We start from the raw sequence: 57,671 nt of genomic DNA on the forward strand, positions 1-57,671 counted from the left end.
GAGTCAGCTCAAACAGCTTGAAAGATACTCGCTTAATCAGAGGAACAACTTTGTTGCACTTGACTTGACAATTGGGGTAATAAATCATTTAAAAAAAGTTCTAAAAAACTTTACAAAATAGTGAAAACATGATATAGTAATGAAGCTTAGAAAATGAGAAGATGTTTTCTAGTAAATATAAACCCGAGTAAAAAACGCCTACGGACAGGCAGGGTTGAATGCCGAAGCGTGGTTGAGAAGCCACATTATTGATAGGGTTAAAAGCCTACTTTTATAAGTTGATGTTAGAATATTGGTTCTAATTCGTATACATTTGTTAGTGTGGTGAAAGCACACGTCATCTTGTGAAACGATCAATAAAGTACGTAATATTTGCTACTAGAGAGTTAGGAAACATCAGGAACAGACATACTCAAAAGAAACAAACATAAACACGTCAGTAGATTGTAGAGCAGGTGCCAACCTGCTCTTTTTTCATAAGTATCCTTTAGAGCCTTACACAAGGTGAAAAAAACTATGATAAAGGAGTATGTCTCTATAATGTTAAATCAAAACCAAGCTCCAATTTATGAGGGACTGGTCAAGTTACGAAAAAAAAGAATTGTACCTTTCGATGTACCAGGTCACAAACGTGGACGTGGGAACCCAGAGTTAGTCGAACTCTTAGGGGAAAAATGTGTTGGTATTGATGTCAATTCTATGAAGCCCTTGGACAATCTAGGACATCCTATTTCGATTATCAGAGAAGCGGAAGAGCTAGCAGCAGAAGCTTTTGGTGCTGCTCATGCCTTTTTGATGATTGGTGGGACAACTTCATCCGTGCAAACCATGATTCTTTCCACCTGTAAAGCAGGTGATAAAATCATCCTTCCTCGGAATGTCCATAAATCAGCCATTAATGCTCTCGTTTTATGTGGAGCTATCCCCATCTATATCGAGATGAGTGTGGATCCAAAGATCGGTATCGCTCTGGGGCTTGAGAATGACCGTGTTGCCCAAGCAATCAAGGACCATCCGGATGCCAAGGCTATCCTAATCAATAATCCAACCTACTATGGGATTTGTTCAGACCTTAAGGGATTAACAGAGATGGCTCACGCCGCAGGAATGAAGGTCTTAGTAGACGAGGCCCACGGTGCTCATCTGCATTTTACAGATAAACTACCTCTATCTGCTATGGATGCAGGAGCAGATATGTCAGCTGTATCCATGCATAAGTCTGGTGGTAGCTTGACACAAAGTTCACTTCTTTTAGTTGGGGATCAGATGAATCCTGAGTACGTGCGTCAAATCATTAACCTGACCCAATCAACATCAGCATCTTACTTACTAATGTCTAGTTTGGATATTTCACGCCGCAATCTGGCCCTTCGTGGTAAAGAATCCTTTGAGAAAGTCATTGAGCTATCCGAGTACGCTCGTCGTGAAATCAATGCTATCGGTGGCTACTATGCCTACTCAAAAGAGCTAGTAGACGGTGTGTCCGTTTGTGATTTTGACGTGACTAAGTTGTCAGTCTACACTCAGGGAATCGGTCTAACAGGTATTGAAGTTTATGATCTCTTACGGGATGAATATGACATTCAGATTGAGTTTGGCGATATTGGGAATATCTTGGCCTACATTTCGATTGGTGACCGTATTCAAGACATTGAGCGCTTGGTCGGTGCGCTAGCTGATATAAAGAGACTTTACTCGAGAGATGGGAAAGACTTGATTGCTGGAGAATATATCCAACCTGAGTTAGTGCTTTCTCCTCAGGAAGCCTTCTACTCAGAGAGAAGAAGTTTAACCCTGGACGAGTCTGTTGGGCAAGTCTGCGGGGAATTCGTCATGTGCTACCCTCCAGGAATTCCAATCCTAGCGCCAGGTGAAAGGATTACACGAGAAATTGTGGATTATATAAAATTCGCCAAAGAACGTGGTTGTTCCCTCCAAGGAACGGAAGATCCAGAGGTCAATCACATCAATGTCATTGAGAGAAAGGAGAACTAAATGGATTTATGGTTTTCTGAAGTTCATACTCCAGATGTGAAATTAACGATGAGAACAGCAAAGCAACTGTATTCTGGTCAAAGTGAATGGCAGGATATTGAAGTATTAGATACGCCAGCTTTTGGTAAGATTTTGATTTTAAACGGGCATGTCTTGTTCTCGGATGCAGATGATTTTGTATACAACGAAATGACCGTCCACGTTCCCATGGCTGTCCATCCCAATCCTAAGAAAGTATTGGTTATAGGGGGTGGTGACGGTGGTGTTGCCCAGGTATTAACTCTCTATCCAGAATTGGAACAAATCGATATCGTGGAACCGGATGAGATGTTGGTAGAGGTCTGTCGTGAGTATTTCCCAGACTTTGCAGCAGGTCTTGATGATCCTCGTGTTACCATTTACTACCAAAATGGGCTTCGCTTTTTACGAAACTGTGAAGATGACTACGACATTATCATCAATGATGCGACTGATCCATTTGGACATACAGAAGGTCTCTTTACCAAGGAATTTTACGGCAATAGTTATCGAGCTCTCAAAGAAGACGGGATCATGATTTACCAGCATGGTAGTCCTTTCTTTGACGAAGATGAGTCAGCTTGCCGAAGCATGCACCGCAAGGTCAATCAAGCCTTTCCAATCAGCCGTGTTTATCAGGCACATATCCCTACCAGTCCTGCTGGCTATTGGTTATTTGGATTTGCATCGAAAAAATATCACCCTGTCAAAGATTTTGACAAGGAAGGCTGGAAAAAACGCCAGCTTTTCACAGAATACTACACTGCAAACTTACATGTGGGTGCCTTTATGTTGCCTAAGTATGTAGAAGACATTTTAGAAGAAGAGGAAGGAAAAAAATGAGTCGTTTATTAGTTATTGGATGTGGGGGCGTTGCCCAAGTTGCTATTTCAAAGATTTGCCAAGATAGCGAAACCTTTACAGAGATTATGATTGCTAGCCGTACCAAGTCAAAATGTGATGACTTAAAGGCTAAATTAGAGGGCAAAACAAGTACTAAAATTGAAACAGCTGCTCTTGACGCTGATAAGGTTGAAGAAGTAATTGCCTTAATTGAAAGCTACAAGCCAGAAGCTGTTTTGAACGTAGCTCTACCATACCAAGATTTGACCATTATGGACGCTTGCTTAGCAACGGGAGTTCACTATATCGACACAGCCAACTATGAGGCTGAAGACACAGAAGACTCAGAATGGCGTGCCATCTATGAGAAACGTTGTAAGGAACTTGGTTTTACAGCTTACTTTGACTACTCATGGCAGTGGGCTTACCAAGAAAAATTTAAGGAAGCAGGCTTGACAGCTCTTCTTGGTTCTGGTTTTGACCCAGGGGTAACCAGCGTCTTTTCAGCTTATGCTTTGAAACACTACTTTGATGAAATCCACTATATCGACATTTTAGACTGTAATGGTGGGGACCACGGTTATCCATTTGCAACAAACTTTAACCCAGAAATCAATCTCCGAGAGGTTTCTGCACCAGGTTCTTACTGGGAAGATGGAAAATGGGTAGAAGTCGAAGCCATGTCTATCAAACGTGAGTATGATTTCCCTCAAGTTGGTCAAAAAGACATGTATCTTCTTCACCATGAAGAAATTGAATCGCTTGCTAAAAACATCCCAGGAGTTAAACGTATTCGTTTCTTTATGACTTTTGGCCAATCTTATCTAACTCACATGAAATGCTTGGAAAACGTTGGGCTCCTTCGTACAGATACTATTAACTTTAACGGTCAAGAAATTGTGCCAATCCAATTCTTGAAAGCCTTGCTTCCAGATCCTGCAAGCCTCGGCCCACGTACAGTTGGAAAAACCAATATTGGTTGTATCTTTACAGGTGTCAAAGATGGTGTTGAAAAGACTATCTACATCTACAATGTTTGTGACCATCAGGAGTGCTACGCAGAAGTTGGTTCACAGGCAATTTCTTACACAACAGGTGTTCCTGCCATGATTGGAACAAAACTAGTGATGGATGGTACTTGGAAACAACCAGGAGTGTATAATCTTGAGGAGTTGGATCCAGATCCATTCATGGAAGCTTTGAACAAATACGGTTTGCCATGGGTCGTGGTTGAAAATCCACAAATGGTGGACTAATGAAGTTAGAACAAGTACCAACACCTTCTTATATCATTGACTTAGGAAAATTAGAAGAGAATTGTCGCATTCTACAAGAGATTCAAGAAAAAGCAGGTTGTAAGGTTTTACTGGCTCAAAAAGCCTATTCCCTCTATAAAACCTATCCTTTGATTAGCCAGTATCTGTCAGGTACGACAGCTAGTGGACTCTATGAAGCAAAGCTAGCTAGAGAAGAGTTTCCGGGGGAAGTCCATGTATTTGCGCCTGCTTTCAAGGAAGCTGACATGGAAGAGTTACTTCAAATATCTGATCACATTGTTTTTAACTCAGAAAGACAATTACGAAAATATGGTCAACCTTGTCGTGAAGCTGGTATCAGTGTCGGTCTACGCCTCAATCCTCAATGTTCAACTCAAGGAGATCACGCGCTCTATGATCCTTGTGCTCCTGGATCCCGTTTTGGAGTGACTTCAGATAAGATACCAAGTGATTTACTGGACTTGGTGGACGGACTTCATTTTCATACTCTTTGTGAGCAAGGGGCAGATGATTTAGCGACAACTTTAAAAGCAGTAGAAGAGCAGTTTGGGCCTTATTTGCATGAGGTAAAATGGCTTAATATGGGTGGTGGACATCACATTACAAGAGATGACTATGATGTGGATTTACTGATTTCTGAGATTAAACGAATTCAAGAAACCTATAACCTTGACGTTTATATCGAACCAGGAGAAGCCATTGCACTCAATGCTGGTTATTTAGCTACTGAAGTCTTAGACATCGTTGAAAATGGGATTGAGACCTTGGTGCTAGACGCCTCGGCAAGCTGCCATATGCCAGATGTCCTTGAAATGCCTTATCGTCCCCCATTGAGAGACGGTTTTGAAGCGCAAGAAAAAAAATATACTTATAGACTATCTTCTAATACCTGCCTAACAGGTGATATCATTGGTGACTATAGCTTTGAAAATCCGGTTGAGATAGGAGATAGACTGTATTTCGAGGACATGGCAATCTATTCCTTTGTCAAAAATAATACCTTTAACGGGATTGGACTTCCAAGTTTGTATGTGATTGATAAAGAGGGTGAGTGCAGTCTAGTCAAAGCCTTTGGCTATCAAGACTTTAAGGAGAGATTATCATGATGGACAGTCCCAAAAAATTAGGCTATCGTATGCCAGCAGAGTATGAACCCCACCATGGGACTCTCATGATATGGCCTACTCGACCAGGGTCTTGGCCATTTCAAGGTAAGGCTGCAAAAACAGCTTTTAGCCAGATTATCAAAACCATTGCCCAAGGGGAAACAGTCTACCTTTTAGTAGACCAGAATTATTTGTCTGAAGCCCAATCCTTTCTTGGAGACCAGGTCGTTTATCTAGATATCCCAACCAATGATGCCTGGGCTCGTGATACTGGTCCGACCATTCTCCTTAGTGATAAAAGGGAAAAGTTAGCGGTAGACTGGTCTTTCAATGCCTGGGGTGGTGCTGTGGATGGTCTCTACCAAGACTATGAAGCAGATGACCAAGTCGCTAGTCGCTTTGCAGAAGTTTTAGAGATACCTGTTTACGATGCCAAACCTTTTGTACTGGAAGGCGGAGCTATTCATAGTGACGGTCAAGGAACCATTCTTGTGACTGAAAGTTGTTTGCTCAGTCCGGGTCGTAATCCTCACCTGACTAAGGAGGAGATTGAAAAGACCTTATTAGAGAGCCTCGGTGCCGAAAAAGTCATTTGGTTGCCTTACGGTATTTACCAAGATGAGACAAATGAACACGTCGATAATGTTGCAGCCTTTGTTGGTCCTGCTGAGGTTGTTTTAGCTTGGACAGACGACCAAGACGATCCTCAATATGCCATGTCTGCAGCAGATCTAGCTCTCTTAGAGAAGGAAACCGATGCAAAAGGCCGGAGTTTCACTATTCATAAACTTCCAATCCCAGCTATTCATCAAGTAGTTTCAGAGGAGGATTTGCCGGGCTATGCTTATGAAGAAGGCGAAGAGGAGCGTTATGCAGGTGAAAGACTAGCAGCTTCCTATGTAAATTTTTACATTGCTAATAAGTCTGTATTAGTGCCGCAATTTCAGGATGTAAACGACCAAGTAGCCTTGAATATTCTGAGCCAGTGTTTCCCAGACCGTGAAGTTGTCGGAATTCCTGCAAGAGATATTCTTTTAGGTGGTGGAAATATCCACTGTATTACCCAACAAATTCCAGAATAGGAGAAAAAGATGAGAAATGTAACGGTTGCAGCCATTCAGATGCAATGCGCTAAGGATGTGGAAACCAATATCCAAACAGCTGAACGTTTAGTCCGTCAAGCTACTGAGCAAGGAGCTCAGATTATTCTTTTACCTGAATTATTTGAACGTCCCTATTTCTGTCAGGAGCGCCAATATGACTACTACCAGTATGCCCAGTCGGTATCAGAAAATACTGCTATTCAGCATTTTAAAGTGATTGCCAAGGAACTAAAGGTCGTTTTACCAATCAGTTTCTATGAAAAAGATGGTAATGTTTTGTATAACTCTATCGCTGTCATTGATGCAGATGGAGAAGTAATAGGAGTTTATCGTAAAACTCATATACCAGATGACCATTATTATCAGGAGAAATTCTTCTTTACTCCTGGAAACACAGGCTTCAAGGTCTGGGATACTCGCTATGCCAAGATTGGTATTGGCATCTGTTGGGACCAATGGTTTCCTGAGACAGCCCGTTGCCTTGCTTTAAATGGTGCAGAATTGCTCTTTTATCCAACAGCTATTGGTTCAGAGCCTATTTTGGATACAGATAGTTGTGGTCATTGGCAACGTACTATGCAAGGACATGCAGCAGCAAATATTGTACCGGTCATCGCAGCCAATCGTTATGGTTTGGAAGAAGTCACTCCTTGTGAAGAAAATGGGGGGCAAAGTTCTAGCCTTAATTTCTACGGTTCATCCTTTATGACCGATGAAACAGGAGCTATCTTGACTCAAGCAGATAGACAAGGCGAAGCAATTTTGTTGACTACCTATGACCTCGACAAAGGAGCAAATGAGCGCCTAAACTGGGGCTTGTTTAGAGATAGAAGACCAGACATGTATAAAGATATTGTGAGATGATCGTTTGTATTTTTCGTTTAGATAATTATCGTTCTAGAATAGATAGGAGTTTTTTTAATGAATCAAGCTTGGGAATTATTATTTGAGGGAAAAATTAATGAAGCTAAGCAATTAGTTCAAGCAGAGTTTTGCCTAGCAACTTGTAAAGATTACAGTCTTTTAAACTTGATGGGCTATATCTATTTGTACGAAAAAAAGTATGAACACTGTTTAGAGGTTTACCAACGTTATCTCCACTTGGCTATTACAGAAAAGGATCGTGAAAATGAACACATCGCGTATCATCAATTGGCCATGGTCTATCGTGAAATGAATGATTTTCAGACAGCTCTTAGCTATATCGAAAAAGAGCGAGAAGTTATTGAACAAGATTTTTCAGGGGATTCTCTCAAAAATTCTATTAATGACTATGAGCAAGGTTATTTACGATTAAAGTTAGATCAACTTGTTGAAGCGGAGTTTTATATGCAGCAGTCGCTAGACTCAGCCTTAAAGACAGATGATCTTATCGCTCAGGCCTGCGCTTATAGAGGATTGGGAGAGATTTATCGAAAACTTGATTCGAGTAAATCCTATGATTATTTTAGTCACGCTATTAATCTCTTCGACAAGGCAGGAGATGAGATTGGAGCGGAAGAAGTCAGAGCTTTAAAAGATAATAAAAAGTCTGAGACAAAATAGTTCTCAGATACAAAAAAGCTAGAGGTTCCCAATTGTTGAACCTCTAGCTTTTTTCTGTAGATACTATAGTAATTTTTGATAAAGTAAATGATAAAATGGACTTTGTGTTAGCAAGGATAAAAAAGACTGGGAAGCTCTTAATCAATTTTTCCTTCAATAATTAAGTCGTGGCTGAGGTTAGATATGGGAAAATGGACATGTAGATGTGGTCAAGCAATGAACGACCACCAAGTGCCTGATCCAAATGCTTATTCGGTTTATTCGGATGAGTTCTTAGCAGAAATTTCTCAAGCTGAATTATTTTAACTGATATTCTGTCAATGTAATTACGGTAATTATTTGTTATAATACTTCAAAGGAGGAAATCAGATGGTAGTAAAAACAAGAAAACAAGGAAATTCAATCACCATCACCATTCCAAGCGAATTCAATATTCCAAGTGGTGTAAAATACGAAGCGAAATTGTTACCAAGTGGTGAAATTATCTTTACTCCTGAAGAGTCTGGACATCAGATTTCTTATGTAACTGATGATGCCTTTGACTTAAATTTGGACAAAATTTTTGACGAATACGATGATGTTTTCAAAGCTTTGGTGGAAAAATGACAGTCTATCTGACAGAAAAGCAAATTGAAAAATCAATGCTTTAGCAATTCAACGGTATTCACCTAATGAAAAAATTCAGACAGTTAGTCCTTCTGCCTTAAATATGATTGTCAATTTACCAGAGCAATTTGTCTTCGGTAAACCTCTTTATCCAACAATTTTTGATAAGGCAATGATACTATTTGTCCAATTGATCAAAAAGCATGTTTTTGCCAATGCTAATAAACGAACTGCTTTCTTTGTTTTGGTGAAATTTTTACAGTTGAATGGATATCGTTTTTCTGTAACAGTTGAAGAAGCGGTCGCTATGTGCGTGACTATCGCAGTAGAAGCCTTGACAGATGAAAAGTTAGCTTCCTACACCAAATGGATCTCTGAAAATTCATTTAGAGTTAATGGCAAGAATTAAGTTTGGATGTTTAAATCCTATAAGTAAAAAATAGACAAACAGATAGTAGTATTCTGTAATGCAGAAAACTAATCTTTTGAATACGTCAAACATTCAATCTTACTAAACAAAAAAAGTAGCCCCTTCAGGCTACTTTTTAAAATTCTTTGTAAACATAAGTATTTTCGGGTTTGTCTACTTTGATGAAGGACTGGACTTCAAGGGTTGGGAGGACTTGGTTGAGTTCCTTGTGATAGCGATTGCTAATCTTACCTTTGACTCTAACCCAGGTGTTATTTTCGTACCGATTAGTGTTTCCAGTGGTCAAAAGGCCAAAAACTCCTGAATCAGCAATACAGTGCATAATACCAAAGCGAAAAACAAATTGACTATTGGTATGATTTGGATCGTTGTAGACAAAGCCAATAAACACGATTTCCTTGCCTTCAAATTCATTTGGATAATCATAGATAGCTTCCATGACCTCCAGGTAATTTTCATCATTGATAACTATACTAGATTGAGCTAAGTATTTATCAGCACTCTTCCGAATAATATTTTCATGAGCTGTTTGTGAATAAAATCTACTGGTATCCGGCTTCAGATACTGACTGCTCGTTCCTTCACTTGCTTGGATTGCTTTGTCAGTTCCTTCCGACAAAGGGAAATAATATCCTTTTGCCGATACTGTTTGTGAATCCAGACTGACAGTTGGAAATGTAAATCCAACTAACAAAGGCAAACTTAAGAGGGCAAAACTAGCAATCTTGGCTGAAATACTATGTAAGTGACTATGTTCTTTCAATCTTTTGAAGCAAATGTAGGCTTGAACAATGGCTAGGAACAAAGATAAAACCATGGTGATATAAGCCAGATAAGAGTAGTGAAGATTTAGATACTGATTGAGCTTACCTGATAGATGTAAATAAAGGGTTAAGAAAAAATAACTCATCAAAATAAGAAATCGTATCATAGCATCACTCCGACTATATAAGAATAGACAAGAACAACAAGAGTTACAATTGTCATGAACTGCCAAATAAAGCGAGTTTTTAGATAATTCTTCATCATGAGTAGATTTTTGACATCAAGCATAGGGCCTATAACCAGAAAGGCGAGAACTGGAGCAAAACCAAAACTGGATAGAAGCGAAGAGCCAATAAAGGCATCTGCCTCACTACAAAGCGAAAGTAAGAAAGATAAGATCATTAAAAGAACAATAGCCAGCAGTGGTGATGCACTAATAGATGTCAGAATCCGAGTTGGGACATAGACTTGGACAATGCTTGCAAAAAGACAGCCAAAGACTAAGTAACGCCCCATATCGAAGAACTCATCAATAGCTTGGATAAAAACTTGAAGAAGTTTCTGACCTTTCGTTAAATGAGAAAAATCATGTTCATGACAAGCTAGTCTATTTTCTTTTTGAATCGATTCCTCCCAGAAAAAGCCAAGAAAGATACCCAATATCGTAGCAACGAGTATCGAACCTAAAGCGCGGAGTAAGACCATTTTGAATGAATTGCCAAAGGCTGAATAGGTAGCAAAAAGCACGATAGGATTGATGATAGGAGCCGTTACTAGAAAGGGAACAGCTGTATAGCTTGGAACCTTCTTCTCCAAGAAACGATTAATGATAGGAACGATTCCACATTCACAAGAAGGGAAGAGAAAACCTATGAAGGTACCAAAAAAGATTCTCCCCAAACGATTTTTAGGGAGAAATCTATAAACCTTCTCAGGAGTGACGTAGACTTCAATAGCACCAGAGATAATGCTACCAATTAAGACAAAGGGTAAAGCTTCAATGATAATTGATAGAAAAATGGCACCAGCTTGTAAAACACTTGAAGGCAGGTTTTGAAAGAGATCCATCTATTTTTTCTTTTCTGCTTTTTCTTTCTTTTCTTTGTCATCAGGAAATGTTACTTGTTTCAAATCAGGAAGTTTAGCAAACTCTTCGAACATTTTATCTAAGTCATCAGTTTTTGTAAATTTAACAGCCATAAGGCATACCTCGATTCTTATTGTTTCCTCTATTATACTATTATTTCAGCCAAAAGGTTTAATTTTAAATTGTTAAGACCAATGAATTTTTATCTTCAACAAATACCAAGCTAACTGTGACATTAATGAAAACAAGCTTTCTTCCTTATGGTATAATAGTCTCATGGATAAAAAATATGAAAAAATTTCCCAAGATTTGGGTGTAAGCTTAAAGCAAATTGATACGGTCTTGTCTTTGACAGCAGAAGGAGCAACCATTCCCTTTATCGCTCGTTATCGTAAGGACATGACTGGTAGTTTGGATGAGGTGGCTATTAAAGCTATTATCGACCTTGATAAAAGTCTTACCAACCTCAATGACCGTAAGGAAGCTGTTTTGGCAAAAATCAAAGAGCAAGGTAAGTTGACCAAAGAGTTAGAAGAAGCCATCTTAGCTGCTGAAAAACTAGCGGATGTTGAAGAACTCTATCTTCCTTATAAAGAAAAACGCCGCACCAAGGCGACAATTGCGCGTGAAGCTGGACTCTTTCCACTTGCTCGCCTAATCCTGCAAAATGTTTCTGACCTAGAAAAAGAAGCAGAAGCATTTGTCTGCGAAGGTTTCGAGACTCCACAAGATGCTTTAGCAGGTGCAGTTGATATTTTGGTTGAAGCTCTCTCTGAGGATGTCAACTTACGTTCAATGACTTATCAAGAGGTCCTTAGACATTCTAAGATTACATCTCAACTTAAAGACGAAACTCTAGATGAAAAGCAAGTCTTTCAGATTTATTACGATTTCTCAGAGACGGTTGCTAACATGCAGGGATATCGTACTCTTGCCCTTAATCGTGGTGAGAAGTTAGGCATCTTGAAGATTGGTTTTGAGCATGCGGTCGAACGTATACAGGCTTTCTTTGCTGCTCGTTTTAAGGTTAAGAATGCTTATATTGACGAAGTTGTTCAGCAGTCTGTTAAGAAAAAAGTCTTACCAGCTATCGAGCGTCGTATCCGTACAGAGTTAACAGAGAAGGCAGAAGAAGGAGCTATTCAACTATTTTCTGACAATCTGCGTAATCTCCTCTTGGTAGCACCGCTAAAAGGGCGCGTGGTTCTAGGTTTTGACCCAGCCTTTCGTACAGGGGCTAAGCTTGCGGTCGTTGACGCGACTGGGAAAATGTTGACGACACAAGTCATTTATCCAGTCAAACCAGCTTCAGCTCGTCAGATTGAAGAAGCTAAACGTGATTTAGCAGATTTAATTGGCCAATACGGTGTTGAAATTATTGCTATCGGAAATGGAACTGCTAGTCGTGAGAGCGAAGCCTTCGTTGCTGAAGTACTTAAAGATTTTCCTGAGGTCAGCTATGTTATTGTCAATGAGAGCGGGGCATCTGTCTACTCAGCTAGTGAACTTGCTCGTCAAGAGTTTCCTGAGTTAACTGTTGAGAAACGCTCTGCTATTTCTATTGCTCGTCGCTTGCAAGACCCACTTGCTGAATTGGTTAAAATTGATCCCAAATCCATCGGTGTCGGTCAATATCAGCACGATGTTAGTCAGAAAAAACTGTCTGAAAGTCTGGACTTTGTTGTTGATACAGTAGTGAACCAAGTCGGTGTCAATGTCAATACAGCTAGTCCAGCTCTTCTTTCGCACGTAGCTGGTCTTAACAAAACCATCTCTGAAAATATCGTTAAGTATCGTGAGGAAGAAGGTAAAATCACTTCACGCGCCCAAATCAAGAAAGTTCCTCGCCTAGGTGCTAAGGCCTTTGAGCAGGCTGCTGGTTTCCTCCGTATCCCTGAAAGCAGCAACATCCTTGACAATACTGGTGTTCACCCTGAAAACTATACTGCGGTCAAGGAACTCTTCAAACGCTTGGATATTAAAGACCTAACTGAAGAAGCGCAAGCAAAACTCAAATCTGTTTCTATCAAAGAAATGGCTCAAGAGCTAGAACTCGGTCAAGAAACTCTTAAAGATATTATCGCAGACCTTCTCAAACCAGGTCGTGATTTCCGTGATTCTTTTGACGCTCCAGTTCTTCGCCAGGATGTTTTGGACATCAAAGACTTACAAGTTGGGCAAAAGCTTGAAGGAGTTGTGCGCAACGTCGTTGACTTCGGTGCCTTTGTTGATATCGGTATCCATGAGGACGGTCTCATTCACATCTCTCACATGAGTAAGAAATTTATCAAACATCCAAGTCAAGTAGTATCGGTCGGCGATTTGGTAACCGTTTGGGTTAAAAAAATCGATGCTGACCGCGAAAAAGTGAATCTGTCGCTTCTTGCACCTAATGAATCTAACTGATTACGTTAAACAGGTTTCTATAGAAGATTTTGGAAAACCTTTCAAACACCAAGCTCAATGGAATACTCGTCTACGGTCGACAGGTGGGCGATTTTTCCCTAAGGATGGTCATTTGGATTTCAATCCCAAAGTATATCAAGAACTTGGTTTAGAGGTTTTTCGTAAAATTGTTCGGCATGAGCTCTGTCATTACCATCTTTACTTTGAAGGCAAGGGCTATCAGCATAAGGATTTAGCCTTTAAGCAACTTCTAAAAGAGGTCGACGGTCTCCGCTTTGTTCCTCCCTTATCAAGTGCCAGTCAAAAGCCAAGCTTAGTCTATACTTGTCAGTCTTGTCAGCAAATCTATCAAAGAAAGCGAAAAATTGATACCAAGCGTTATCGTTGTGGTCTCTGTCGTGGAAAGCTCCTCTTGTTAAATCGGCCTAAGGACTGATGTAGCAAATCTAGCTTAGTGCTATACTAAGATTAAGAAATCCGAAAGAGGAATAAATCATGAATACAAAATTTTATAAAATGAGAAGAAATCGCATGATATCAGGTGTTCTTGCAGGCCTATCTGATAAGTGGAATCTTGATGTAACCTTAGTTCGTTTCCTTTTTGCAATTTTTACAATCGCAAATTTTGGACTCGGGATTATTATCTACATTATCCTGGCTTCGATCCTACCAACAAAAGAAGATATTGAAGCTGAAATGTATGGAACAGGCCCACGCAAGATTAAAGAAGTCCAACCTATCAATGATGACGAAGGTTGGTTTTGGTAATTTAAATTAACTGTCTATATTTTGATAGCAAAAAAAGATACCGTTCGGTATCTTTTTTAAATACTAAACAACTGTCCGAATAGATAGGTAACTCCCATAGTCAACAAACCGATACAAAGGTTACGGATCATGGCTGTTTTTGTTGGGGCTTTCCCGAGTTTGGCACTAGTGTAGCCGGTAACTAATAGAGAAATGGCTACGATAACAACAGTAGCAGGAATTCGATAGTCACTTGGAAAGATGGTAATGGAAAGCATTGGTGGTAAACTACCAAGAACAAAAGCGATGAAGCTAGAAATAGCAGCATGCCAAGGGTTAGTAAATTCTTCGTACTCGATTCCATATTTTTCTTCAACTAAGGCTTTAAGTGGATTTTTAAGAAAAGCTTTATTGACTAAAAGTTGAGCTGAAGTTTCACACTCACCATTTTGAAGATAAGCGGCATAGAGGGATTTTTTAGCAGCATCCAAATCCTTATCTAAAAGAAGTTGTTCGCGGGCTACAGCGGCTTCTTCAGTGTCTTTTTGAGTGGATACAGATACATACTCGCCACCAGCCATAGAAAAGGCACCAGCAAGAATTGCGGCTAATCCTGAGAGGAAAATAATCCAGATATTACTGGTTGCACTGGCAACCCCGATAACAACTCCAGCGATGGAAATGATCCCGTCATTGGCTCCAAGCACACCAGCACGCAAGATATTTAAACGCCCTGCAAAGTTTGAATCAATTTCATGAGTAATTTCTGTCATAGTCTTCTCCTTCATATTCATTATAAAGTATGGGAGAAGTGAAAACAAACATTTTAAACTATCTGAAAAAAGTTCTACAATTCTAATAAAAGATTGCTATTTTTATCTATCAGCCATAGCTATTGCTTATGCAAAGATATAACAAAGTTGTATTTGTAACCTAGTGAAATAGGTGATACAATGAACTTAATGAAATCTTTGGAGGTCTTAATATGACTCGTGAATTTAAATTTGAAACTCTGCAATTGCATGCAGGACAAGTGGTAGATGCTACTACCAAGTCTCGTGCTGTACCAATTTACCAAACAACATCTTTTGTATTTGAAGATACACAAGAAGGTGCAGAACTCTTTGCACTTCAGAAGGCTGGTAATATCTATACTCGTATCACTAACCCAACAACTTCAGCCTTTGAAGAACGTATTGCTGCTCTTGAAGGTGGTGCAGGAGCCCTTGCCACAGCTTCTGGAATGGCAGCTCTTACTTATACTATCCTTGGACTTGCTCATGCAGGTGATCATGTTGTTGCAGCTTCAACTATCTACGGTGGTACTTTTAACCTATTGAAAGAAACCCTTCCTCGCTATGGAATCACCACAACTTTTGTTGATATCGATAATCTAGAAGAGGTAGAAGCAGCGATTAAAGACAATACCAAACTTGTCTTGATTGAAACCTTGGGAAATCCAGTCATCAACATTCCTGATATTGAAAAAATAGCTGAAATTGCTCATAAACACCAGATTCCTTTGGTCGCTGACAATACTTTTGCAACACCTTATCTTATCAATGTCTTTTCTCATGGTGTAGACATTGCAGTTCACTCGGCTACTAAGTTTATCGGAGGACATGGAACAACTATCGGTGGTGTTATCGTTGATAGTGGTAAGTTTGACTGGGCTGCTTCAGGGAAATTCCCTCAATTTGTCAATGAAGATCCAAGCTACCATAATTTAAGCTACACTAGAGATGTAGGTGCAGCAGCCTTCATCGTTGCCCTTCGTGTTCAATTGCTACGTGACACTGGTGCAGCTCTGTCACCATTTAACTCATTCTTACTCTTACAAGGTCTTGAAACACTTTCTCTCCGTGTTGAACGCCATGTTCAAAATGCTGAAAAAATCGTTGATTTCCTTGTTAACCATCCAAAGGTTGAAAAGGTTAACTATCCAAAACTTCCAGATAGTCCATATCATGCTTTGGCTGAAAAATACCTACCAAAAGGGGTCGGATCAATCTTTACCTTCCATGTTAAAGGTGGAGAAGCAGAAGCACGTAAGGTTATTGACAACTTAGAAATCTTTTCGAACCTTGCTAACGTAGCAGATGCAAAATCATTGGTCGTTCATCCAGCAACTACAACTCATGCCCAGTTGTCTGACTCTGATCTAGAAGCAGCAGGAGTAACTAAAAATCAAATCCGACTTTCAATTGGTCTTGAAAATGTTGATGATTTGATTGAAGATTTGCGACTAGCTCTTGAAAAAATCTAAAAATAACTAGTTTTTATCGAATTATAAATCCTTCTCACGAATAATAAAGTGAGGAGGATTTTTATGTATAGTATTTCATTTCAAGAAGATTCGCTCTTGCCAAGAGAACGCCTGGTGACAGAAGGAGTAGAAAGTCTGAGTAATCAGGAATTACTAGCCATTTTATTACGAACAGGAACTCGTCAATCTACCGTTTTTGAAATTGCACAGAAAGTATTGTCTCAATTGAACAGTTTAACTGATTTAAAAAAAATGACTCTGCAAGAACTACAGAGTTTATCGGGAATCGGGAGAGTAAAAGCTATTGAGTTGCAAGCAATGATTGAGCTTGGAAGTCGTATTCACAAACATGAAACTATTGAGGCAGAGAGCATTCTTAGTAGTCAAAGACTGGCTAAAAAGATGCAACAAGAATTGGGAGATAAAAATCAAGAGCACCTAGTGGCGCTCTATCTTAATACACAAAATCAAATTATTCATCAGCAAACCATTTTTATCGGCTCAGCTACTAGAAGTATTGCTGAACCACGGGAAATTCTCCACTATGCTTTGAAGCATATGGCAACATCTGTGATTCTGGTTCATAATCATCCATCTGGTGCTGTCATGCCGAGTAGAAATGATGATCATGTTACGAAACTTGTTAAAGAAGCCTGCGAATTAATGGGGTTGGTCTTATTGGATCATCTTATCGTCTCACATTCCGATTATTTTAGTTACCGTGAGAAGACGGATCTGGTATAAAAAACCTGTATAAGATACAGGTTTTACAATTCATTGACGACATAGTCGAAAAGTTTTTTATCTTTGGGGCGATTTTCAAAGAGAAATTCTGGATGCCATTGAACACCGAGGAAAGGGAAACCATCCGTTGTTGTAACAGCCTCGATAATTCCATCTTTAGGATCATGAGCTACAACCTTTAGATTTGGAGCTAGGTCCTTAATACTCTGATGGTGGAAAGAGTTGATATGGGAGATTTCTCCATAGATATCTCGAAGGATAGTATTAGGCTCGGTGACTAAACGTTGAGTTGTATACTCGGCTGAAGTATCCTGCCAATGGTCTTCAATATCTTGATAAAGAGTTCCTCCCATAGCCACATTAACGAGCTGGGTGCCTCGACAAACAGAAAAAATGGGTTTCTTCTGTTTAATGGCTTCTTTTATAAGAGCTAGCTCAAAAATATCTCTCTGAAGGTGGTAGTCATCGCTATCGATCGTTTTAGGTTCACCATAGAACTTTGGATCGACATTTTGTCCACCTGTTAAAATGAGTTTATCAATCAAGCCAATGTAGTAACTAGCCATTTCTTGATCACCAATTGGTAGGATAATGGGAATTCCCCCAGCTTCCTTGACTCCTTCAACAAAGCCTTTCGCAGCATAGCTCATCATAAGCTCATCATCAGGATGAGCTTTTTCGTTTCCTGTAATCCCAATAACTGGTTTTTTCATAAATGCTTTCGCTTTCTAATCCTCTTTTCTCATGAAATAGAGGAGAGTTTGCAATTCACTAGTTAAATCTACATACTGAGCTACCACATCTTTTGGTAGTTGGAGATGAACGGGTGAAAAGCTTAAAATTCCTTTAATACCTGCTTCGACAAGGAGATTAGCCACTTCTTGTGATTTGACACTCGGAACTGTTAAGATTGCAGTTTTAACATCTGCATTTTTTATTTTATCGTTGATTTGGGAAATTCCGTAAATCGGGATTCCATCAGGAGTTTTCGTACCAACTTCTGGATGATCGTCCAAATCAAAAGCCATAATGATTTTCATTTTGTTTCGTTCATGGAAACGGTAGTGGAGGAGAGCGTGCCCCATATTACCAATACCCACCAACATAACATTTGTAATAGAATTATCATTTAGAAGATCAGCAAAAAATGTCATTAGTTTTTTGACATCGTAGCCAAATCCACGGCGACCAAGTTCACCAAAGTAGGAAAAATCTCGTCTAACGGTAGCAGAATCAATACCAATGGCCTCAGCAATTTGTTTTGAGTTGGCTCTTTCAATTTTTTCTGCATGAAATCTTTTAAAGATACGATAATAAAGAGAAAGTCTCTTTGCTGTTGCTTTTGGAATAGCAGACTGTTTTTCTTTCACAAAATCACAACCTTTCTAAATACTATTTTATAGGAAGGTTGTGAAAAAATCAACAAAAACAAGAAAAAACTAAGAAAATCTTAGTTTATCTTTGTAAAATCATAGTGAGATAGAAAACGATAGAGATCCCCCAGAAGACCTTGATAGATTTCCTTTCCCATATAGGTAAGAGAAGTAATGACAGTAGTATCTGGAAGAGTCACACAGCCTGAAAGTGACAGCATGAGTGCTTCGTAATCTTCGTATTCTAAAACTCGATTGACTTGATAGGCATCTTTGTAAGTTAATCTAAACATAAGGGCCTTCTATCTTTCGCTTTTTGTAAATACGCCACGCTCAACAAGGCTATCCATTAAGAAGTAGAATTTCTCTTGGTAGATATGAGTTTCCTCTGATTTGAAGATATCGACCAAACGTAGGCCAAATTTATCTGTGATATTGATTTTTGCACCTGTTAATTCTTTGTTGATGATAATCTTAAGTTGAAAACCTTCTCCACTGTTTGGAACTTTTTCAAGAAGACGTGTTAATTCATAGTTACCAACTTTAGTTTCAAAAAAAGTATTATCTTTAAGAGTAAATTTCTTAACAGTTGGACTTAGTGTATAATCGTAACGACAATTTTTAAGTTTAATCGTTTGTTCGAATGCCATTGAGTTTATCCTCCAATGATTTCTTTAAGAGTTTTGGCGAGAGTGATCATTTCTTGTTCGGTGTTCTGAGGTGAAATGCTGACGCGAACAGATTCGTGTAAGCGAGGGGATTCTTCACCGTAGAAAGCCTGAAGAACATGACTAACCTGAACGACACCTGCAGTACAAGCAGAGCCAGTTGAAATAGAAATACCTTCAAGATCTAGACGAAGGAGTAGTAGATCATTACGTTGACCTGGGAATCCAATATTAAGGACATAAGGTAGCTGGTCTTTCCCTTGATTGAGATAATAGTCTGTGTCAGCCATTTCCTTTAAGAATGTTTCTTTTAGTTTTTGAACTTTTTTAAAGTTTTGTTCTTTGTTTTCAAGATCATCCTTTAGTGCTGCAACCATACCTATAATTGCAGGAAGATTTTCTGTACCTGCTCTTTTTTTCTGCTCTTGATCACCACCATGAAGGTAGGAATCAAAATCTGTAGAAGCAGCATAGAGAAAACCAACTCCCTTTGGACCATAAAATTTGTGTGCAGAAGCACTGAGAAAATCAATTCCCAATTTTTCGGGAAGTATCTCTAATTTACCGACTGCCTGAACTGCATCGACATGATAGACGGCTGGATGATTTTTTAGAACCTCACCAATTTCAGCAATAGGTAATAGTGTACCGGTTTCATTGTTGGCAAACATAGTAGAAACAAGAATGGTATCTTCACGCAGTGCATTTTTGACTTGGTCTGCAGTGATTTCTTGATTTTCAGGCTGTAAAATAGTCACTTCAAAACCAAAATTTTCAACCAAGTATTTGATGGGTTCTAGAACAGCATGGTGCTCAATCGCAGTAGTGATAATGTGCTTTCCACGATTTTGATGGCGAAGGCAGTAGCCGATGATAGCAGTATTATTGCTTTCAGTACCACCAGTGGTAAAGAATATATGTTGTGGCTTTGTTCCTAGTAAACTTGCTAGTTCTTGACGAGCTTCTCGTAATAGTTTACCTGCTTGGCGCCCATGTCCATGAATACTAGAAGGGTTGCCATAAGTTTCTTGCATGACTTGAGTCATTGCTGAGATAGCTACTGAAGACATCGGAGTCGTTGCAGCATTATCCAAATAAATCAAAAACTCACCTAATTTCTATTTAAATAGTGGACTAACTGGTTTTCTTTCATGAATTCGAACCATAGCATCACCAATCAATTCGCTAGCAGTGATATATTGTACGTTTTTAGGTTTTCTACTTTCTGTCAATACAGAATCTGTAACCAGGATTTCCTTGATATTAGTTGCATCTAACAACTCAGCAGCACCGTTAACGAACAGTCCATGACTTGAAACCGCATAGATTTCAGTTGCACCGTCACGTTCTAAGATTTTAGCAGCTTCAGAGAAGGTGCGGCCAGTGTTCAGAATGTCATCGATCAAGATTGCCTTTTTACCTTCGACATCTCCGATGATGTAACCTTGACTGCGTTCAGAATCATCTTGTGCATAATCAATGATGGCAATTGGAGCATCAAGGTATTCAGCAAGACTACGAGCACGTTTTACACCAGAGTTTTTAGGACTAACAACAACCACATCGGAGCCAGTCAAACCTTTATCGCAGTAATGTTTTGCAAAAAGTGGAATTGTATAGAGGTTATCTACAGGAATGTCAAAGAATCCTTGAACCTGAACGGCATGGAGGTCAAGAGTCAATACACGACTAACTCCAGCTTTCACCAACATATTTGCAACCAGTTTTGCAGTAAGTGGTTCGCGTGAAGAAGCGATACGATCTTGGCGAGCGTAGCCGAAGTATGGAAGTACAACGTTAATGGTATTAGCACTAGCGCGAACACAAGCATCAACCATAATCAAGAGTTCCATCAAGTGGTTATTTACTGGATAACTAGTTGATTGGATGATATAAACATCATATCCACGAACACTTTCTTCGATGTTAACTTGGATTTCACCATCTGAAAATTGGCGTGAAGATACTTTTCCAAGTGGAACACCTGCAGCATCTGCGATTCTTTGAGCAACTTCCTGGTTGGAAGATAGTGCGAAAAGTTTCATGTTTTTTGTATCTGACATCGATAAACCGTCCTCTTTAAACTAAGTGAATCGCTGTAGTGAAACACTTTTAGTGATAAATACTCTCTACAACAGATTCTATTATTTTTCATCCCTTTTATTTTATCAAAAAAAGAAGATTATTTCAGTATTTTTTCATATTTTCTATAAAACGAACCAATTTTGAAGGAGCTTTTTTGTAATGGATTTCATTGTCTTGTAAAAATTCTTGGAAATCAAGACTTCCTTGGTTGCCATCTTCCACTTCTAATTCAAGCTCATAGTCAACAATATCAAAGTATTGGCTCTGATCAAGTGCCATGAGTCCGATAGGAGTTTGCTTTTCGTAGCGAACAGTAGTTAGGCAACCTAAAACTACCCAGCCACTGGTTGAAAGTCCACGGCTAGTCAATTCGTCAAGAATCATTCCTTGTGGAAGTTTACATTCTTTAAGACAATGGTTTGCTTCCTCAAGACTGAGATCTTGATTGTACTCCATATTTCCAACTTTTTGTGGGATTTTTATGGTCAATTCAGCGCTATTTTCAAAAGTACGAATGCGCATAGCGATTTTATGTTGGCGAAGGTGAAAATCAGGCGTGTCTAGGTAGTAATTTTTTTGTGTAATAGGTGTGACTCCTGAAAAGTGCTCCTGCAATCTTTGATATTCATCCTTGTTTAGAAGTGTTTTCATTTCAATTTCTAAATGTTTCATTTTTTTTACTTTTTCCTTATCTTTGAAAGCGATTGTATGGTATAATAAGCATTGTATTTATTGTATAAGATTTTTCATAGAAAATCAAAAACTAGATAAATCGAAGTGTATAGAGAATTGGATGAAAAAGATATATGATTACAGAATGGGAAGAATTTTTAGATCCTTACATTCAGGCTGTCGGAGAGCTGAAGATAAAACTCCGAGGTATTCGAAAACAATACCGCAAACAAAATAAACATTCTCCAATTGAGTTTGTAACTGGTAGAGTCAAACCGATCGAAAGTATAAAAGAAAAAATGGCTCGTCGAGGGATTGGATACGATACGTTGGAACAGGACTTGCAAGATATTGCAGGTTTACGCGTCATGGTTCAATTTGTAGATGACGTGAGCGAGGTTGTTGCCCTCCTTCGTAAGAGGCAAGACATGAGAGTTGTCCAAGAACGTGACTACATTACTCATCGAAAGGCTTCAGGCTATCGTTCTTACCATTTGATTATTGAGTATACAGTTGATACGATCAAGGGGGCAAGAACGATTCTGGTGGAGATTCAGATTCGTACCTTGGCTATGAATTTCTGGGCTACCATCGAGCATTCTCTAAATTATAAATATCAAGGGGATTTTCCAGAAGAAATTAAGAAACGTCTGGAAATCACAGCAAGGATATCTCACCAATTGGATGAAGAAATGAGTAAAATTCGTGATGATATCCAGGAAGCACAGGCACTCTTTGATCCATTGCATAGAAAGTTAAATGACGGGGTAGGTAATAGTGACGATACCGATGAAGAATACAGGTAAACGAATTGATCTAATCGCTAATCGCAAACCTCAAAGTCAACGAGTCTTATATGAATTAAGAGATCGATTAAAAAAGAATAACTTTATATTAAATGATAAACATCCCGATATCGTGATTTCCATAGGTGGGGATGGGATGCTTTTGTCTGCTTTTCACAAGTATGAAGACCAGCTGGATAAGGTTCGCTTCGTTGGTGTTCACACGGGTCATTTGGGCTTCTATACGGACTACCGTGATTTTGAACTAGATCAATTGCTTACTAATTTACAGTTGGATACTGGGGCTCGTGTGTCTTACCCGCTTTTAAATGTAAAGATTTTTTTGGAAAATGGAGAAGTGAAAATTTTCCGAGCTTTGAATGAGGCTAGCATTCGGAGAGCTGATAGGACTATGGTTGCCGATATTATCATTAACCAAGTGCCATTTGAACGTTTTAGAGGAGATGGCCTGACGGTATCGACGCCAACTGGCAGTACAGCCTATAATAAATCTCTTGGTGGAGCTGTTTTGCACCCTACTATTGAGGCCCTACAATTGACAGAAATTGCGAGTCTTAACAATCGTGTCTACAGAACCTTAGGTTCTTCTATCATTGTGCCTAAGAAGGATAAGATAGAATTGATACCAACTCGTAATGACTATCATACGATTTCTGTTGACAATAGCATTTATTCTTACCGTAATATTGAAAGAATAGAATACCAGATAGACCATCATAAGATTCATTTTGTAGCAACACCAAGCCATACTAGTTTTTGGAATCGTGTCAAAGATGCCTTTATTGGTGAGGTGGATGAATGAGGTTTGAATTTATTGCTGACGAACATGTCAAGGTAAAGACTTTTCTGAAAAAGCATGAAGTCTCTAAAGGATTGCTTGCCAAAATCAAGTTTCGAGGTGGAGATATTCGCGTAAACGGTCATCCACAAAATGCAACCTATCTCTTAGATATTGGGGATGTGGTTGTCATTGACATTCCTCCTGAGGAAGGTTTTGAGACACTGGAAGCAATTGATTATCCACTGGATATTCTGTTTGAAGATGATCATTTCTTAATTCTAAACAAACCCTTTGGTGTGGCCTCGATTCCTAGTGTCAATCATTCCAATACCATCGCTAATTTTATCAAGGGCTACTATGTGAAACAGAACTATGAAAATCAGCAGGTTCACATTGTAACCAGACTAGATCGCGATACTTCGGGTCTCATGCTTTTTGCTAAACATGGTTATGCTCATGCTAGACTAGACAAGCAGTTGCAAAAGAAAGCCATTGAAAAGCGCTATTTTGCACTCGTTAAAGGAGATGGTTTTCTGGAACCTCAAGGTGAAATTATTGCCCCGATTGCCCGTGATGAAGATTCAATCATTACTAGACGAGTGGCAAAAGGTGGTAAATATGCCCATACTTCCTATCGAATAGTGCAGTCTTATGGCAATATTCATCTAGTTGATATTCGACTACATACGGGAAGGACACACCAGATTCGTGTTCATTTCTCCCATATCGGTTTCCCTTTGCTTGGAGATGACCTCTATGGTGGTAGTCTTGAACATGGCATAGAGCGTCAAGCTCTGCATTGCCATTACTTATCGTTTTATCATCCTTTTCTTGAAGAGCAGTTGGAGATGGAAAGTCCACTGCCGGATGATTTCAACACTCTTATAACTCAGTTATCAAATAATAATATATCTTAAAAGGAGTCAAAACTCATGGAAGTTTTTGAAAGTTTAAAAGCCAACCTAGTTGGTAAAAATGCACGTATTGTTTTGCCTGAAGGTGAAGAGCCACGTATTCTTCAAGCAACAAAACGCATCGTAAAAGAAACAGAAGTTATTCCTGTCCTACTTGGAAATCCTGATAAAATTAAAATCTATCTTGAAATCGAAGGAATCATGGATGGTTATGAAGTAATCGATCCTGCACATTACCCTCAATTTGAAGACATGGTAGCATCACTTGTAGAACGTCGTAAAGGAAAAATGACTGAAGAAGAAGCTCGCGAAATCTTGGTTAAAGACGTGAACTATTTTGGTGTTATGTTGGTATACATGGGCTTGGTAGATGGAATGGTTTCAGGAGCTATTCACTCTACTGCGGCAACTGTTCGTCCAGCCCTTCAAATCATTAAAACACGTCCAAATGTTAGTCGTACTTCAGGTGCCTTCCTAATGGTTCGTGGCACTGAGCGTTACCTATTTGGTGACTGTGCAATCAATATCAATCCTGATGCTGAAGCATTGGCAGAGATTGCGATTAACTCTGCTATCACAGCTAAGATGTTCGGTATCGAACCAAAAATTGCGATGCTAAGCTATTCAACTAAAGGTTCTGGTTTTGGTGAAAGCGTAGATAAAGTTGTTGAAGCAACTAAGATTGCTCATGATCTTCGTCCTGACCTTGAAATTGATGGGGAATTGCAATTTGATGCTGCCTTCGTTCCAGAAACAGCTGCTCTCAAGGCACCAGGAAGCAAGGTTGCTGGACAAGCAAACGTCTTTATCTTCCCAGGTATCGAAGCAGGAAATATTGGCTACAAGATGGCAGAACGTCTCGGTGGCTTTGCAGCGGTTGGTCCAGTATTGCAAGGTTTGAACAAACCAGTTAATGACCTTTCTCGTGGATGTAATTCAGATGACGTCTTCAAACTTACTCTAATCACAGCAGCACAAGCTGTACACCAATAAAATTCAACGAAAAGCTCCTTTTCTGTTAAAGGAGCTTTTCGTTGAATTTCAAATCTAAAGATGATAAAATGTATTTACAAATCATATTTACAAAGAGGTATTAATCATGGCAAGTACTCAACCTGTTAATTTTAGAGCAGATTCGACTTTTTACCAACAAACGAAAGAAATCATAGCTGATGAAAAGTTAACCCTATCAGATATTTTTAATGCTGCACTTCGTAAAATTGCGACAGGTGCAGTTGATCCTAAAGAGTTCGTATTTAGTGATTTACAAGAGACTCAATATCAGGTTGCTTTTGAAGACTTGAAAAAGGAAATCTTGATGGGACATCAAGAAATTGAGCAAGGTAAACTAACGTCTTTGGCAGATGTAAGAAAGGAATTTGGACTTGACTAATCATAAGCGTTACCATGTTTCTCTTACGGATCAAGCTAAGAAAGACTTGAGAGAAATACATGATTATATTGTACTGAATTTTTACAGCCAGCAATCTGCCGATAGTAAACTAGACCTTATTCTAACGGCACTAGAAACTTTAGAAACCTTTCCAGAAGCATGTCCTTTGGTTTCAAGTCGAGGTTATGGTGAATTAACAGATGACGGAAAACGTTATCGATATATACCAATTGAAAATTACTTAGCTTTTTATTATATCGACAAATATGAGGTTTATGTCTCCAGAATTTTAAATTCTAAGCAGAATTGGGCTAAGCTATTCAATAAGTAGAGGTGAAAATTTTTTAAAATTTTTTTGAATCATTTAGTCACCTCTTTGCCCCCCTAAGAAAGGAAGTTTTTTTAATTGAAATACAAATTTCTACTCTTCGACCTCGACCACACCTTACTCGATTTTGATGCTGCAGAAGATATTGCCTTATCGCAACTCCTAAAAGAAGAAGGAGTAGTGGATATACAAGCCTATAAAGATTACTATGTACCAATGAACAAGGCTCTTTGGAAGGATTTGGAACAGAAAAAAATTACAAAGGCTGAGTTAATTAACACACGTTTTGCAAAATTGTTTGCTCACTTTGGCATTGAAAAAGATGGTTCCTACTTAGCAGAGCGCTACCAGTTTTTCCTATCAAAACAGGGACAGATTTTCCCAGGTGTCGAAGATTTATTAAAAAAATTGATAAGTAAGGGCTATGAACTCTATGCTGCGACAAATGGAATCACCTATATTCAGACAGGTCGTTTGGAGAAATCTGGTATCGCACCATTTTTCAAGGAGATTTTCATTTCAGAACAGCTCCATACTCAAAAACCAGATGCTGAGTTCTATAAAAAAATTGGAGCTTGTATCCCTAACTTTGATAAAAACCATGCCCTTATGATTGGTGATTCTTTGTCAGCTGATATTCAAGGTGGAAATAATGTTGACATCGATACCATCTGGTACAATCCTCATCATCTGGAAAATAAGACACAAGCCCAGCCAACTTATGAAGTTCATTCTTACAAAGATTTGCTGAATTGTTTGGGGGAACTTTAAAAATCACAAAATATAAAAGATTCTGTAAAACATGGGGCATGGAGTTCAAGAAATTCTTGAAAACGCTTCATATCTTTTGACTGTTTTTATTTTTTTAGGTATAATAAAATTGTACACAGATAAAATAATAAACAGAAAGAAGGAGATTGACATGTACAGTTGAGTTGTTTATGATAAGTAATTCCAATAGTTGTGATTTATTTAGGAGAAAAAATATGAGCAAATTAACTAAAAAATTAAGTATAGGTATCATTTTTTTGTCATTATGTGGTTTTAACGAATATGTCTACGCTATGGAGGAAGCTATAGATAAAAATGAAATGAGAGTTTGGGAAGAATCTGTTTTAGAAGATATAAATTCTGAAACTCCTAGAGGTGACTGGAAAACAATGGATAGAGCTGCACATGGAGGATGGACATGGAGAGATGGTGTTATTTGCATAACTGATTCATATGCGATAACTCCTCATTTTAACAATGGGCATGCTGGAATTGTAGCAGCTGATCCTTACTATTATGCAACGATTGAATCTAATCCAGGATCAGGGGTTCAAGTTGTATATGGAAATTGGACAAGTCGTTTTAGTGGTAGTACTGTTTATCAAATAGGGGTTAAAAAAACAAGTATTCGAGATGATCAAAAAGTTGCTTATTGGGCCGCTAGACAAATCGGAAAACCTTATAACTATGAATTTTTCAATATTAATACTAGAAGTAAATTTTATTGTTCTCAGTTAGTTTGGGCAGGGTATAAAGATGTAACAGGAGTAGATATTGGTACTTGGGATTGGGGTTCGGCCATCCATCCGTTTGAGCTACTTAAATCGAGAGAAACGATATTAATATATAGGAATAAATGAGTATGTTATTGAAAAGAAATAAAAGCGCCATGAACTTCATGTTGATGTTAATAAGTGCTTGTTGCTGTCTTATTTGGCTAAGTGCCTGTCAGTCAAATAAGGTAAATTCGGTAGATGATTATAAAATGGCTATCTGGGATAGCGATAAAATAGCTGTATTTGATGATTATGATTTAAATGAGTTCAAGGGTAATATAGCCAGAAAAGAAAAATACATCTATTGGGCAGAAAGTTTTTCAGATGCAGGATCCTATTCAACTGCAAAAACAAAAGATACCTCAGGTCTAAAAAGATATGTATCTAGAATTAATAAGGAAAATTTAAGTGAAACATTTAAATTAGCGGAAGGAAATGATGCTTACGCATCCATAACAGATGGGGATTATTTATATGCAACTGCTGTCTTTACAGATAGAATTGAATTTTATAAATATGATAACAATTTAGAGGTTGTCACTAATGTTACCATGAAAAATGATGGTCAACTAAATGCCAGTCAACAGTTTGTTATTATAGATAATTATTTATACTTACTTGTAACCACATTGGATTTATCAACCCAAGTTCCTAATACGGAAATTTGGAAAATGGATAAAGAGTTCAACATCGTGGAAAAATATAATCTTGACGAAACATCAGCATATATGAGAATGGTTAATGTAGATGATGTCTTGTATATTGTGGAAGCACTTAGTGGGCGCAATTCTGATGGAGAATATAAGTCGGGAAATAAAATAATGGTTTTTGATTTAAAGAGTCAGAGCAAGAATTATATCGATATTCCTGATAAGTATCCAACAAATATTCACTATGATGCTAAAAATAACCAATTGATTATAGAGAATGAGGGATTGTATAATGGCGAATTTTCCTTTACTACAGTCAATCTAGATAATTTAGAAAAAGATATTATTCATCTGGAAGGCTTTAGCACAGAGCAATATATTGCACCATATTTTACATTTAAAGACAACATCTATTATTTTTTATTTAATGATTCTCTGGTTAAATATGATATTGTTGATAAGAAACAAACAGTTATCAATCTAGAAAATTATAAGATAAAAGATGCACATTATTTGATTGTTAAATAGTTTATTTATTGGGTGAAAGTCAAATAATAGAAATTTAATCTTTAAGATGTGCTTAAGTATAGTTTTAGTAATCTCTCCTTATCTCTGGCTAAGGGGAGATTTAATCTAGTTTATTACAGGTGATATAGAAAATTCTGCAGGGAAAAGCTTTGAAAAAACAATGATAGTTTTTTTGTAATGATTAGTTATCTTTCTGATTATTCTGAATAATAGATTCTTTGCAAAACCTAACAAAATATTTAAAACTGTTAAAAAGTAGATTGGAGTCTATAAATTATGGGAACATGGGATGCAACGATTTTTGGAAATGACACTTCCTTAGATATTAAAGAAGAATTCTTCGAGAGATACAATCAAGGAGAAGATGCAAATACAATCAAAAATGACCTGACATCGGATTTATATGATGACGATATGTATGATGTCTTGTTCGCCTTAGCACACTGTTTATGGGAAGTTGGGCAATTAGATGATGAATTCTTGCTTGAAATTAAAGAAATCATTCTTAACAAAGAAGATTTAGAACTAGCCCAAGAATTAGGTGCAGATAGTGAATTTTTAGAACAAAGAGCTGAAAATCTAGAAAAGTTTTTAGAAAAGATAAGTGTAAAAAAAGAAAAGCCCAAAAAGAGAATTGCTCCGCCAGTTCCTGTAGAAAGCAAATATAGGAACGGTGCTGTGATGGTGTTTCAGTATGAAGATGGTATGTATGGTGCTTTGATAGCGGTAGATGGAGCTTTCTTTGATAAGGAAACCTATTATGCTTATCTGCAGACTGATATTAAAATGACCACAAAACCCACTATGGAAGATGTGCGATCAGCAAAAATTCTCGATCCAAGTTTTCATAGTGTAGAATTCAATTCATTTCGTGACTCTAAGTATTACTACTCTTTTGTAAATTGTATTTCAGGCTATCTAAAAAGTTCCGCAACTAAAAAATTTGAAAAATACAATGATAGTGTTTTTGAAATAATAGGCTATCTTTCAGATTGGGGGAGTTGCTGTAGTGCGGCTTCTGGAGGATTTGATTACTATAAACAAAAATCAAGTGATGAGTTTAAGATAAGCGTTGTAAAGGAATTGAATAAAAGATTTGATGAAAAACTTAATACTCGAACAGAATTGATTATTGATGAAATTGACAAAGAATTTATCCTTTCTAATATGAGAAATGGAGTTGAATAAAGGCTCTTTAGTATAAATTCTTTCTAAAACTTCTCAAATCTTAATAGATACTTTTAAAAGTGGTTTAGATAGCCACTTTTTGCTATAATAGAGGCAGTATAAACAAAGGAGAAAGCAATGGAGCACTCATCCTGGCATGCTTTGATTAAAGAGCAATTACCTGAGGGTTATTTTGGGAAAATCAATCACTTTATGGAGCAAGTTTATGCTCAAGGAACTGTTTATCCGCCTAAGGAAAAGGTTTTTCAGGCTCTTTTGACGACTCCTCTGGAAGAGGTTAAAGTGGTAATTCTAGGCCAAGATCCCTATCATGGACCAGGTCAGGCGCAGGGCTTGAGTTTTTCAGTTCCAGATTCTATTCCATCACCTCCTTCTTTACAAAATATTTTAAAAGAGCTTGCGGATGATATTGGGGTAAAACCGTCTCATGACTTGACCTCTTGGGCCGAGCAGGGAGTCTTGCTTCTCAATGCTTGCTTGACGGTTCCTGCTGGTCAAGCAAATGGTCATGCTGGGCAGATATGGGAACCTTTTACAGATGCTGTGATCAAGGTTGTCAATAATATTGATAGACCCGTAGTTTTTGTACTTTGGGGTGCTTATGCACGTAAGAAGAAGTCCTTGGTTACAAATCCTCAGCACTTGATTATCGAATCAGCCCACCCAAGTCCTCTTTCAGTTTACAGAGGATTTTGGGGTTCCAAGCCTTTTTCTAAGGCTAATGCATTCTTAAAAGAAAGTGGACAAGAGCCAATCGATTGGCTTAGATAAGGAGAGAATATGCCTCAGTTAGCGACAGTTTGCTACATTGATAACGGAAAAGAATTGCTCATGCTTCATCGCAATAAAAAGCCTAATGATGTCCATGAAGGCAAATGGATTGGTGTGGGTGGTAAGCTAGAGCGAGGTGAGACACCTCAGGAGTGCGCAGCGCGTGAAATCCTCGAAGAAACAGGCCTCAAAGCCAAGCCGGTTCTAAAAGGTGTTATCACTTTTCCTGAATTCACTCCTGACTTGGACTGGTACACCTATGTGTTTAAGGTAACAGAATTTGAGGGTGAATTGATTGACTGTAATGAAGGAACATTAGAATGGGTTCCTTACGATGAAGTTTTAAGCAAACCGACCTGGGAAGGTGACCATACCTTTGTCAAGTGGCTTTTAGAAGATAAACCCTTCTTTTCAGCCAAGTTTGTCTATGATGGTGATAAGTTATTGGACACTCAAGTGGATTTCTACGAATAAAGGAGTATTGTTATGTTAGTAATCAAAAACGGCCGTGTGATGGATCCAAAGTCTGGTTTGGATCAAGTTTGTGATGTTTTGGTTGATGAAGGGAAAATTGTTCAAATTGCTCCTGAAATCCAGGAAGAAGGTGCTCAAGTAATAGATGCTACTGGTCTTGTAGTTGCGCCTGGTTTGGTGGATATCCATGTCCATTTCCGTGAACCTGGTCAGACTCATAAAGAAGACATTCATACAGGAGCACTAGCAGCAGCTGCAGGTGGTTTTACGACAGTCGTAATGATGGCTAATACTAATCCAACTATATCAGATGTTGAGACTTTGCAGGAAGTTCTTCAATCTGCAGCCAAGGAAAAAATTAACGTTAAGTCTGTAGCAACGATTACCAAAAACTTTAATGGTCAAGACTTAACTGATTTTAAAGCCCTTTTAGAAGCAGGTGCAGTTGGTTTTTCTGATGACGGGATTCCTCTTGAAAGTAGTAAAGTTGTCAAGGAAGCCATGGAAGAAGCGAAAAAACTAAATACTTTTATTAGTCTTCATGAAGAAGATCCTGGCTTGAATGGTACGCTTGGTTTTAACGAAAATATCGCTAAAGAGCATTTTCATATCTGCGGTGCAACAGGAGTTGCGGAGTACGCTATGATTGCTCGTGATGTCATGATTGCCTATGCAACCAAGGCTCATGTTCATATCCAGCATTTGTCAAAAGAAGAAAGTGTAAAAGTTGTGGAGTTTGCTCAAAATATGGGAGCAAACGTAACTGCAGAAGTAGCTCCACAGCATTTTTCTAAGACTGAAGCTCTGCTTTTGACTAAAGGAAGTAACGCTAAGATGAATCCACCTCTTCGTTTGGAGTCTGATCGTCGAGCCGTCATTGAAGGTTTAAAATCTGGAGTCATTTCTGTCATTGCTACTGACCACGCGCCTCACCATGCTGACGAAAAAAATGTAGAGGATATTACCAAAGCTCCATCAGGTATGACAGGTTTGGAAACTTCTTTGTCACTAGGTTTAACCTACTTGGTTGAAGCTGGCGAGTTGAGTTTAATTCAATTGCTAGAAAAAATGACCTACAATCCAGCAAAACTGTATAATTTTGAAGCAGGTTATCTAACTGAAAATGGGCCAGCTGATATTACGATTTTTGATGATAAAGCGGATCGAGTTGTAGATACACATTTTGCTTCCAAAGCAGCTAATTCACCATTCATTGGTGAACAATTAAAAGGGCAGGTTAAATATACTATCTGTAAGGGACAAATCGTTTATCAAGCAGATTAGGAGCTTGAGGATGATGAATTATTTTCGTAAACTTAGAAATCGTAAACGAAATGCTTGCCATGGAGTATATTGTCCAGCCGCTAACCGTGCTAAAATTCAGTATGAAACCAAGGAAAAAGCTGATCACGCTGTAGAGTATGATAATGGTGGCTTGGTTAGAAGCTATTATTGCGCCTCGTGTAATTGTTGGCACACGACATCAAAAGCTAGTAATCCACCTTTGAGCTTGAGAAAATACGGCTTAAAGCTTTTTGGCTTGGATGAAAAGGAGTAGAAAGAGTAGGTATGCATACAACAAAAACTATTAAAGACAAAATCATCTTATTTTTAAAAATTTTCTTTCCTATTCTAATTTATCAATTCGCTAATTTTTCCGCATCTTTTGTCGATACCACGATGACAGGGCAATATAATACACTGGATCTAGCGGGTGTTTCCATTGCGACTAGTTTGTGGAATCCTTTCTTTACCTTCCTGACAGGGATTGTCTCAGCCTTGGTCCCTATTATTGGTCACCATTTGGGACAAGGAAAAAAGAAAGAAGTTTCTTCGGATTTTTATCAATTTCTTTATTTGGCTTTAGCCTTATCTATCGTACTTTTTGGCTTGGTTTTCTTTTTAGCACCAATTGTCTTACAATTCATGGGGCTGGAAGGGGCTGTATCCAGTGTTGCCATGCGTTATCTGTGGCTCCTGGCCATCGGTATTATCCCACTTTTGCTTTTCAGTGTTATTCGATCGCTACTTGATACGCTAGGACTGACAAAATTGTCTATGTATCTTATGCTTCTTTTACTTCCTTTAAATAGTGGATTTAACTATTTACTAATATATGGAGCTTTTGGTTTTCCTGAGTTGGGAGGAGCAGGAGCAGGTCTGGGGACTTCCCTTGCGTACTGGGCTTTGTTGCTGATTTCGACTTTGGTCTTGTTAAAGCATAAAAAGCTCAAGGAATATCAACTTCAAAAACCTATGCCTCTACAAATCAAAAAAATCAAGGAAGCTATTTATCTTGGTCTACCAATTGGTGGGACGGTATTTGCTGAAGTAGCCATTTTTTCAGTTGTTGGTTTGATTATGGCGAAATTCTCATCACTTATTATTGCCAGTCATCAGTCAGCTATGAACTTTTCAAATCTGATGTATGCTTTTCCTATGAGTATTTCAACTGCGATGGCCATTGTGATTTCTTATGAGGTAGGAGCTAAACGGTTAGACGATGCAAAACAGTATATCCATATTGGCCGTTTAACAGCTATGGTGTTTGCGGTTTTAACACTTAGTTTTCTCTACATCTATCGTGAAAATGTAGCCAGACTATATGGTCAAGATTCAGAATTTATCCAACTGACAGCATCTTTTATGACCTATAGCTTGTTCTTCCAGTTAGCTGATACCTTTGCGGCACCTTTACAAGGTATTTTAAGAGGTTACAAGGATACGATTGTTCCTTTTTATCTTGGTCTTATCGGATACTGGGGTGTTGGGATTCCGCTTGGGTTATATCTTGATTATTCGACTAGTTTAGGTGCGTATTCCTATTGGATTGCTCTTATCATTAGTTTAATGGTAAGTGGAATTCTTTATCAGTGGCGTTTACAAGTTATTATGAAAAGATTCAAATAATTTGTTGAAAAACGATGAAAAAACAGCTTGTGAAATTTGTATTTTATATAAAGAAAAGTCTTGATTTTACTGACTTTTCTTTTTTTATATTGTGAAAAATTGCAAGCATATTTTTTGACACTAATTAACCTATAAAGTAAAATAGAACTATAAGAATTTAAACTTAGAAAGGCAAGATTATGTCAACTTTAGATAAAAATCTTTTGCTTGAGATGTTCCGTAAGATGGAAGAAATTCGTCGTATGGACTTAAAAATTGCTCAATTAGTAAAAAAAGGAAAAGTGCCAGGAATGACGCACTTTTCTGTTGGTGAGGAAGCTGCTAACGTTGGGGCTATGTTAGCTCTAAACGAAGATGACCTCATCACCTCAAACCACCGTGGTCACGGACAAGCCATTGCTAAAGGAATCGACCTTAATGGTATGATGGCTGAAATCCTTGGTAAGTATACTGGAACTTGTAAAGGTAAAGGTGGATCAATGCACATCGCCGACCTTGATGCAGGTAACCTTGGTGCTAACGGTATCGTAGGTGGTGGTATGGGAATTGCAGTAGGTGCAGCCCTTACTCAACAAATGAAAAACACTGGTAAAATTGTTGTCTGCTTCTTTGGTGATGGAGCGACAAACGAAGGTGTATTCCACGAAGCTGTTAATATGGCTTCAATCTGGAATCTTCCCGTTATTTTTTACTGTATCAATAACGGATATGGAATTTCAGCAGATATTAAGAAAATGACCAATGTTCAACATATCCATGAACGTAGCGCAGCTTACGGTATTCCTGGTATGTTTATCGAAGATGGTAACAATGTAATCGATGTCTATGAAGGATTTAAGAAAGCAGTCGATCATGTTCGTTCTGGTAAAGGCCCTGTATTAATTGAAAGTGTAACCTATCGTTGGCTTGGTCACTCATCTTCAGACCCAGGTAAATATCGTACACGTGAAGAAGTAGAAGAGTGGAAACAAAAAGATCCAATCGAAAATCTTCGCAAGTACCTTGTTGAGAACAAGATTGCAAGTGCAGAGGAACTTGAAGAAATTCAAGCACAGGTCAAGGAAGCAGTGGAAGCATCTGTTAAATTTGCAGAAGAAAGTCCATTCCCTCCACTCGAATCAGCATTTGAAGATATTTACGCAGACTAAGGAGAAGTAGAGAAAATATGGAAACTAAATTAATGTCTTTCCGCGATACCATTATCCTTGCAATGTCTGAGGAAATGCGTCGCGACGAAAATGTACTCTTGATGGGTGAAGATGTCGGTGTCTTTGGTGGAGACTTTGGTACATCTGTAGGTATGCTTGAAGAATTTGGACCAGAACGTGTTCGTGACTGTCCGATTTCCGAAGCAGCTATTTCTGGAGCAGCTGCTGGTGCTGCTATGACTGGACTTCGTCCAATCGTTGATATGACTTTCATGGACTTTTCTGTTATTGCCATGGATAATATCGTCAACCAAGCTGCTAAAACTCGTTACATGTTTGGTGGTAAAGGTCAAGTGCCTATTACAATCCGCTGTGCCGCTGGTAACGGAGTAGGTTCTGCAGCACAACACTCACAATCATTGGAATCATGGTTCACTCATATCCCAGGATTGAAGGTTGTAGCTCCAGGTACACCAGCTGACATGAAGGGACTTCTTAAGTCTTCAATCCGAGACAACAATCCTGTTATCATTCTTGAATATAAATCAGAATTTAACCAAAAAGGTGAAGTTCCTGTTGATCCAGACTATACAATTCCGCTTGGTGTTGGTGAAATTAAACGTGAAGGAACTGATGTAACGGTAGTAACATACGGTAAAATGCTTCGTCGTGTCATGCAAGCAGCTGAAGAATTGGCTGAAGAAGGCATCTCAGTAGAAGTAGTAGACCCACGTACTTTGGTTCCACTTGATAAAGACATCATCATTAACTCAGTTAAGAAGACTGGAAAAGTAGTTCTTGTCAACGATGCCCACAAGACAAGTGGTTTTATCGGTGAAATTTCAGCTATTATCTCAGAATCAGAAGCATTCGATTATTTAGACGCACCTATTCGCCGTTGTGCAGGGGAAGATGTACCGATGCCTTACGCACAAAATCTAGAAAATGCAATGATTCCAACAGTTGAAAGCATCAAAGATGCAATTCGTAAAACTCACAACAAACAATAATACATAAAACAAATTATGTAAATAATTTAATCAGACGAGAAGCTTTGTATCTAATAGATGCAAAGTTCTCTACGTCCTTGATATCTTAGTATAGAATAGGAGAGGTCATGGCTGATGATAAGCTAAGAGCGACTCCTGCAGCTAGAAAATTAGCGGATGATTTAGGAATTAATCTCTACGATATTTCTGGCTCAGGCGCAAACGGTCGTGTCCACAAAGAAGACGTGGAAACATTTAAAGACACTAATGTGGTTCGCATTTCGCCACTTGCAAAACGAATTGCCCTTGAACATAACATTGCATGGCAGGAAATCCAAGGAACTGGTCATCGTGGTAAGATTATGAAGAAGGATGTTTTGGCATTCCTTCCTGAAAATATTGAGAACGATACTATCAAGTCACCTGCTCAAATCGAGAAAGTAGAAGAAGTTCCAGATAACGTAACACCTTATGGTGAAATAGAGCGTATTCCGATGACACCGATGCGTAAGGTTATTGCTCAACGTATGGTTGAATCATACTTGACTGCACCAACCTTTACGCTGAACTACGATGTTGATATGTCTCAAATGCTTGCCCTTCGTAAGAAAGTCCTTGATCCAATCATGGAAGCAACTGGTAAGAAAATTACTGTTACAGACTTGCTTTCACTTGCGGTTGTTAAGACTCTTATGAAACACCCATACATCAATGCGTCATTAACTGAAGATGGTAAGACAATTATTACTCACAACTATGTCAACCTTGCGATGGCTGTTGGAATGGATAATGGTTTGATGACGCCAGTTGTTTATAATGCTGAAAAAATGAGTTTGACAGAGTTGGTAGTTGCCTTCAAAGATGTTATCGGACGTACTTTGGATGGTAAACTAGCTCCTAGCGAATTGCAAAATTCAACCTTCACCATTAGTAACTTGGGAATGTTTGGTGTTCAATCATTCGGTCCAATCATTAACCAACCGAACTCAGCAATCCTTGGGGTTAGCTCAACAATTGAGAAACCTGTTGTAGTAAATGGTGAAATCGTGATTCGTCCAATTATGAGTCTTGGTTTAACAATTGACCACCGTGTCGTAGATGGTATGGCTGGTGCTAAGTTTATGAAAGACTTGAAAGCTTTAATTGAGAATCCAATCTCAATGTTGGTTTAAAATATTTGTTTTAGAAATATAGATAGAGGAAGTAAGATATGGCCTTAGAAGTAATTATGCCAAAAGCCGGCGTGGATATGACAGAAGGACAAATCGTCCAATGGAATAAGAAAGTCGGAGAATTTGTAAAAGAAGGAGAGATCCTTTTGGAAATCATGACTGACAAAGTCAGCATGGAATTAGAAGCAGAAGAAGACGGTTACTTGATCGCTATCCTTAAAGGGGACGGCGAAACTGTTCCTGTTACTGAAGTTATCGGTTATCTTGGTGAAGAAGGGGAAAATATCCCAACCGCTGGAGCAGCACCAGAAGCTAGTCCGGCACCTACAGCAAGTGCCTCAAACGACGATGGTAAGAGCGATGACGCTTACGATATCGTTGTTATCGGTGGTGGACCTGCTGGTTATGTTTCTGCTATTAAAGCAGCTCAATTAGGTGGTAAAGTTGCTCTTGTTGAGAAATCTGAACTTGGTGGAACATGCTTGAACCGAGGATGTATCCCAACTAAGACTTACCTTCACAACGCTGAAATTATCGAAAATATCGGTCATGCAGCAAATCGTGGTATCGTGATTGAAAATCCTAACTTCACTGTTGACATGGACAAACTTTTAGAAACAAAATCTAAAGTTGTTAATACCCTTGTAGGTGGTGTTGCAGGACTTCTTCGTAGCTATGGAGTTGATGTTCATAAAGGTATCGGTACTATTACTAAAGATAAGAATGTCTTGGTAAATGGTTCTGAATTGCTTGAAACTAAGAAGATCATCCTTGCTGGTGGTTCAAAAGTAAGCAAAATCAACGTTTCTGGTATGGAATCATCTCTTGTGATGACTAGTGATGATATCCTTGAAATGAACGAAGTACCAGAAAGCCTTGTGATCATCGGTGGTGGGGTTGTCGGTATCGAACTTGGTCAAGCCTTCATGACATTCGGTTCAAAAGTAACTGTTATCGAAATGATGGATCGTATCGTTCCAGCTATGGATGCTGAAGTATCTAAGAACCTTCGTTTAATCCTTGAACGTAAAGGTATGACAATCTTGACAGACACTAAACTTCAAGAAATCATTGAAGAAGATGGCAAACTTCGTATCAAGGTTGAAGGAAAAGATGATATCATTGCTAACAAAGCTCTTCTATCAATCGGACGTGTTCCAGACCTTGAAGGTATCGGTGAAGTCGAGTTTGAATTAGAACGTGGTCGTATCAAAGTTAACGAATACATGGAAACTTCTGTTCCAGGTATCTACGCACCAGGTGATATCAACGGTACTAAGATGTTGGCTCACGCTGCCTTCCGTATGGGTGAAGTTGCGGCTGAAAATGCGCTTAAAGGAAACCACGCTGTTGCCAAATTGAACTTGACTCCTGCAGCTATTTATACACTTCCTGAAGTAGCAGCTGTTGGTTTGACTGAAGAACAAGCTCGTGAAAAATACGATGTTCAAATCGGTAAATTCAACTTTGCAGCAAACGGTCGTGCAATTGCTTCTGATGCAGCTCAAGGTTTTGTTAAAGTTATTGCCGATAAGAAATATGGTGAAATCCTTGGTGTTCATATCATTGGTCCAGCAGCAGCTGAATTGATTAACGAAGCGTCAAGTATCATCGAAATGGAAATCACTGTTGAAGAAATGCTTAAGACAATCCACGGACACCCAACATACTCTGAAGTTATGTACGAAGCATTTGCTGATGTTCTTGGAATGGCCATCCATTCACCTAAGAAAAAATAAAAATAGATAGACTAGACTGGAATTATTTTCCAGTCTCTATCGTATTAGAAGGTAACTTATGAAATACATTATCAATCATTCAAATGACACTGCCTTTAATATTGCTTTAGAGGAATATGCTTTTAAACACCTTTTGGACGAGGATCAAATTTTCCTGCTTTGGATTAACAAACCATCTATTATTGTAGGTCGTCACCAAAATACCATCGAAGAAATCAACCGAGACTACGTTCGTGAACACGGAATTGAAGTAGTACGTCGTATCAGTGGTGGTGGAGCAGTTTATCATGATTTCAACAACCTCAACTATACAATCATTTCAAAAGAAGATGAAAACAAGGCCTTTGACTTCAAGAGCTTCTCTACTCCAGTTATCAATACCTTGGCGGAACTTGGTGTTAAAGCTGAGTTCACAGGTCGTAATGATCTTGAGATAGACGGTAAAAAATTCTGTGGAAATGCGCAAGCCTATATCAACGGACGTATCATGCACCATGGTTGTCTTCTCTTTGACGTTGATTTGTCTGTCCTTGCTAATGCACTCAAAGTTTCTAAAGATAAGTTCGAATCAAAAGGTGTTAAATCAGTTCGCGCACGTGTAACCAATATCGTAGATGAATTGCCAGAAAAAATCACCGTAGAAGAATTCCGTGACCTACTTTTGGAATACATGAAAAAAGAATACCCTGAAATGACAGAGTATGTCTTCTCAGATGAGGAATTGGCTGAAATCAATCGTATCAAAGATACTAAGTTTGGAACTTGGGATTGGAACTATGGTAAATCACCAGAGTATAACGTCCGTCGTGGCACAAAATTCCCAAGCGGTAAGGTGGAAATCTTCGCTAATGTCATTGAATCAAAAATTCAAGATATCAAGATTTACGGTGACTTTTTCGGTATCGAAGACGTTGCAGCAGTAGAAGATGTTCTTCGTGGCGTTAAATACGAACGTGAAGACGTCCTCAAAGCCCTTCAAACCATTAACCTAGGTCGTTACTTCGCAGGAATCACTGCAGAAGAAATAGCTGAGGCAGTGGTGGAATAAAGTAAAAGATATCCATTTAACATGGATATCTTTTATCTTAGACTTGATATTCAAAAATAATGAGAGTAGAATAAAGAGGAAATCTGAACAAAAAGGGGATCAAATTCAATGATGAAAGTACCAGTAGAAAATCTTGGACTATTTGAACAGTTAGACCGTATAGTAGTGGCTTTTTTTAGCAAGCAACAACCTTCAAGTCCATATGATTTGAATATCAGTATTACACAAGAACACCTTGACCAGAAAAAGCAAGAGCTAGAACCATTAGGCTATCAAGCTGTCCAACTACCATTAGGAATGGCTTTAGATAATGTCATCCAGCAACCTCATTATAAAAGCTTAATCATTGGTGGACTTGCTCCCGACGAAATTATAGTCAGCAAAGAAGAATTAATGCCTTTGAAAGATATTGTGGACAGTTTTTGTATTATGTACGCTGCAGCAAATAACAGACTGGAAAATAGTAAGGCTTATGAATTAATGAAAAATAAGACGGTTTATTTTATTGGTAAACTATTTACAGATATTCAAAATGCTGGTGATGAAATTGCTTATTTAGGAATTGAACGAATAGCGAGGGATGGTACACCATATGAAGCAGTTAAATGCTTTCTAACGGAAGAGAGTGCAGAGAAGTTCAATGGTGAAAAAAGACCGGTCACCCCTGCAAACTTGGCCTATCTAAAATCATTCTGGGGAAATCCAGTCATTATTGAGCCACACCGTAATTATTGGATTGAATTTTTATAGAAAGAATAAAAGAGCGTAAGATTCGATAAAAAATCCTACGCTCTTTTTTAACACTAAAACATTACATAAATTATATTATGTATCTCATAAACTATCCAAGGCATTTTTCTGTTCGTCATTAACGATATGCGTATACAAGTCGGTAACTTGTGTGCTAGCATGTCCCAGCTGGTGGCTGACCAAAACTTGGGATTTGGTTGCATCATAGAGACGGGTTGCAAGAGTATGGCGCAGTTTGTGGGGAGTTACGCGGACTTTAAAGTCTTCTGAATACTTGGCCACCATCTTTTCAACACTAGAAGCATCAATCCGATTTGGAACACCTCGATACAAGGTCAGAAAGAGGGCTGTATCAGTCTTTTCTGTCTTATAACGTTTGTCTCGAATAGCAAGATATTGCTCTAAATAAGGCTTAGCAAAGGCAGCGACATTAACCGAGTCACGTTTTCCGCCCTTACGAGTAACATCGATGACCATCATTTTGAGATTGAGATCACGAAGATCTAGGTTAACTGCTTCGGAGAGACGGACACCAGATGCAAGAAGGAGTGCGATAATGGCTAAATCTCGCTCCTTATTCTTGTTAAAGGACGATAAGGCTCGATTTGAGAGAGTTTTAGGGTATTCCTCATCTATATAATTCAAAAATCCCTCTGTTTCATCCCCTAAAAAGAGCTTTTGCTTGATATTTTCAGCTCGGGCCGCCAAGGTTTCTTTCTTTTTCTTGGTAGCAACCTTCTTCATAACATTACGGTAGAAATAAGGTTCACCTTGCTCGTTTTCAACCTCCTCAGTCAAATACTTATAAAGACTAGAAAGTGCAGAAAGTGTACGGTTAATGGTTGTTTGAGAAACCCCGTTTTTCGTCGTATTGGCATTGAGTAGAGGACGTTCACGTAAGTAAAGAATGAAGGATTCCATGTCTTTCTTGGTCATGTGCTCCAGAACGTCTAAGGGAATATTGGCCATGGTATCAGCATTCGATATACCAGATTCCAAAACCCAGGTGAAAAATCGATCGTATTCCTTTAAGTATTCGTACAAGGTCGTAAAACTGTATGGAACAGCTAATTTCGATTGGTAGTATTCCAGAACATACCAGGGCATAACTTGTTTAAGTTTATCAATACGTTCTAACAAAATCTCGCGTTTCATGTTTTTCTCCAAAACTTTCTATACAAGTAGTATAGCATAGCTAGATATATTTTTCAAGAAAATTATAGTTTTTCGGAAAGATGTTATAAGTGATATATGCAATATCTAAATCTTTAAAACCATAACCAAAAATTATTTTAGAGCTAATTATTCTTAATTATGTACTATATTTAAGTGAATACTGGAAATTTTAAAAGTTATTCATCTACTGTAATATGTACTTTATTTAAGTGAAAACTAAAAACTTTTCAAATGTACATTTTGACAACATAAAAACACTTTATATTACTTAAAGTGTTCTTATTTTTTATATCTTTTTTAAACTGTATAAAATGTTCTTGCTTTCTTCTGTAACCTTTGCAAATCGAACATGCCTTTTTATTTCGTTTTCTGTACGCCATTCTTTCTTTAACTTGAATTTTATAACGATGATCTGAGTTTTCCTGACATATCCACCATACAGACATATTACTCAACTCTATGATTTCAGTTGGACTTGTTATTAGGAGGTTATTTACATAATCCCACTCATTCATTAGAGTTTGTTGTGTCGTTGCTAAGTCGTTAAATCCTTTTAAAACTTTTTGATTCATGCACAAGTATGTAAATAATGTAAAACAATTTCAAAATGTGGTAGACTAGATATGAATTTTGATGGACGATAATTAGGTCAGAGAAAAGGTTACAGATGGAAAAATTAGTTTTTATCGGAATGCTAGTGTTCTTGGCATTTGTGTTTATTGGAATATTGTTTTGGCTGCGTTTTAGAATGAAGAACACCTTTGAGAACGGTGTTCCAGTGTACGATGCCCCAGCAAATAATCAGACTAGGACGAGTAAGCTAAGCCTAGGAGAGTATGCAGTGCACATAGTTTTAATACTAATTAGCGCTGTAATTGCCTTTAAGGTCATGGGCATGTTCCGTCATGGGGCGGCGCCAATTGGTGCTGCTATAATCACGCCTTCTATAATGGCGCTTTTCAATGCACGAAGGAGAACCGGGAAATCTTGGATAGGTATCGTTGCAGTGCTTATGATATTCGTGTTTTTGATGTTTGTATATATAATTATAGGTCTACCTGATAACGCACCTCCACTTAAAATTGACAGAACTGAAATTCATCTTACAGAGACTAAGATTTCGGATTTGATAGACCAGGGGTTTGAAATCTATGTGTCAAATGGTAGACATGATTATCCTAATTATAATGAGCTTTTGACAACGGGAAGCTATTCCAAATACCAAGGAGCTGGGGTTAGCGTACCAAACGGCTTTAAGTCATATGACTCTGCAGTCACACGATCGACTTATCTTCTTGTAAAGAAGAATGTAGTAGTTGGCTGCAGAGGTGTTTACGGGCATAAAAAGAGGTATGAGGAACTGAAGGACTGTGTAGTTACGCAGGTTTGCTTCGATTCTGAATGCACAGCTGCTGCTAAAAAATATGGAATTTCATATAATATAGATGGTATAGATTTGCTAGAGAAGCTTGATGAAAATAAGTTTAAGGAAGTATTTGGTAAAAAAATATGGCTGACTCCAAGCAATCCGAGAGGTGAATATTTGGGACATTACGGTGTGCAGTGGGGAACAGGTAACAATGAATTCTTTTGGAATCAATACTTTATGAATTTGGACATTAATTCGAATAATAATATAGTTAATTTTAGTTTTAAAGTTCATATTGCAGGTGAACGAGAGAATAATTAGCAAGGATAGTTAGATAAAATGAAAAAGAAAAAAGTACTGAGCAAGACAAAGTATGCTATTTATCTTCTAGTGGTCCACCTTATATGCATATTTTCACTATAAGCAAAATAGTGATACCTTCATGGGGTCACTGGTTAGAGACGACACGCTTTCTTTGGACAAGCTTTCCTACCTATCTATGCGTATTAATAGCCATTCTCCCAATGGTATGCTTTTGGCCATATTTGATTAGTGCAGATTTTAAGCCGGGTACAGCAAAGACCTTGCTTGCGACTTTTGGTCTAATAGTAGGTAACGTGACTCTGATTTTGATATATACGACTATTTTGCACAAGGTATTATAGGTATTAAAAAATCCCTTTATAGGTATTAAAAAATCCCTTTATAGGTATTAAAAAATCCCTTTATAGGGATTTTTTGATTGTTTCAAGTAGCTTGTCATATTCTTCAAATGCTGGAACCTCAGGATGCTCCTTCTTGATGATTCGGTGCTTCTAAACAAGAATCCTTGTGGGTGTCTCCTTGAAAGAAGTCGGTTTAATCGACGGTCAAGGCAGTTGATTTGGTTAGTCCAAATTATTCGGCAAGCCATAAATACTCAAATTTCTCCCAATAACATTGTCATCATAGATAGTTTCCCCTTATCACGTTGTCAACCAGTCCGTAATCATAGAGCACATGTTTTTAATGAACTAGCCGACATTGGTTACAATTCCTCTAAGCACCTTTGGGTCTATGGATTCAAAGTACATATGCTGGTCACCCTATCAGGCTATATTCTGAATTATGTTGTAACGCCTGCCTCAGTACATGATATTAGGGCAGTTGATGACTTACTAGAAAATTGTTCTCAACTCTATGTTTTAGCTGATTTAGCTTATCTTAGCTATGAACTCAGAGAACAGTTGAAACAGAAAGGTTACCATCTTTGGACGCCTTTACGTCAAAATATGGCAAGAGCTAAACAACATAATCATTGTAAACTAATGGCTATGAGACGGACTATTGAAACTCGATTTTCAGAACTTTGTGCTTTTTTTGATGTCGAACAAACACTTGCTAGAGGCTTAACAGGATTGCAGTTGAGAATGGAGTAAATTGTACTGACTTATAATCTGAGATACTTTGAGATTAACTAGCACCACGAGTAAAAATCTATATCTTGCGTTCAATAGGAACTTAAATAAGCTTCAAAAAATGCACAATTGAACCACTACTTCTTCTGCACCTATTAGAGTAAAAATGTACAAATCAATTCCTTAAATCAGATGATGTTATGAACTAGAAAATATACAAAATAACACTTCAAAATAATGTACAAAATAAAAATAAAGTACACTCCTTAAAGAATGTACTTTATGCTTCTAATTCAGTTGTATCAATAGTTTAGCTCACGTTAAGTCAATTGTACATAAACTTTTAATTTTGAAAAAATCGCTTATAATTTGGTAATTCATTGCTTCATTGAACTTATAGTTTTAAAATTTCTAATCTTCTTCAGTCTATTCAAATATAATATAAAAACTCGATTCCATCTTTTAGGGACCGAGTTTTTGTTTTTATATTGTTTTCATCTATAAGAATCTGTCGATCAAATAAGTCTGAAAAATCTTTTTCTTAAATCATTATCTGATACAACATAACATAAATTATGTAAACGGGTTCCTACAGCAACAAATCTTTTACTTTTCCAATTTCACTTTTTGGAATCACGAGATGAATCATATCACCTAGATACATCCTTGTAGATCCATTAACTGTCTTACTTTTACCATTATGTACTTGAGTTGTGATGAGCACATTGTGTGGTAAATTGAGTTCATGTACTTGCTTACCAGCTATCTTATCAGAAACTGGGATTTCAATAAGAGTGACTTCACCATCGTCACTTGCGGTTTCTGGTAACATTTTTTCAAGCATTGCTTCATAGACGGGCGCACCTTTGAGCAGGTCCATAACAATATAGGCAACTAAAGTCACCATCCCTAAAGGCATGAGATTGCGAATGTCACCAACCATTTCAGTTACAAGTATCATAGCTGTCAAAGGTGCTTTTGAGATAGCCCCAAAATACCCGCTCATTCCAAGAATCACAAAGATAGGGAATTGCTGCTGTGTAACGAGGCCAAGATTGACACAAATAACACCTACCAGGGCACCAAGTAAGGATCCTAAAGCTAAAATTGGCAAGAAAATACCACCTGGCAGTCCACTACCATAACTGATCATACTCCAGATAAAGCGAATAATAAAGTAAGCCAAGAGAATTTGAAAACTAAAATCCTGTTCTGTTAAGGATAAGACAACCTGATTTCCTCCACCAAGTATTTGTGGCAGGAATATTCCTACTGGAATGATAAGGAGAAAGGCTAGAATAGGATAATAGGCCTTATTCAGATGAATCTTTTGACCAATCCAATCATATACTTTTCCAACGTTAAGAACGGCTTTTTCATAGAGAAAACCTGAGAGTCCTAGAAAAATTCCCATAACCAGATAAATCCAATATTGGCTCAAGTCCATGAGAGGGATATTGTCCGGCATATCAAGTACAGGTGTTAAGCCAAAGATGAGAAGAGAAACGAAGTTTGCTACAAGACTAGCAGCCAAGGTAGAAACCCAGAAAAATCGTGAAAAATGGTGATAGACTTCTTCTACTACAAATAATAACCCCGCAATCGGTGCATTAAAGGCTGCAGCAAGTCCAGCAGCAGCTCCGCTAGCAATCAAAGAACGCTCCTCAACAGGGCTAGACTTGAGCCATTTAGCAATTCCTTTTCCTCCAGCGGCACCTAGCTGAATACTGGGACCTTCACGACCGAGCATGAGCCCACTCGCAATGGCCAAGATACCTAGAATATATTTTTTCCAGAGGACACTCCACCAGTTGAGAGACATGAGACCTTTTAACTCCGCTTCAACTTGAGGAATACCTGAACCTTTAATATCTTTTTCTGAGCGTGTTAACTTGGCACTAAGCCAGCATATAAAAAGATAAAGAAGGAAAATAATCAATAGATTCCGTATCAGATTCTCTTGGTCTTGATAAAATCCTTGAACGATATGAAAGCCTTTTTCGATCAAAAATCGAAATGATCCTACAATAAGTCCTACGACTAATCCGACAATAATACCTCGCCCTACTTGAGCTAAGATCGTACTGGACGCGAAAGCAAATTCTTTCTTGGAACTAAGTATTTCCGATTGTTCCTCCATAATTCTCTCCTTTAATTATTTTTTACTAGTTTCTGAAACGATCGTTTTAATCGGTTCAAAACTGGTGCGATGAATAGGTGTGACACCGTGCTTTTCAATTCCTTCTAGATGCTTAGCAGTTCCATAGCCAGCATTTTGAGCAAAATCATAGCCTGGAAATTCTTCGTCATAGTTAGCCATAATCTTGTCCCTTGTAACCTTAGCAACGATAGATGCTGCTGCAATAGATAAGGAGTTGGCATCCCCTTTGATGATGGATGTATGAGAAATCGGCAAATCCAACTTCATAGCATCAATCAAAAGATGTTCTGGTTGAGGTTCAAGTTGAGAGATAGCTTCCTTCATGGCTAGTTTCGTCGCTTCGTAGATATTGACTTGGTCGATGACATTATTGTCCATAATACCAATGCCAATTGCTAAAGCATTGGTATTAACGGCTTGAAAAATCTCTTCATGTTTTTTCTTGGGAATCTTTTTACTGTCATTCAAGCCTTTTATTTTACAATTTTTTGGCAGAATGACTGCTGCAGCAACAACAGGGCCAGCTAAGGGACCTCTACCAACTTCATCAACTCCAGCAATGAAGCTTATTCCATTCTCGTAAAGCTCTTTTTCATAGCTAAGCATAGCCTCTAAGCGGAGATTTTCATCAATTTCAGCTTGAAGGGCTTTTTTCCGCTTTTGAATTTCTTTTTGGACACCTGAACGAGAATCTTTTTCAAATTCCTTGAACAAGGGACTTTCAAGATCAGTTATCTTTGCTAATGCTTCTCTTATTTCTTTAATCGTTGCCATTTAGATCATCCAATGTATCTAATGTGTAATTACCAAGTTTTCCATCACGAACTTCCTTGACAAAGAGGTTGTAAAATCGATCGTAATCATCACGGAAACCAAGGATACGAGTCATATCCATAATAATTTCTGGAGCTTCATCATCCAGATTCATTTGTTTAAAACGTTCTTGAAGCTTATCGGGATAATGGGTTTTAAAGTAGTTGAGACCGAAAATAGTCACTTCATCCATTGGAAGCAACTGATCCTTGATTGCTCCAGTTAGGGCAAGTTTAAGAGCGACCGTTTCATCTTCGAATTTTGGCCAAAGAATCCCTGGAGTATCCAAGATTTCCAAATCTTTATTTGTTTTGAGCCATTGCTGACCTTTTGTAACACCTGGTTTATTACCAACTACAGCAATTTTCTTACCAGCCAAACGGTTCATCAGAGTAGATTTACCAGCGTTTGGAATCCCGATAATCATGGTACGCAAGGTTTCGATTTGAATACCACGTTCTTTTTGACGAGCAATCTTATCTGCCATGAGTTTCTTAGCAGCATCCGTTACTACTTTTACTGTTATTTGTTCCTTAGAGTTGATAGCAAGTGTCTGAATACCTTGTGATTCAAAGTGCTGACGCCACTCTTTTGTTAATGCTGGGTCTGCAAGGTCTGCCTTGTTTAGAATCAATAGTCTTGGTTTGTCCCCGATGATTTTAGTCAGCATTGGATTTTGGCTAGACAAGGGCAAACGTGCATCTACTAAAACTGTCACAAAATCAACAAATTTTAAATTTTCCTGGACCTGACGTCGTGCTTTGGACATATGCCCAGGAAACCATTGAATAGTTGCCATTCTGTAAAATTCCTTTCTTTTATTGGATTTGTATCTATTTATCCATATTAAAAAACTAAATAGATATCATTTTTCATAAAATAAATCACTATCTTTTATTATAACACGATTTCTCATATTTGACGCTTGATTCAATGCAGTTGGCTAAATGTTTTCTAAGTAAATTAGTCACAAATTAAATTCCTCATTGTCTAAAACGTCTAAAACGATTGAAAAATAATAGTGTTCACCATGATTTTTAACATAGTTGCTGATATACTTTTCTGTTTGATGAATGGATTTGCTACAATCGCTAGTCGAATTTTGTTTTTCGTAATACCAATTGTCATAAGTATGTGTTAATTGACCATTTTTGTAGCAAAACACATCTCCACCTAATATGGTCAGATTATTCGCTTTGACAATAACAAGTAAGTCTAGGATAACTGAGGAACTATAAGCGTATGCATTAATCCCTAAGTGTTTTAGATTTATCCCTCTTTTGTGCATATGATCAAAATTCAGTTTCATAAACAAAATTCCTCAAGTTTCTCTTGATAAGCAAAATCGATAACCACTTTGCAGTCGTTATCGATTTTAATGTTTCTTAATCTTTTTCACCAAGCTGGCTGTTGATTCTCATCATGATACTTGCAATTTTTTCTCCCCAGTATGGATCTGAGGCATAAAGAACATTCATCCCTGACGCTTTATTTCCAAGGTATGTTCTGCCATTATCGATGTAATTTTCGCGGATCCACTTGGCTGCACCCAAGATACCCTTATCAACATCATCAAAGCTTTTAGCTGAATCATATGGTGTTGTATCATAAGCGGCAATGCCAAAGAAGTTGTTTTTATCCTTAGCAATTTGGCTACGTCCCCATGAACTTTCTATGGCACTATGGGCGATTAGATAGAGAGCGTTAATCTGATAGCGTTCCTCAGCTTCTTTAAAGATTGCTCCCTTACCTGCTAGACGACTTCCTTTGATATTCATAAGAGAATAGACTTTATCTAATTCTTCAGCTGTGTAATTGGTTGGTTTTCTTAAATCTCTAAATAAGAAAGGATTTTCAACTGTAAAGTTCTCAAAGTTCTTGCCATCAGCTGAATAGTATTTTTTACCAATTGCCATTGATGAACTATGAGGTGCTACACGAATACTTGCGTAAGGTGATAACTCATGGTAAAGATAATTACCGTCAGTGGCATAGTGAGGAATGAAGTCACTATCTGAGCTGACTGCTACTAGATCACTCTTGTTCATATATCCTGAAAGGCCTGAAATTTTGACCGGAAGTCGACCGTCTTTGGCTTCAGCTCCATCAATCGCTACAATACTTCCTTGCGAAATATAGCTAAGTTTCTCACCAGAAGCGCTATATACATTTGCTGTAATTGGTTTTACTTTATAGTATGAAGCTGTATCAGTAATCCATTTTCCGTTGCTTTGGAAAGTATAGTCTTTTCCATTAATGGTGAAGTTACCAGTTACATAGACTCCATCTTCTTTTAGATAATACCAAGCGTTGTAGTCCTTATCGAAAATCCATTCATTTTTGGCCATATAACCAAAAGATTTGAGATAGTAAGAACCTACCCATTGATTTTCAGCATAGGTACCGTCCGACTTGAGGTAGAACCAACTCTTGTATTTTTCATCGAAAATCCATTCGCTTTTAGCCATGGCGCCACTATCTTTTAGATAGTATTTCTCTTTCCATTGGCTACTTAACATGACACCGTCTTTAGTAAAATAGTACCATGAACCGCTGATTTTCTCCCACTTGTCGCGAATAATTTTTCCTGATGCTGTAGTATAATACCACTTATCTTCGAGTTTTGCCCAGGCATTTTCCGCCATAGCTCCACTAGTCTTGAGAAGATAGTCTTTATAAATAGTAGCACTTAGCATGACACCAGATTCATCAAATCGATACCATAGGCCATCAATCTTTTCCCACTTGTCACGATTGATTTTTCCTGCTTGATTACCGTAGTACCATTTATCACCAATTTTTACCCAGCTATTTTCAGCTAAGACACCACTTGCTTTGAATAGATAATCATAGTAAACAGCATTGCTAATCATGATACCATTTTCATCGAATCGATACCAAACACCAGCTATCTTTTTCCAATTATTACGAGTAACTTTCCCGTCCTCAGTGGCATAATACCATTGGTTGTCAATTTTTACCCAAGAAGATTCTGCCAAGGCACCGCTATTATTCAATAGGTAATCATTAAAAATAGTATTACTAAGCATGATGCCATCTTGATTAAAATAGTACCAAACACCCGCTATTTTTTTCCAATTTGAAACGGGCTGATTTTCCTCATAATAACGCCATTGGTTATTTTCTTTTTGCCAACCTTCTTTGTTAACTACCTCTACTACTGCTTCTTTTGAAGGTTGTTCTTTGGTCTCTGGAGTTTGAGAAGTTGCTTTTTCAGCTTCGCTTTGATTTTTCTTCTCATTGCTTACTGTATTGGTAGCAATTTTTTCTGATGATTGAACATTATTGGTAGCTTGAGAATCCTCGGCATAGACGGTCGTTTTTGCAAAACCTGCCATAGAGAGGGCAACTGTACTTGCCAGCAATATTTTCTTCATTCTTTTCTCCTTACAAATACCTAAATAGTGTATTTGATGTTTCTATATATTGTGTAAAAAACAGTATTTATCCACTATATTATACAATATTCTGTTAAATATAAAAGTAGTATCTTTCAGAAGAAAAGAACTTGTAATATTTCTACAATATTTTAGAAATAAAAGTCAATAAAAAGTAGTCGAACATAAGCTGAACGACTACTTTTTTATAAAATTATGCCTGACCATAGATCTCTTTTCGTTTCGTTTTAGTTACTTTGCTAGCATTATTCTTCCAAAGGTTTGGATTGATAAAAATAGTAATGATTGCTAGTATTGCAAAACTTATCCCAACATACCAGTAGGGTGCATCCAAGGTTGTAGAACGTCCTGAGAGATTAACAATTCCACGGAATAGTGTACCTGCTGTAATAGTTGCTACTGCCGAATTCCATAGATTTAGACTAATACGAGAGAAATGAGGGAGAACTTTTAAAAATATTGCAAGTTGAATTCCCCCGACAAGAGGTACTGCAAACAAATAGTGCATATGAACAGAAGTTTCTCCAAAACTAAAAGCTTCGTAAATTCTAGAAAATGTAAAGAAGAAAATAGAGATTAGTGTATAAGAAATGACTGTTTTTTTAAAACGTTTTTTGCCAAGATTAGTAACCGATGTAGACAATGTCACTCACCGCCCTTTCTGAAATTTTGTTTCCTCCAGTCGTTGGCTTATTGATAACCTGACCGTTAAAATATAGTGTCGATGATCCACCACCATCAAGGTTGTAGGCAGTTTTTGCTCCATAAGATTTCATAATCTCAGCAAGCTGATAAAGAGAAAGACCTTCACTTTCAGAGGTACGTCCGTCCGAAACAACAATAATATAGTGGTTTTCATCGATAATACCAATAGCTGTACGAGGATTTGATGCCATGGCCTGTCCTACTTCTTCGTTTGTACCTACTGAGATTTCTCCATTTTCAACCAAGGCTGGTCCAAAAGCCAAGAGATTGACGACACCATCATTAACTAATTGCTCAGCTGAAATCTGATCTTCGTAAATAATCTTAAAAGAGCCGTCTTTATAAATAGCTAAGTCGCCATTACTAGAATCTTCACGAACAGTATCACGATAAACAACTCCATTACGAATAACATAGCCTGTTGAGTTAGCACCATAGTAGTCCCCATTTACCGCTAAAATAGCATTGTTGTCAGCTGCAGTTACAGAGGTTTTTGCAGTTACGTTTGTCCCATAAGCATTTTGAGCAAAGGCTGTCTTTAGATAATCTGATGAATTCAGACTAACATCTGCAACGTAGACTTGCGTATTATTGACCGTCGTTTCAGTCAAATTAATAGAAATATTGTCATCTTTATAACTGGAGTCTGTGATGGTAGCTGTCTTAGCAGCTTGACTTGCTGCTGCAGCATTGGAACTTGTGCTAGTTGTAGCGACTGTTGATATTGTCTCAGCAAGGACAAAGGTCTTTAGCATTGAGTAACTAAAGGATCCTGTCAAGAGTAAGCCGAGAACTGAGGCGTAAGCATAGCGTTTTTTTAAAAATTTCATAGTACAGTTGATGTCCTTTCCTTAAAGATGAATTTCTTCTGCACTGTCCAAGAGACAGCAAAGAGAAGAATCCCGAAAATAACTTTAGCGATTAGAAGGTTGATTCCAAAGACAGTATAGAAAAGACGAATCAGTAGCGTATCTAGGACAAAGAGTCCGATTGCTAGACCAAAATATCCCATTCCTGTTTTCACAAGGCTATCGTCATTTTTAAAGACTAGTTTTTTATTTGTAGAATAGTTGAAAATAGAGCTAGTCACACGAGCGACTCCGTTTGCTAGAAAGATTCGTAGACTCGTCGGAACTGTCGGCAATATCAAGATTGCTAGGGCGTAAACGACATAGTCTACAACAAAGCTACTGAGAGATGATAAGGCAAATTTAAAGATATTTTTATAAATCATGAGCCCGTCATGAATTGGACGGAAGTGTGAAGCCTCATTATCGTTGATATAGACAGTTTCAATAGGCACTTCTAGAATCTCGTATTCTTTCGTTGCTTCGAGCAACATATTCATTTCATATTCGTAACGTTGACCTTCTATCTTTAACATAAAAGGTATCAGGTTTGTCGTAAAGGCACGAAGTCCTGTTTGCGTATCTGTTACTCCTACTCCTGTTTGAAGCTTAAAGAGTGCTTTGGTTAAGCTATTACCAAAACGGCTACGAAGGGGAACTTTTCCAGAAAAGGCACGTACACCCAAGATTAGCTTATTTGGATTTTCGGAAGCCTTATTGGCTGTACGGAAAATATCCCAAACCTTGTGCTGGCCATCCGCATCTGCTGTGACAACCGTACCATAAATGTTTTGTTCTTGGATATAAGAAAAGGCTGTTTTCAGAGCTTGTCCTTTCCCCTGATTAATTTCATGACGGAGTACTGTGGCATATTGCTCAGCTTTATCAAAGGTTTTTTGGCACTCTGATGAACTGCCGTCGTCGATAACTAGGATATGAAAATCACTCTTTTCGTGAATTTTTTCGATGAGTTTGATAAGTTGCTTATCTGGTTGATAAGCTGGAATGACTATGTAGTTCATATCGACACCTCTTTCTTTGATGATGGTATAACTATACAGAATACCGCTTAAAGATACCTTATATCAGTTTTCTTTAAGAAAAAGTTTAAAAAACTTTAAGCTTAAAGAAAAGGACTTATCACTTACTAAAAATATGGTTTGAATTTTCAGATAAAAATAAATATACAAAAACCCTCAAATAACAACTGTATTTGAGGATGTATCTTATCATACAATGAGAGTACTTAGTCTATTTTCTCTCTTAATCTTTCAACAAAGAGATAGGCTGCGGGGCAGGTTAGAGTATTTTTAATAGTAAGATTATTGATTTGGTAAATCTTCTTACGGTCAGTATGTGGAAATTCACGACAGGCTTTGGGACGGACGTCGTAGATGGAACAGAGATTATCGCCTCCTAAAAATGGACAGGGCATAGATTTGAAGACCTTATCTCCATCCTCGTCTACCTGCAAAAACTCAGCTTCAAAGGCTGGCAATTTCATTTTAAAATACTTGGCAATACGTGTGATATCTGCTTCTTTGAAGTCTGGACCAAGACTCTTGCAGCAGTTAGCGCAGGCTGTACAATCAATTTCATTAAAAACTTCTTGATGGATTTCAAGCGCAATTTTATCTAAATTTTTAGGAGCTTTCTTCTTTAGATTTCCTAAAAACTTACGATGCTCTTTTTGTTTTTGCAAGGCTAGTTGGTGATAATATTCGATATCGATTTCTTTTGACATAGTTTCTTTCTAATTTTTAATGTTGTTACATAAATAAAATTATGTCAAATGATTTAGAGACATAATTTTAACAATAATGAGTTTCTCCATGAAGAACGAAAACTACTGCCATACTATCATTCTTTCTAAAAAAGGTTTGATGCAGTTGGTTAAAATGCCTTCTATCCAAGATTTTTGAGCGGACGATAGATTTTCTGCATCTAAACATTCCTTTAGAAAATCACGTACCTGATCAGGTGCTATTTCAAATTCAAAAGCCTTCATTTTGTAGAAAAAGTCAAACAAAGTGTTAGAGAGATAGTCAGTTGAAAATGGGATTTCTCCAGTTTTTCGATACATGGTTAAAAGTCGAGAAAAGCGAGCTTTTTCTTCTGGAATATCTTGAAAATAAGAGTTTAACAACCATACTTGCTTTTGTTTTCGTTCAAGGGGATCTTGACTAGCAATACGTTGATCCTTTTCGAGTTCTCTTTGATACTGTTTTGATTTTATAGAACGTTCTGTCCGATTTTTACCGAAGAGAATCTTTTCCCACTGACGTTCTTCTAGAGTCAGTGTTTCGCTCAGTCCAAAGTAATCTTGATAGGCACGTTCAGCTGGTCCCATTGCTAGAACCAGGTTATCTGCATATTGTTTTGCAATCTTGTCTCGCTTCTTTCGTTCCTTTTCAGCTTTGATGCGAAGTTCTTGCTCATAGTCAATTTTTTCTTTTCCCAGTTTAACAAGATAGAGTTGATCGTCAGATTTTCCAAGTAGAAAGGGTTTGATAAATTTCTCAAGGACTTCTTCCATACGAGCTTTCTTCAAAGGCTCTGCCTTAGTCCAACTTCCACCTTGAAATACCTCCAAAAAGAGTTGATAATCCTTTTCTGGTGAGAATTGATTACCTCGATTTGACTTAAAAGCTCCCTTATTCCATAGCCAGTTGATCAGTCGCTCATCAAAATCTGTTTTATTAACTCGAATGGCTTCTTTTTTCTGGGCCTTTCTGGTTAGATTTTCAAGCTTTCTGAGAAGTTTTTCCTCCTCTTCTAGCTGTTGATCTAGGCTAATTCTTTGGAAATGACGCACACAGTCACTCCCAATGGGAAAAAGTCGTTTGCCAGTAACTCCGTTAAAAAGTTCATAAGCATACTTAATAGCATTACCGCAGACACAATTGCTTCGACCGATTCCATTAAAAATCAAGGAAACTTCACTCCATTCTTTGGTAGCTTGTTCCCAAGTATCGGCTTTAGAGGCCTCTAAAACTGCATCATATAAGTTTTTTCTAACAGGAATGGACATGATGTCTCCTTTCTTTTTAAAGTTTAACGACTTCTACTTGGTCTTTACCAAGTAGAATCAAATATTTTTCAACGGTTTCTATCTGATATGAACGAGATAGAGCCTCTGCATAGAGGTCTAATTGACCACGATAACGTTCAATAAGCTGACTAGCATGCTCATAACGGTCTGTCTTGTAGTCAAAGAGAGCAATCTTATCATCGTAGAGGAGATAACCATCTAAGATTCCACGGACAACAAAGTTTTCTTGACTTTTTTCGTCTCTTTTTAACATTGAGAAAGGTTGTTCTCGATAGAGTTTATCTTGATTTGCAAGAATCTCTTGACCGAGAGCTGTATCAAAGAAGGATAAAATTTTTCCTAGATTGATTTTGGATTTGACATCCGAGCTTACTTGAACTTGCTCCAAGGCCTCTGTTAAAGTCTCTAAAGTGGGTTTCTTAGCTAGATTAATTCTCTGCATGAGTTCATGGGTAGCACTACCAATTTCAGCACCAGTAACTTTCTTAGTTTTAGAGAAATCAGGAAGGTTGAATTGAACAGTGCTTTCTTTTAGTTGACTTTGACCAGCTACTACTACACCTTCCATATCCATGACAGGTTCATAGAATTTTTTAAGCTGACTAGGGGTTTGTACACTTGGAAGATTGATTGCTGCACGGTGGACTTGATTATACATTTCCACTTCTTTTAGCATTTCCAACGCATCTTTGATGGTTTCTGACTGGCGATTATCTGCTTGGGATTGGTCTTGGAGCTGGCTTTTATTTTCCAATTCTCCGATAGCTTCTTTGGTTAGGTCTTCTTCACCCTCAAAGCGCACAGTGAAATGCAAATCCTCCTTAGAAAATGCTTGATAAATGGCCCAAATCCAATCTTGGAAATTACTAGCGTCTAGTCTAGTCTCTCTAGTCAAAAGACCTTGCCCATTTGTCGGATATTCTTTAGATTCTAACTTTTCACGAGAACCTTTTCCAACTAAATATAATTTTTTCTCAGCACGTGTCATGGCTACATAGAGCAAACGCATGAGTTCAGAATAACTTGCTAATTGGAGTTCTTCCTCATTTTGAGTATATGTCAAGCTAGGGATAGATAATTTAATGGTAGATGGAACAAATTCCTCTTTTGCATTTGTAGCGACTCTAGCTACATAATTTAACCCAATTCCATTTGTGCGACTGAGGATAACCTCAGACATAGTATCCTTCTTGTTGAATTTTTGATCAATATTGAGGATAAAGACATAAGGAAATTCAAGCCCTTTACTCTTATGAATACTCATAAGTTCTACTGCATCCTTAGGTGGTGCTACAGCAACATTGGCAAGATCATGCTGGGCTTCCAAGACTTGGTCAATCATTCGAATAAAACGGGATAATCCCTTGTAATTACTCTTTTCAAACTGATCTGCTCTTAGAGCAAGGGCGTAGAGATTTGCCTGTCTAGCCTGTCCATTTGGCAACGCACCGACATAGTCATAGTAAAAGCGGTCGCTATAGATTTTCCAAATGAGGTCATAAAGAGAATGTGTTTTGGAATACAAGCGCCAACCCTGGACTGTTTCCATGAAAAATTCTAATTTTTTATGAAGTTCAGACTTAATTAAATCCTTATGAAGACTAGTTTTCGATTGAGCATTAACTAATTTCTCATAAAAGTTCTCTTGAACTTTATCCTCAGATTTTTGGAGAGCGAGACGAGCCAATTCATCCTCATCAAAGCTAAACATTGGAGACTTCATTAAAGCCACTAAAGCGAAATCTTGAAGAGGGTTATGGATGACACGAAGAGTATCCAACATAACCTGCACTTCTAGCGATTGCAAATAGTTTGCTTGAGCTCCGTCTGTCTTGACTGGAATCCCATACTCAGACAAG

Annotated in this window: 60 protein-coding genes and 2 pseudogenes (1 of these 62 running past the window's edge); 38 read left to right on the plus strand and 24 right to left on the minus strand. The window is 38.0% G+C overall.

Annotation, left to right across the window (positions count from 1 at the left end):
* Positions 1 to 540: 540 nt before the first annotated feature.
* From K1I67_RS01155 to K1I67_RS01195, 10 genes and pseudogenes are all read left to right on the plus strand, one after another.
* On the plus strand, positions 541 to 1,995 hold the full coding sequence (locus tag K1I67_RS01155; RefSeq protein ID WP_223338446.1) for an aminotransferase class I/II-fold pyridoxal phosphate-dependent enzyme: 1,455 nt from the start codon (positions 541 to 543) through the stop codon (positions 1,993 to 1,995).
* Entirely contained in the window at positions 1,996 to 2,856 is an 861-nt protein-coding gene (speE, locus tag K1I67_RS01160) for a polyamine aminopropyltransferase (protein ID WP_223338447.1), read from the plus strand. It abuts the gene before it with no gap.
* Positions 2,853 to 4,112 carry a saccharopine dehydrogenase family protein gene (locus K1I67_RS01165; RefSeq protein WP_049527186.1) on the plus strand — a complete coding sequence of 420 codons (1,260 nt, stop codon included), beginning with the start codon at positions 2,853 to 2,855 and terminating at the stop codon, positions 4,110 to 4,112. Before speE ends, K1I67_RS01165 begins: the two co-directional genes overlap by 4 nt.
* Positions 4,112 to 5,239 (plus strand): carboxynorspermidine decarboxylase, encoded by a 1,128-nt coding sequence (nspC, locus tag K1I67_RS01170; protein WP_223338448.1) that lies wholly within the window; start codon positions 4,112 to 4,114, stop codon positions 5,237 to 5,239. The genes K1I67_RS01165 and nspC overlap by 1 nt, the downstream gene beginning before the upstream one ends.
* Entirely contained in the window at positions 5,236 to 6,321 is a 1,086-nt protein-coding gene (aguA, locus tag K1I67_RS01175; RefSeq protein ID WP_223338449.1) for an agmatine deiminase, read from the plus strand. The genes nspC and aguA overlap by 4 nt, the downstream gene beginning before the upstream one ends.
* Before the next feature lie 9 nt (positions 6,322 to 6,330).
* Positions 6,331 to 7,206: an N-carbamoylputrescine amidase gene (gene aguB / locus K1I67_RS01180; RefSeq protein ID WP_223338450.1), complete on the plus strand. Its 876-nt coding sequence runs from the start codon at positions 6,331 to 6,333 to the stop codon at positions 7,204 to 7,206.
* A 57-nt stretch (positions 7,207 to 7,263) separates the two neighbouring features.
* A complete protein-coding gene (locus K1I67_RS01185; protein ID WP_223338451.1) occupies positions 7,264 to 7,887 on the plus strand; it encodes a tetratricopeptide repeat protein in 624 nt (207 codons plus the stop codon).
* 183 nt (positions 7,888 to 8,070) lie between these two features.
* Positions 8,071 to 8,193 (plus strand): hypothetical protein, encoded by a 123-nt coding sequence (locus K1I67_RS09910; RefSeq protein ID WP_263284441.1) that lies wholly within the window; start codon positions 8,071 to 8,073, stop codon positions 8,191 to 8,193.
* 63 nt (positions 8,194 to 8,256) lie between these two features.
* Positions 8,257 to 8,493 (plus strand): AbrB family transcriptional regulator, encoded by a 237-nt coding sequence (locus K1I67_RS01190; RefSeq protein WP_006148508.1) that lies wholly within the window; start codon positions 8,257 to 8,259, stop codon positions 8,491 to 8,493.
* Positions 8,490 to 8,902, plus strand: a pseudogene (locus tag K1I67_RS01195) (type II toxin-antitoxin system death-on-curing family toxin). The gene K1I67_RS01190 and the pseudogene K1I67_RS01195 overlap by 4 nt, the downstream one beginning before the upstream one ends.
* A 136-nt stretch (positions 8,903 to 9,038) precedes the next feature.
* Here K1I67_RS01195 and K1I67_RS01200 read toward each other — a convergent pair.
* Genes K1I67_RS01200 through K1I67_RS09915 form a run of 3 tightly spaced genes read right to left on the minus strand, consistent with a single transcriptional unit; the run spans position 9,039 to position 10,888 of the window.
* The gene (locus K1I67_RS01200; protein WP_223338452.1) at positions 9,039 to 9,854 is read right to left on the minus strand and encodes a TIGR03943 family putative permease subunit; all 816 of its coding nucleotides are present in this window, start codon (positions 9,852 to 9,854) and stop codon (positions 9,039 to 9,041) included.
* On the minus strand, positions 9,851 to 10,756 hold the full coding sequence (locus K1I67_RS01205; protein WP_223338453.1) for a permease: 906 nt from the start codon (positions 10,754 to 10,756) through the stop codon (positions 9,851 to 9,853). The genes K1I67_RS01200 and K1I67_RS01205 overlap by 4 nt, the downstream gene beginning before the upstream one ends.
* On the minus strand, positions 10,757 to 10,888 hold the full coding sequence (locus K1I67_RS09915) for an SPJ_0845 family protein (protein ID WP_148131582.1): 132 nt from the start codon (positions 10,886 to 10,888) through the stop codon (positions 10,757 to 10,759).
* A gap of 163 nt (positions 10,889 to 11,051) precedes the next feature.
* On the opposite strand from K1I67_RS09915, the gene K1I67_RS01210 reads away from it, so the two are divergent.
* From K1I67_RS01210 to K1I67_RS01220, 3 genes are read left to right on the plus strand one after another with little or no spacing between them, the layout of a single operon-like run.
* Positions 11,052 to 13,181, plus strand: coding sequence for a Tex family protein (locus K1I67_RS01210; protein ID WP_223338454.1), 2,130 nt, complete (start codon positions 11,052 to 11,054; stop codon positions 13,179 to 13,181).
* Positions 13,168 to 13,617, plus strand: coding sequence for a SprT family protein (locus K1I67_RS01215; protein WP_001054505.1), 450 nt, complete (start codon positions 13,168 to 13,170; stop codon positions 13,615 to 13,617). The genes K1I67_RS01210 and K1I67_RS01215 overlap by 14 nt, the downstream gene beginning before the upstream one ends.
* 59 nt (positions 13,618 to 13,676) lie before the next feature.
* Entirely contained in the window at positions 13,677 to 13,949 is a 273-nt protein-coding gene (locus K1I67_RS01220) for a PspC domain-containing protein (RefSeq protein ID WP_001092788.1), read from the plus strand.
* Between the two features lie 56 nt (positions 13,950 to 14,005).
* On the opposite strand, the gene K1I67_RS01225 is transcribed toward K1I67_RS01220, so the two are convergent.
* Positions 14,006 to 14,701: a VIT1/CCC1 transporter family protein gene (locus K1I67_RS01225; protein WP_223338455.1), complete on the minus strand. Its 696-nt coding sequence runs from the start codon at positions 14,699 to 14,701 to the stop codon at positions 14,006 to 14,008.
* Between the two features lie 212 nt (positions 14,702 to 14,913).
* Between K1I67_RS01225 and K1I67_RS01230 the strand changes: the two genes are divergently transcribed.
* Together K1I67_RS01230 and radC are read left to right on the plus strand one after the other, a co-directional pair.
* A complete protein-coding gene (locus K1I67_RS01230) occupies positions 14,914 to 16,194 on the plus strand; it encodes an O-acetylhomoserine aminocarboxypropyltransferase/cysteine synthase family protein (protein WP_223338456.1) in 1,281 nt (426 codons plus the stop codon).
* Positions 16,195 to 16,257: 63 nt separating this feature from the next.
* The gene (gene radC / locus K1I67_RS01235; protein WP_223338457.1) at positions 16,258 to 16,938 is read left to right on the plus strand and encodes a RadC family protein; all 681 of its coding nucleotides are present in this window, start codon (positions 16,258 to 16,260) and stop codon (positions 16,936 to 16,938) included.
* Positions 16,939 to 16,961: 23 nt separating this feature from the next.
* On the opposite strand, the gene K1I67_RS01240 is transcribed toward radC, so the two are convergent.
* The 7 genes from K1I67_RS01240 to K1I67_RS01270 all read right to left on the minus strand — a co-directional run bounded on the left by K1I67_RS01240 (position 16,962) and on the right by K1I67_RS01270 (position 21,736).
* A complete protein-coding gene (locus K1I67_RS01240; RefSeq protein ID WP_223338458.1) occupies positions 16,962 to 17,651 on the minus strand; it encodes a gamma-glutamyl-gamma-aminobutyrate hydrolase family protein in 690 nt (229 codons plus the stop codon).
* A 15-nt stretch (positions 17,652 to 17,666) separates the two neighbouring features.
* Positions 17,667 to 18,308, minus strand: coding sequence for a redox-sensing transcriptional repressor Rex (locus K1I67_RS01245; protein WP_223338459.1), 642 nt, complete (start codon positions 18,306 to 18,308; stop codon positions 17,667 to 17,669).
* Positions 18,309 to 18,388: 80 nt separating this feature from the next.
* Positions 18,389 to 18,604, minus strand: coding sequence for a DUF4649 family protein (locus K1I67_RS01250; protein ID WP_223338460.1), 216 nt, complete (start codon positions 18,602 to 18,604; stop codon positions 18,389 to 18,391).
* 9 nt (positions 18,605 to 18,613) lie between these two features.
* On the minus strand, positions 18,614 to 18,961 hold the full coding sequence (locus K1I67_RS01255) for a DUF1831 domain-containing protein (RefSeq protein WP_223338461.1): 348 nt from the start codon (positions 18,959 to 18,961) through the stop codon (positions 18,614 to 18,616).
* Positions 18,962 to 18,966: 5 nt separating this feature from the next.
* Positions 18,967 to 20,082, minus strand: a complete 1,116-nt coding sequence (locus K1I67_RS01260; protein ID WP_223338462.1) for a cysteine desulfurase family protein — start codon at positions 20,080 to 20,082, stop codon at positions 18,967 to 18,969.
* Between the two features lie 15 nt (positions 20,083 to 20,097).
* Positions 20,098 to 21,042 (minus strand): ribose-phosphate diphosphokinase, encoded by a 945-nt coding sequence (locus K1I67_RS01265; RefSeq protein ID WP_223338463.1) that lies wholly within the window; start codon positions 21,040 to 21,042, stop codon positions 20,098 to 20,100.
* 124 nt (positions 21,043 to 21,166) lie between these two features.
* Entirely contained in the window at positions 21,167 to 21,736 is a 570-nt protein-coding gene (locus K1I67_RS01270; protein WP_223338464.1) for a CYTH domain-containing protein, read from the minus strand.
* Between the two features lie 134 nt (positions 21,737 to 21,870).
* On the opposite strand from K1I67_RS01270, the gene K1I67_RS01275 reads away from it, so the two are divergent.
* The 21 genes from K1I67_RS01275 to K1I67_RS01375 all read left to right on the plus strand — a co-directional run bounded on the left by K1I67_RS01275 (position 21,871) and on the right by K1I67_RS01375 (position 40,872).
* The gene (locus K1I67_RS01275; protein WP_223338465.1) at positions 21,871 to 22,542 is read left to right on the plus strand and encodes a GTP pyrophosphokinase; all 672 of its coding nucleotides are present in this window, start codon (positions 21,871 to 21,873) and stop codon (positions 22,540 to 22,542) included.
* Positions 22,526 to 23,344, plus strand: a complete 819-nt coding sequence (locus tag K1I67_RS01280) for an NAD kinase (RefSeq protein ID WP_025171265.1) — start codon at positions 22,526 to 22,528, stop codon at positions 23,342 to 23,344. The genes K1I67_RS01275 and K1I67_RS01280 overlap by 17 nt, the downstream gene beginning before the upstream one ends.
* Positions 23,341 to 24,240: an RluA family pseudouridine synthase gene (locus K1I67_RS01285; RefSeq protein ID WP_223338466.1), complete on the plus strand. Its 900-nt coding sequence runs from the start codon at positions 23,341 to 23,343 to the stop codon at positions 24,238 to 24,240. Before K1I67_RS01280 ends, K1I67_RS01285 begins: the two co-directional genes overlap by 4 nt.
* Before the next feature lie 15 nt (positions 24,241 to 24,255).
* The gene (gene pta, locus K1I67_RS01290) at positions 24,256 to 25,230 is read left to right on the plus strand and encodes a phosphate acetyltransferase (protein WP_049548636.1); all 975 of its coding nucleotides are present in this window, start codon (positions 24,256 to 24,258) and stop codon (positions 25,228 to 25,230) included.
* A gap of 106 nt (positions 25,231 to 25,336) precedes the next feature.
* Entirely contained in the window at positions 25,337 to 25,630 is a 294-nt protein-coding gene (relB, locus tag K1I67_RS01295) for a type II toxin-antitoxin system RelB/ParD family antitoxin (RefSeq protein WP_045762942.1), read from the plus strand.
* Entirely contained in the window at positions 25,623 to 25,961 is a 339-nt protein-coding gene (locus K1I67_RS01300) for a type II toxin-antitoxin system RelE/ParE family toxin (RefSeq protein ID WP_223338467.1), read from the plus strand. Before relB ends, K1I67_RS01300 begins: the two co-directional genes overlap by 8 nt.
* Positions 25,962 to 26,036: 75 nt before the next feature.
* Positions 26,037 to 26,729: a YjjG family noncanonical pyrimidine nucleotidase gene (locus K1I67_RS01305; protein ID WP_223338468.1), complete on the plus strand. Its 693-nt coding sequence runs from the start codon at positions 26,037 to 26,039 to the stop codon at positions 26,727 to 26,729.
* 215 nt (positions 26,730 to 26,944) lie between these two features.
* Entirely contained in the window at positions 26,945 to 27,589 is a 645-nt protein-coding gene (locus K1I67_RS01310) for a YiiX/YebB-like N1pC/P60 family cysteine hydrolase (RefSeq protein ID WP_223338469.1), read from the plus strand.
* A 2-nt stretch (positions 27,590 to 27,591) separates the two neighbouring features.
* Complete coding sequence (locus tag K1I67_RS01315) at positions 27,592 to 28,683, plus strand: hypothetical protein (RefSeq protein WP_223338470.1); 1,092 nt, start codon at positions 27,592 to 27,594, stop codon at positions 28,681 to 28,683.
* 276 nt (positions 28,684 to 28,959) lie between these two features.
* Entirely contained in the window at positions 28,960 to 29,871 is a 912-nt protein-coding gene (locus tag K1I67_RS01320; protein ID WP_223338471.1) for a hypothetical protein, read from the plus strand.
* Positions 29,872 to 29,988: 117 nt separating this feature from the next.
* Positions 29,989 to 30,642 (plus strand): uracil-DNA glycosylase, encoded by a 654-nt coding sequence (locus K1I67_RS01325; RefSeq protein WP_223338472.1) that lies wholly within the window; start codon positions 29,989 to 29,991, stop codon positions 30,640 to 30,642.
* 9 nt (positions 30,643 to 30,651) lie between these two features.
* Entirely contained in the window at positions 30,652 to 31,116 is a 465-nt protein-coding gene (locus tag K1I67_RS01330; RefSeq protein WP_223338473.1) for an NUDIX hydrolase, read from the plus strand.
* A 12-nt stretch (positions 31,117 to 31,128) separates the two neighbouring features.
* Complete coding sequence (locus tag K1I67_RS01335; RefSeq protein ID WP_223338474.1) at positions 31,129 to 32,400, plus strand: dihydroorotase; 1,272 nt, start codon at positions 31,129 to 31,131, stop codon at positions 32,398 to 32,400.
* A 10-nt stretch (positions 32,401 to 32,410) separates the two neighbouring features.
* On the plus strand, positions 32,411 to 32,674 hold the full coding sequence (locus K1I67_RS01340) for a hypothetical protein (RefSeq protein ID WP_223338475.1): 264 nt from the start codon (positions 32,411 to 32,413) through the stop codon (positions 32,672 to 32,674).
* Between the two features lie 11 nt (positions 32,675 to 32,685).
* Positions 32,686 to 34,026 carry an MATE family efflux transporter gene (locus K1I67_RS01345; protein WP_223338476.1) on the plus strand — a complete coding sequence of 447 codons (1,341 nt, stop codon included), beginning with the start codon at positions 32,686 to 32,688 and terminating at the stop codon, positions 34,024 to 34,026.
* A 179-nt stretch (positions 34,027 to 34,205) separates the two neighbouring features.
* Entirely contained in the window at positions 34,206 to 35,174 is a 969-nt protein-coding gene (locus K1I67_RS01350) for a thiamine pyrophosphate-dependent dehydrogenase E1 component subunit alpha (RefSeq protein ID WP_061863053.1), read from the plus strand.
* A 17-nt stretch (positions 35,175 to 35,191) separates the two neighbouring features.
* Positions 35,192 to 36,184 (plus strand): alpha-ketoacid dehydrogenase subunit beta, encoded by a 993-nt coding sequence (locus K1I67_RS01355; protein ID WP_006152177.1) that lies wholly within the window; start codon positions 35,192 to 35,194, stop codon positions 36,182 to 36,184.
* Between the two features lie 107 nt (positions 36,185 to 36,291).
* Entirely contained in the window at positions 36,292 to 37,335 is a 1,044-nt protein-coding gene (locus K1I67_RS01360; RefSeq protein WP_223338477.1) for a dihydrolipoamide acetyltransferase, read from the plus strand.
* A gap of 38 nt (positions 37,336 to 37,373) precedes the next feature.
* On the plus strand, positions 37,374 to 39,074 hold the full coding sequence (lpdA, locus tag K1I67_RS01365) for a dihydrolipoyl dehydrogenase (protein ID WP_223338478.1): 1,701 nt from the start codon (positions 37,374 to 37,376) through the stop codon (positions 39,072 to 39,074).
* 58 nt (positions 39,075 to 39,132) lie between these two features.
* A complete protein-coding gene (locus K1I67_RS01370) occupies positions 39,133 to 40,122 on the plus strand; it encodes a lipoate--protein ligase (RefSeq protein WP_223338479.1) in 990 nt (329 codons plus the stop codon).
* 108 nt (positions 40,123 to 40,230) lie between these two features.
* The gene (locus K1I67_RS01375) at positions 40,231 to 40,872 is read left to right on the plus strand and encodes a hypothetical protein (RefSeq protein ID WP_223338480.1); all 642 of its coding nucleotides are present in this window, start codon (positions 40,231 to 40,233) and stop codon (positions 40,870 to 40,872) included.
* Positions 40,873 to 40,956: 84 nt separating this feature from the next.
* Here K1I67_RS01375 and xerS read toward each other — a convergent pair whose 3' ends face one another.
* On the minus strand, positions 40,957 to 42,027 hold the full coding sequence (gene xerS / locus K1I67_RS01380; protein ID WP_223338481.1) for a tyrosine recombinase XerS: 1,071 nt from the start codon (positions 42,025 to 42,027) through the stop codon (positions 40,957 to 40,959).
* Positions 42,028 to 42,275: 248 nt separating this feature from the next.
* Positions 42,276 to 42,620 (minus strand): zinc-ribbon domain-containing protein, encoded by a 345-nt coding sequence (locus K1I67_RS01385; RefSeq protein ID WP_223338482.1) that lies wholly within the window; start codon positions 42,618 to 42,620, stop codon positions 42,276 to 42,278.
* A 95-nt stretch (positions 42,621 to 42,715) separates the two neighbouring features.
* Between K1I67_RS01385 and K1I67_RS01390 the strand changes: the two genes are divergently transcribed.
* Both K1I67_RS01390 and K1I67_RS01395 read left to right on the plus strand, forming a co-directional pair.
* The gene (locus K1I67_RS01390) at positions 42,716 to 43,738 is read left to right on the plus strand and encodes a hypothetical protein (RefSeq protein ID WP_223338483.1); all 1,023 of its coding nucleotides are present in this window, start codon (positions 42,716 to 42,718) and stop codon (positions 43,736 to 43,738) included.
* Positions 43,739 to 44,244: 506 nt separating this feature from the next.
* Positions 44,245 to 44,835: pseudogene (locus K1I67_RS01395) on the plus strand (IS982 family transposase); the annotation flags it as partial.
* 568 nt (positions 44,836 to 45,403) lie between these two features.
* Here K1I67_RS01395 and K1I67_RS01400 read toward each other — a convergent pair.
* The 11 genes from K1I67_RS01400 to addA form a co-directional block, all read right to left on the minus strand.
* Positions 45,404 to 46,954 (minus strand): ClC family H(+)/Cl(-) exchange transporter, encoded by a 1,551-nt coding sequence (locus tag K1I67_RS01400; RefSeq protein WP_223338484.1) that lies wholly within the window; start codon positions 46,952 to 46,954, stop codon positions 45,404 to 45,406.
* 15 nt (positions 46,955 to 46,969) lie between these two features.
* On the minus strand, positions 46,970 to 47,749 hold the full coding sequence (locus tag K1I67_RS01405; protein ID WP_223338485.1) for a ribonuclease HII: 780 nt from the start codon (positions 47,747 to 47,749) through the stop codon (positions 46,970 to 46,972).
* Entirely contained in the window at positions 47,736 to 48,587 is an 852-nt protein-coding gene (gene ylqF, locus K1I67_RS01410; RefSeq protein ID WP_049496232.1) for a ribosome biogenesis GTPase YlqF, read from the minus strand. Before ylqF ends, K1I67_RS01405 begins: the two co-directional genes overlap by 14 nt.
* A gap of 168 nt (positions 48,588 to 48,755) precedes the next feature.
* Positions 48,756 to 49,097, minus strand: coding sequence for an Imm40 family immunity protein (gene imm40, locus K1I67_RS01415; protein WP_223338486.1), 342 nt, complete (start codon positions 49,095 to 49,097; stop codon positions 48,756 to 48,758).
* Between the two features lie 76 nt (positions 49,098 to 49,173).
* Positions 49,174 to 51,186: a glucosaminidase domain-containing protein gene (locus tag K1I67_RS01420; protein ID WP_223338487.1), complete on the minus strand. Its 2,013-nt coding sequence runs from the start codon at positions 51,184 to 51,186 to the stop codon at positions 49,174 to 49,176.
* A gap of 214 nt (positions 51,187 to 51,400) precedes the next feature.
* On the minus strand, positions 51,401 to 51,850 hold the full coding sequence (locus K1I67_RS01425) for a hypothetical protein (RefSeq protein WP_223338545.1): 450 nt from the start codon (positions 51,848 to 51,850) through the stop codon (positions 51,401 to 51,403).
* Complete coding sequence (locus K1I67_RS01430; protein WP_223338488.1) at positions 51,831 to 52,742, minus strand: phosphodiester glycosidase family protein; 912 nt, start codon at positions 52,740 to 52,742, stop codon at positions 51,831 to 51,833. The genes K1I67_RS01425 and K1I67_RS01430 overlap by 20 nt, the downstream gene beginning before the upstream one ends.
* On the minus strand, positions 52,739 to 53,782 hold the full coding sequence (locus K1I67_RS01435; RefSeq protein ID WP_223338489.1) for a bifunctional glycosyltransferase family 2/GtrA family protein: 1,044 nt from the start codon (positions 53,780 to 53,782) through the stop codon (positions 52,739 to 52,741). The genes K1I67_RS01430 and K1I67_RS01435 overlap by 4 nt, the downstream gene beginning before the upstream one ends.
* Positions 53,783 to 54,006: 224 nt before the next feature.
* Positions 54,007 to 54,504 (minus strand): YkgJ family cysteine cluster protein, encoded by a 498-nt coding sequence (locus tag K1I67_RS01440; RefSeq protein ID WP_000031465.1) that lies wholly within the window; start codon positions 54,502 to 54,504, stop codon positions 54,007 to 54,009.
* Between the two features lie 102 nt (positions 54,505 to 54,606).
* Positions 54,607 to 55,791 (minus strand): hypothetical protein, encoded by a 1,185-nt coding sequence (locus K1I67_RS01445; RefSeq protein ID WP_223338490.1) that lies wholly within the window; start codon positions 55,789 to 55,791, stop codon positions 54,607 to 54,609.
* A gap of 16 nt (positions 55,792 to 55,807) precedes the next feature.
* Positions 55,808 to 57,671, minus strand: the 3' portion of a protein-coding gene (gene addA, locus K1I67_RS01450; RefSeq protein WP_223338491.1) for a helicase-exonuclease AddAB subunit AddA. The gene runs 1,778 nt beyond the window's last position; the window shows 1,864 of its 3,642 coding nt (coding positions 1,779–3,642); the start codon falls outside the window, past its right edge; its stop codon occupies positions 55,808 to 55,810.

The organism is Streptococcus infantis (genome assembly GCF_019929575.1).
GTDB lineage: Bacteria > Bacillota > Bacilli > Lactobacillales > Streptococcaceae > Streptococcus > Streptococcus infantis_L.

Coding starts and splice junctions, on each gene's coding strand:
- K1I67_RS09910 (WP_263284441.1), top strand. CDS start 8,071: ATGGGAAAATGGACATGTAGATGTGGTCAAGCAATGAACGACCACCAA.
- K1I67_RS01440 (WP_000031465.1), bottom strand. CDS start 54,504: ATGTCAAAAGAAATCGATATCGAATATTATCACCAACTAGCCTTGCAA.
- K1I67_RS01340 (WP_223338475.1), top strand. CDS start 32,411: ATGATGAATTATTTTCGTAAACTTAGAAATCGTAAACGAAATGCTTGC.
- K1I67_RS01320 (WP_223338471.1), top strand. CDS start 28,960: ATGGGAACATGGGATGCAACGATTTTTGGAAATGACACTTCCTTAGAT.
- K1I67_RS01215 (WP_001054505.1), top strand. CDS start 13,168: ATGAATCTAACTGATTACGTTAAACAGGTTTCTATAGAAGATTTTGGA.
- K1I67_RS01220 (WP_001092788.1), top strand. CDS start 13,677: ATGAATACAAAATTTTATAAAATGAGAAGAAATCGCATGATATCAGGT.
- ylqF (WP_049496232.1), bottom strand. CDS start 48,587: ATGGCAACTATTCAATGGTTTCCTGGGCATATGTCCAAAGCACGACGT.
- K1I67_RS09915 (WP_148131582.1), bottom strand. CDS start 10,888: ATGGCTGTTAAATTTACAAAAACTGATGACTTAGATAAAATGTTCGAA.
- K1I67_RS01420 (WP_223338487.1), bottom strand. CDS start 51,186: ATGAAGAAAATATTGCTGGCAAGTACAGTTGCCCTCTCTATGGCAGGT.
- K1I67_RS01345 (WP_223338476.1), top strand. CDS start 32,686: ATGCATACAACAAAAACTATTAAAGACAAAATCATCTTATTTTTAAAA.
- K1I67_RS01185 (WP_223338451.1), top strand. CDS start 7,264: ATGAATCAAGCTTGGGAATTATTATTTGAGGGAAAAATTAATGAAGCT.
- lpdA (WP_223338478.1), top strand. CDS start 37,374: ATGGCCTTAGAAGTAATTATGCCAAAAGCCGGCGTGGATATGACAGAA.
- K1I67_RS01400 (WP_223338484.1), bottom strand. CDS start 46,954: ATGGAGGAACAATCGGAAATACTTAGTTCCAAGAAAGAATTTGCTTTC.
- imm40 (WP_223338486.1), bottom strand. CDS start 49,097: ATGAAACTGAATTTTGATCATATGCACAAAAGAGGGATAAATCTAAAA.
- K1I67_RS01360 (WP_223338477.1), top strand. CDS start 36,292: ATGGCTGATGATAAGCTAAGAGCGACTCCTGCAGCTAGAAAATTAGCG.
- K1I67_RS01375 (WP_223338480.1), top strand. CDS start 40,231: ATGATGAAAGTACCAGTAGAAAATCTTGGACTATTTGAACAGTTAGAC.
- K1I67_RS01250 (WP_223338460.1), bottom strand. CDS start 18,604: ATGTTTAGATTAACTTACAAAGATGCCTATCAAGTCAATCGAGTTTTA.
- radC (WP_223338457.1), top strand. CDS start 16,258: ATGTATAGTATTTCATTTCAAGAAGATTCGCTCTTGCCAAGAGAACGC.
- K1I67_RS01240 (WP_223338458.1), bottom strand. CDS start 17,651: ATGAAAAAACCAGTTATTGGGATTACAGGAAACGAAAAAGCTCATCCT.
- K1I67_RS01435 (WP_223338489.1), bottom strand. CDS start 53,782: ATGAACTACATAGTCATTCCAGCTTATCAACCAGATAAGCAACTTATC.
- relB (WP_045762942.1), top strand. CDS start 25,337: ATGGCAAGTACTCAACCTGTTAATTTTAGAGCAGATTCGACTTTTTAC.
- K1I67_RS01335 (WP_223338474.1), top strand. CDS start 31,129: ATGTTAGTAATCAAAAACGGCCGTGTGATGGATCCAAAGTCTGGTTTG.
- aguA (WP_223338449.1), top strand. CDS start 5,236: ATGATGGACAGTCCCAAAAAATTAGGCTATCGTATGCCAGCAGAGTAT.
- K1I67_RS01405 (WP_223338485.1), bottom strand. CDS start 47,749: ATGGCAACGATTAAAGAAATAAGAGAAGCATTAGCAAAGATAACTGAT.
- K1I67_RS01275 (WP_223338465.1), top strand. CDS start 21,871: ATGATTACAGAATGGGAAGAATTTTTAGATCCTTACATTCAGGCTGTC.
- K1I67_RS01165 (WP_049527186.1), top strand. CDS start 2,853: ATGAGTCGTTTATTAGTTATTGGATGTGGGGGCGTTGCCCAAGTTGCT.
- K1I67_RS01205 (WP_223338453.1), bottom strand. CDS start 10,756: ATGGATCTCTTTCAAAACCTGCCTTCAAGTGTTTTACAAGCTGGTGCC.
- K1I67_RS01210 (WP_223338454.1), top strand. CDS start 11,052: ATGGATAAAAAATATGAAAAAATTTCCCAAGATTTGGGTGTAAGCTTA.
- speE (WP_223338447.1), top strand. CDS start 1,996: ATGGATTTATGGTTTTCTGAAGTTCATACTCCAGATGTGAAATTAACG.
- nspC (WP_223338448.1), top strand. CDS start 4,112: ATGAAGTTAGAACAAGTACCAACACCTTCTTATATCATTGACTTAGGA.
- K1I67_RS01445 (WP_223338490.1), bottom strand. CDS start 55,791: ATGTCCATTCCTGTTAGAAAAAACTTATATGATGCAGTTTTAGAGGCC.
- K1I67_RS01315 (WP_223338470.1), top strand. CDS start 27,592: ATGTTATTGAAAAGAAATAAAAGCGCCATGAACTTCATGTTGATGTTA.
- K1I67_RS01355 (WP_006152177.1), top strand. CDS start 35,192: ATGGAAACTAAATTAATGTCTTTCCGCGATACCATTATCCTTGCAATG.
- K1I67_RS01155 (WP_223338446.1), top strand. CDS start 541: ATGTTAAATCAAAACCAAGCTCCAATTTATGAGGGACTGGTCAAGTTA.
- K1I67_RS01370 (WP_223338479.1), top strand. CDS start 39,133: ATGAAATACATTATCAATCATTCAAATGACACTGCCTTTAATATTGCT.
- pta (WP_049548636.1), top strand. CDS start 24,256: ATGGAAGTTTTTGAAAGTTTAAAAGCCAACCTAGTTGGTAAAAATGCA.
- K1I67_RS01430 (WP_223338488.1), bottom strand. CDS start 52,742: ATGAAATTTTTAAAAAAACGCTATGCTTACGCCTCAGTTCTCGGCTTA.
- K1I67_RS01270 (WP_223338464.1), bottom strand. CDS start 21,736: ATGAAACATTTAGAAATTGAAATGAAAACACTTCTAAACAAGGATGAA.
- K1I67_RS01265 (WP_223338463.1), bottom strand. CDS start 21,042: ATGTCAGATACAAAAAACATGAAACTTTTCGCACTATCTTCCAACCAG.
- K1I67_RS01285 (WP_223338466.1), top strand. CDS start 23,341: ATGAGGTTTGAATTTATTGCTGACGAACATGTCAAGGTAAAGACTTTT.
- K1I67_RS01225 (WP_223338455.1), bottom strand. CDS start 14,701: ATGACAGAAATTACTCATGAAATTGATTCAAACTTTGCAGGGCGTTTA.
- K1I67_RS01325 (WP_223338472.1), top strand. CDS start 29,989: ATGGAGCACTCATCCTGGCATGCTTTGATTAAAGAGCAATTACCTGAG.
- K1I67_RS01350 (WP_061863053.1), top strand. CDS start 34,206: ATGTCAACTTTAGATAAAAATCTTTTGCTTGAGATGTTCCGTAAGATG.
- K1I67_RS01280 (WP_025171265.1), top strand. CDS start 22,526: ATGAAGAATACAGGTAAACGAATTGATCTAATCGCTAATCGCAAACCT.
- K1I67_RS01330 (WP_223338473.1), top strand. CDS start 30,652: ATGCCTCAGTTAGCGACAGTTTGCTACATTGATAACGGAAAAGAATTG.
- xerS (WP_223338481.1), bottom strand. CDS start 42,027: ATGAAACGCGAGATTTTGTTAGAACGTATTGATAAACTTAAACAAGTT.
- K1I67_RS01200 (WP_223338452.1), bottom strand. CDS start 9,854: ATGATACGATTTCTTATTTTGATGAGTTATTTTTTCTTAACCCTTTAT.
- K1I67_RS01390 (WP_223338483.1), top strand. CDS start 42,716: ATGGAAAAATTAGTTTTTATCGGAATGCTAGTGTTCTTGGCATTTGTG.
- K1I67_RS01230 (WP_223338456.1), top strand. CDS start 14,914: ATGACTCGTGAATTTAAATTTGAAACTCTGCAATTGCATGCAGGACAA.
- K1I67_RS01385 (WP_223338482.1), bottom strand. CDS start 42,620: ATGAATCAAAAAGTTTTAAAAGGATTTAACGACTTAGCAACGACACAA.
- K1I67_RS01255 (WP_223338461.1), bottom strand. CDS start 18,961: ATGGCATTCGAACAAACGATTAAACTTAAAAATTGTCGTTACGATTAT.
- aguB (WP_223338450.1), top strand. CDS start 6,331: ATGAGAAATGTAACGGTTGCAGCCATTCAGATGCAATGCGCTAAGGAT.
- K1I67_RS01310 (WP_223338469.1), top strand. CDS start 26,945: ATGAGCAAATTAACTAAAAAATTAAGTATAGGTATCATTTTTTTGTCA.
- K1I67_RS01190 (WP_006148508.1), top strand. CDS start 8,257: ATGGTAGTAAAAACAAGAAAACAAGGAAATTCAATCACCATCACCATT.